This window comes from Pseudomonas hygromyciniae, assembly GCF_016925675.1.
GTDB classification, from domain to species: Bacteria; Pseudomonadota; Gammaproteobacteria; order Pseudomonadales; family Pseudomonadaceae; genus Aquipseudomonas; species Aquipseudomonas hygromyciniae.
This window is the reverse complement of record NZ_CP070506.1, coordinates 5,954,529-6,010,901: the sequence shown is the minus strand read 5'-3', so window position 1 is coordinate 6,010,901 and position 56,373 is coordinate 5,954,529. Positions and strand designations below refer to the sequence as shown.

The 56,373-nt window shown below is 61.1% G+C and carries 51 protein-coding genes (1 of these 51 cut by a window edge); 20 read left to right on the top strand and 31 right to left on the bottom strand.

What is annotated here, in order from left to right; genetic code table 11:
• Positions 1-1,418, bottom strand: the 5' portion of a protein-coding gene (locus JTY93_RS27295) for a bifunctional alpha/beta hydrolase/class I SAM-dependent methyltransferase (protein ID WP_205476414.1). It extends 337 nt beyond the left edge of the window; the window shows 1,418 of its 1,755 coding nt (coding positions 1-1,418); the start codon lies at positions 1,416-1,418; the stop codon falls past the left edge of the window.
• A 10-nt stretch (positions 1,419-1,428) separates the two neighbouring features.
• Entirely contained in the window at positions 1,429-2,052 is a 624-nt protein-coding gene (locus JTY93_RS27290) for a CDP-alcohol phosphatidyltransferase family protein (RefSeq protein WP_205476413.1), read from the bottom strand.
• Positions 2,053-2,255: 203 nt separating this feature from the next.
• Between JTY93_RS27290 and bufA2 the strand changes: the two genes are divergently transcribed.
• The 4 genes from bufA2 (at position 2,256) to cfaB (ending at position 5,462) form a co-directional block, all read left to right on the top strand.
• The gene (gene bufA2, locus JTY93_RS27285; RefSeq protein ID WP_205476412.1) at positions 2,256-2,510 is read left to right on the top strand and encodes a BufA2 family periplasmic bufferin-type metallophore; all 255 of its coding nucleotides are present in this window, start codon (positions 2,256-2,258) and stop codon (positions 2,508-2,510) included.
• 62 nt (positions 2,511-2,572) lie between these two features.
• Complete coding sequence (bufB, locus tag JTY93_RS27280) at positions 2,573-3,418, top strand: MNIO family bufferin maturase (protein ID WP_169990855.1); 846 nt, start codon at positions 2,573-2,575, stop codon at positions 3,416-3,418.
• On the top strand, positions 3,409-4,191 hold the full coding sequence (locus JTY93_RS27275; RefSeq protein WP_205476411.1) for an HvfC/BufC N-terminal domain-containing protein: 783 nt from the start codon (positions 3,409-3,411) through the stop codon (positions 4,189-4,191). Before bufB ends, JTY93_RS27275 begins: the two co-directional genes overlap by 10 nt.
• A gap of 86 nt (positions 4,192-4,277) precedes the next feature.
• A complete protein-coding gene (gene cfaB / locus JTY93_RS27270; RefSeq protein WP_205476410.1) occupies positions 4,278-5,462 on the top strand; it encodes a C17 cyclopropane fatty acid synthase CfaB in 1,185 nt (394 codons plus the stop codon).
• Between the two features lie 147 nt (positions 5,463-5,609).
• Here cfaB and cls read toward each other — a convergent pair whose 3' ends face one another.
• The gene (gene cls, locus JTY93_RS27265; RefSeq protein ID WP_205476409.1) at positions 5,610-7,049 is read right to left on the bottom strand and encodes a cardiolipin synthase; all 1,440 of its coding nucleotides are present in this window, start codon (positions 7,047-7,049) and stop codon (positions 5,610-5,612) included.
• 130 nt (positions 7,050-7,179) lie between these two features.
• On the opposite strand from cls, the gene JTY93_RS27260 reads away from it, so the two are divergent.
• The gene (locus JTY93_RS27260; RefSeq protein ID WP_205476408.1) at positions 7,180-7,701 is read left to right on the top strand and encodes a DUF3617 domain-containing protein; all 522 of its coding nucleotides are present in this window, start codon (positions 7,180-7,182) and stop codon (positions 7,699-7,701) included.
• 43 nt (positions 7,702-7,744) lie between these two features.
• On the opposite strand, the gene JTY93_RS27255 is transcribed toward JTY93_RS27260, so the two are convergent.
• The 8 genes from JTY93_RS27255 to JTY93_RS27220 form a co-directional block, all read right to left on the bottom strand.
• Entirely contained in the window at positions 7,745-9,082 is a 1,338-nt protein-coding gene (locus JTY93_RS27255) for a dihydroorotase (protein ID WP_205476407.1), read from the bottom strand.
• 2 nt (positions 9,083-9,084) lie between these two features.
• Positions 9,085-9,645, bottom strand: coding sequence for a gamma carbonic anhydrase family protein (locus JTY93_RS27250; RefSeq protein ID WP_205476406.1), 561 nt, complete (start codon positions 9,643-9,645; stop codon positions 9,085-9,087).
• On the bottom strand, positions 9,642-10,067 hold the full coding sequence (hisI, locus tag JTY93_RS27245) for a phosphoribosyl-AMP cyclohydrolase (protein WP_205476405.1): 426 nt from the start codon (positions 10,065-10,067) through the stop codon (positions 9,642-9,644). Before hisI ends, JTY93_RS27250 begins: the two co-directional genes overlap by 4 nt.
• Positions 10,064-10,942, bottom strand: a complete 879-nt coding sequence (locus tag JTY93_RS27240; RefSeq protein WP_205476404.1) for a metal ABC transporter substrate-binding protein — start codon at positions 10,940-10,942, stop codon at positions 10,064-10,066. Before JTY93_RS27240 ends, hisI begins: the two co-directional genes overlap by 4 nt.
• A gap of 11 nt (positions 10,943-10,953) precedes the next feature.
• The gene (locus JTY93_RS27235; protein WP_205476403.1) at positions 10,954-11,820 is read right to left on the bottom strand and encodes a metal ABC transporter permease; all 867 of its coding nucleotides are present in this window, start codon (positions 11,818-11,820) and stop codon (positions 10,954-10,956) included.
• Positions 11,820-12,488: a metal ABC transporter ATP-binding protein gene (locus tag JTY93_RS27230; RefSeq protein WP_205476402.1), complete on the bottom strand. Its 669-nt coding sequence runs from the start codon at positions 12,486-12,488 to the stop codon at positions 11,820-11,822. Before JTY93_RS27230 ends, JTY93_RS27235 begins: the two co-directional genes overlap by 1 nt.
• Positions 12,485-13,381, bottom strand: a complete 897-nt coding sequence (gene folE2 / locus JTY93_RS27225) for a GTP cyclohydrolase FolE2 (RefSeq protein WP_205476401.1) — start codon at positions 13,379-13,381, stop codon at positions 12,485-12,487. The genes JTY93_RS27230 and folE2 overlap by 4 nt, the downstream gene beginning before the upstream one ends.
• A 116-nt stretch (positions 13,382-13,497) precedes the next feature.
• Positions 13,498-13,866 (bottom strand): glutamine synthetase, encoded by a 369-nt coding sequence (locus tag JTY93_RS27220; RefSeq protein WP_205476400.1) that lies wholly within the window; start codon positions 13,864-13,866, stop codon positions 13,498-13,500.
• 125 nt (positions 13,867-13,991) lie between these two features.
• Here JTY93_RS27220 and dksA point away from each other — a divergent pair, with 125 nt between their 5' ends.
• From dksA to JTY93_RS27200, 4 genes are read left to right on the top strand one after another with little or no spacing between them, the layout of a single operon-like run.
• Positions 13,992-14,396: an RNA polymerase-binding protein DksA gene (dksA, locus tag JTY93_RS27215; RefSeq protein WP_169990880.1), complete on the top strand. Its 405-nt coding sequence runs from the start codon at positions 13,992-13,994 to the stop codon at positions 14,394-14,396.
• A gap of 26 nt (positions 14,397-14,422) precedes the next feature.
• Positions 14,423-15,631, top strand: coding sequence for a zinc metallochaperone GTPase ZigA (zigA, locus tag JTY93_RS27210; protein WP_205476399.1), 1,209 nt, complete (start codon positions 14,423-14,425; stop codon positions 15,629-15,631).
• Positions 15,631-16,275 carry a DUF1826 domain-containing protein gene (locus JTY93_RS27205; protein ID WP_205476398.1) on the top strand — a complete coding sequence of 215 codons (645 nt, stop codon included), beginning with the start codon at positions 15,631-15,633 and terminating at the stop codon, positions 16,273-16,275. The genes zigA and JTY93_RS27205 overlap by 1 nt, the downstream gene beginning before the upstream one ends.
• 45 nt (positions 16,276-16,320) lie before the next feature.
• Positions 16,321-17,283: a CobW family GTP-binding protein gene (locus JTY93_RS27200; protein WP_205476397.1), complete on the top strand. Its 963-nt coding sequence runs from the start codon at positions 16,321-16,323 to the stop codon at positions 17,281-17,283.
• Here the strand turns inward: JTY93_RS27200 and JTY93_RS27195 are convergent.
• Positions 17,277-17,669 (bottom strand): DUF3301 domain-containing protein, encoded by a 393-nt coding sequence (locus JTY93_RS27195; RefSeq protein WP_029290064.1) that lies wholly within the window; start codon positions 17,667-17,669, stop codon positions 17,277-17,279. The two genes, JTY93_RS27200 and JTY93_RS27195, sit on opposite strands and share 7 nt — an antisense overlap.
• A 116-nt stretch (positions 17,670-17,785) precedes the next feature.
• Here JTY93_RS27195 and pdxY point away from each other — a divergent pair, with 116 nt between their 5' ends.
• Positions 17,786-18,658 carry a pyridoxal kinase PdxY gene (gene pdxY, locus JTY93_RS27190; protein ID WP_205476396.1) on the top strand — a complete coding sequence of 291 codons (873 nt, stop codon included), beginning with the start codon at positions 17,786-17,788 and terminating at the stop codon, positions 18,656-18,658.
• Positions 18,659-18,774: 116 nt separating this feature from the next.
• On the opposite strand, the gene JTY93_RS27185 is transcribed toward pdxY, so the two are convergent.
• On the bottom strand, positions 18,775-19,257 hold the full coding sequence (locus tag JTY93_RS27185; RefSeq protein WP_029290061.1) for an acyl-CoA thioesterase: 483 nt from the start codon (positions 19,255-19,257) through the stop codon (positions 18,775-18,777).
• Positions 19,258-19,550: 293 nt separating this feature from the next.
• On the opposite strand from JTY93_RS27185, the gene JTY93_RS27180 reads away from it, so the two are divergent.
• Positions 19,551-21,314: a cation:proton antiporter gene (locus JTY93_RS27180; protein WP_205476395.1), complete on the top strand. Its 1,764-nt coding sequence runs from the start codon at positions 19,551-19,553 to the stop codon at positions 21,312-21,314.
• A gap of 87 nt (positions 21,315-21,401) precedes the next feature.
• On the opposite strand, the gene JTY93_RS27175 is transcribed toward JTY93_RS27180, so the two are convergent.
• From JTY93_RS27175 to uvrD, 4 genes are all read right to left on the bottom strand, one after another.
• The gene (locus JTY93_RS27175; RefSeq protein WP_169990893.1) at positions 21,402-21,809 is read right to left on the bottom strand and encodes an SMI1/KNR4 family protein; all 408 of its coding nucleotides are present in this window, start codon (positions 21,807-21,809) and stop codon (positions 21,402-21,404) included.
• A 99-nt stretch (positions 21,810-21,908) separates the two neighbouring features.
• Entirely contained in the window at positions 21,909-22,190 is a 282-nt protein-coding gene (locus JTY93_RS27170) for a surface lipoprotein assembly modifier (protein ID WP_240344234.1), read from the bottom strand.
• A complete protein-coding gene (locus JTY93_RS27165; RefSeq protein ID WP_169990895.1) occupies positions 22,157-23,032 on the bottom strand; it encodes a Tim44 domain-containing protein in 876 nt (291 codons plus the stop codon). The genes JTY93_RS27170 and JTY93_RS27165 overlap by 34 nt, the downstream gene beginning before the upstream one ends.
• 244 nt (positions 23,033-23,276) lie before the next feature.
• Complete coding sequence (gene uvrD / locus JTY93_RS27160; RefSeq protein ID WP_169990897.1) at positions 23,277-25,460, bottom strand: DNA helicase II; 2,184 nt, start codon at positions 25,458-25,460, stop codon at positions 23,277-23,279.
• Between the two features lie 281 nt (positions 25,461-25,741).
• Here uvrD and JTY93_RS27155 point away from each other — a divergent pair, with 281 nt between their 5' ends.
• The 3 genes from JTY93_RS27155 (at position 25,742) to JTY93_RS29525 (ending at position 30,151) form a co-directional block, all read left to right on the top strand.
• Positions 25,742-28,624: a GGDEF domain-containing phosphodiesterase gene (locus JTY93_RS27155; RefSeq protein ID WP_205476394.1), complete on the top strand. Its 2,883-nt coding sequence runs from the start codon at positions 25,742-25,744 to the stop codon at positions 28,622-28,624.
• A 153-nt stretch (positions 28,625-28,777) separates the two neighbouring features.
• Entirely contained in the window at positions 28,778-29,644 is an 867-nt protein-coding gene (gene hexR, locus JTY93_RS27150) for a transcriptional regulator HexR (protein WP_029290040.1), read from the top strand.
• Between the two features lie 309 nt (positions 29,645-29,953).
• Complete coding sequence (locus JTY93_RS29525) at positions 29,954-30,151, top strand: PA3496 family putative envelope integrity protein (protein WP_240344233.1); 198 nt, start codon at positions 29,954-29,956, stop codon at positions 30,149-30,151.
• Here JTY93_RS29525 and JTY93_RS27145 read toward each other — a convergent pair.
• On the bottom strand, positions 30,081-31,055 hold the full coding sequence (locus tag JTY93_RS27145) for a LysR family transcriptional regulator (protein ID WP_029290038.1): 975 nt from the start codon (positions 31,053-31,055) through the stop codon (positions 30,081-30,083). The two genes, JTY93_RS29525 and JTY93_RS27145, sit on opposite strands and share 71 nt — an antisense overlap.
• A 195-nt stretch (positions 31,056-31,250) precedes the next feature.
• On the opposite strand from JTY93_RS27145, the gene JTY93_RS27140 reads away from it, so the two are divergent.
• The gene (locus JTY93_RS27140; protein ID WP_029290035.1) at positions 31,251-32,666 is read left to right on the top strand and encodes an acetyl-CoA carboxylase biotin carboxylase subunit; all 1,416 of its coding nucleotides are present in this window, start codon (positions 31,251-31,253) and stop codon (positions 32,664-32,666) included.
• A gap of 11 nt (positions 32,667-32,677) precedes the next feature.
• Complete coding sequence (oadA, locus tag JTY93_RS27135) at positions 32,678-34,486, top strand: sodium-extruding oxaloacetate decarboxylase subunit alpha (protein WP_205476393.1); 1,809 nt, start codon at positions 32,678-32,680, stop codon at positions 34,484-34,486.
• Between the two features lie 67 nt (positions 34,487-34,553).
• Here oadA and JTY93_RS27130 read toward each other — a convergent pair whose 3' ends face one another.
• Positions 34,554-35,822, bottom strand: coding sequence for an autotransporter outer membrane beta-barrel domain-containing protein (locus JTY93_RS27130; RefSeq protein ID WP_205476392.1), 1,269 nt, complete (start codon positions 35,820-35,822; stop codon positions 34,554-34,556).
• A gap of 341 nt (positions 35,823-36,163) precedes the next feature.
• Between JTY93_RS27130 and JTY93_RS27125 the strand changes: the two genes are divergently transcribed.
• Together JTY93_RS27125 and JTY93_RS27120 are read left to right on the top strand one after the other, a co-directional pair.
• A complete protein-coding gene (locus JTY93_RS27125) occupies positions 36,164-37,438 on the top strand; it encodes a type II toxin-antitoxin system HipA family toxin (protein ID WP_205476423.1) in 1,275 nt (424 codons plus the stop codon).
• 8 nt (positions 37,439-37,446) lie between these two features.
• Complete coding sequence (locus JTY93_RS27120) at positions 37,447-37,713, top strand: helix-turn-helix domain-containing protein (RefSeq protein WP_371128935.1); 267 nt, start codon at positions 37,447-37,449, stop codon at positions 37,711-37,713.
• A 3-nt stretch (positions 37,714-37,716) separates the two neighbouring features.
• Here JTY93_RS27120 and JTY93_RS27115 read toward each other — a convergent pair whose 3' ends face one another.
• Positions 37,717-38,547, bottom strand: a complete 831-nt coding sequence (locus JTY93_RS27115; RefSeq protein ID WP_029290023.1) for an amino acid ABC transporter permease — start codon at positions 38,545-38,547, stop codon at positions 37,717-37,719.
• A complete protein-coding gene (locus tag JTY93_RS27110) occupies positions 38,544-39,362 on the bottom strand; it encodes an ABC transporter substrate-binding protein (protein WP_205476391.1) in 819 nt (272 codons plus the stop codon). The genes JTY93_RS27115 and JTY93_RS27110 overlap by 4 nt, the downstream gene beginning before the upstream one ends.
• Positions 39,363-39,473: 111 nt before the next feature.
• Between JTY93_RS27110 and JTY93_RS27105 the strand changes: the two genes are divergently transcribed.
• Positions 39,474-40,373, top strand: coding sequence for a homocysteine S-methyltransferase family protein (locus JTY93_RS27105; RefSeq protein WP_205476390.1), 900 nt, complete (start codon positions 39,474-39,476; stop codon positions 40,371-40,373).
• A gap of 101 nt (positions 40,374-40,474) precedes the next feature.
• Here JTY93_RS27105 and JTY93_RS27100 read toward each other — a convergent pair whose 3' ends face one another.
• The 3 genes from JTY93_RS27100 to JTY93_RS27090 are packed head-to-tail and all read right to left on the bottom strand — an operon-like array spanning position 40,475 to position 42,237.
• Entirely contained in the window at positions 40,475-41,146 is a 672-nt protein-coding gene (locus JTY93_RS27100; RefSeq protein WP_205476389.1) for a GNAT family N-acetyltransferase, read from the bottom strand.
• Between the two features lie 10 nt (positions 41,147-41,156).
• Positions 41,157-41,603, bottom strand: a complete 447-nt coding sequence (locus JTY93_RS27095) for a GNAT family N-acetyltransferase (RefSeq protein WP_205476388.1) — start codon at positions 41,601-41,603, stop codon at positions 41,157-41,159.
• The gene (locus JTY93_RS27090; protein WP_205476387.1) at positions 41,590-42,237 is read right to left on the bottom strand and encodes an FMN-binding negative transcriptional regulator; all 648 of its coding nucleotides are present in this window, start codon (positions 42,235-42,237) and stop codon (positions 41,590-41,592) included. The genes JTY93_RS27095 and JTY93_RS27090 overlap by 14 nt, the downstream gene beginning before the upstream one ends.
• A gap of 102 nt (positions 42,238-42,339) precedes the next feature.
• Between JTY93_RS27090 and pdxR the strand changes: the two genes are divergently transcribed.
• The gene (pdxR, locus tag JTY93_RS27085) at positions 42,340-43,866 is read left to right on the top strand and encodes a MocR-like pyridoxine biosynthesis transcription factor PdxR (RefSeq protein ID WP_205476386.1); all 1,527 of its coding nucleotides are present in this window, start codon (positions 42,340-42,342) and stop codon (positions 43,864-43,866) included.
• A gap of 3 nt (positions 43,867-43,869) precedes the next feature.
• On the opposite strand, the gene JTY93_RS27080 is transcribed toward pdxR, so the two are convergent.
• The 7 genes from JTY93_RS27080 to JTY93_RS27050 all read right to left on the bottom strand — a co-directional run bounded on the left by JTY93_RS27080 (position 43,870) and on the right by JTY93_RS27050 (position 56,012).
• The gene (locus JTY93_RS27080; RefSeq protein ID WP_205476385.1) at positions 43,870-48,489 is read right to left on the bottom strand and encodes a dermonecrotic toxin domain-containing protein; all 4,620 of its coding nucleotides are present in this window, start codon (positions 48,487-48,489) and stop codon (positions 43,870-43,872) included.
• A gap of 119 nt (positions 48,490-48,608) precedes the next feature.
• On the bottom strand, positions 48,609-49,700 hold the full coding sequence (locus JTY93_RS27075; RefSeq protein WP_205476384.1) for a polyamine ABC transporter substrate-binding protein: 1,092 nt from the start codon (positions 49,698-49,700) through the stop codon (positions 48,609-48,611).
• Positions 49,697-50,731: a histone deacetylase family protein gene (locus JTY93_RS27070; RefSeq protein WP_205476383.1), complete on the bottom strand. Its 1,035-nt coding sequence runs from the start codon at positions 50,729-50,731 to the stop codon at positions 49,697-49,699. Before JTY93_RS27070 ends, JTY93_RS27075 begins: the two co-directional genes overlap by 4 nt.
• Before the next feature lie 136 nt (positions 50,732-50,867).
• Positions 50,868-51,860: an AraC family transcriptional regulator gene (locus JTY93_RS27065; protein ID WP_205476382.1), complete on the bottom strand. Its 993-nt coding sequence runs from the start codon at positions 51,858-51,860 to the stop codon at positions 50,868-50,870.
• A gap of 50 nt (positions 51,861-51,910) precedes the next feature.
• Positions 51,911-52,888, bottom strand: a complete 978-nt coding sequence (locus tag JTY93_RS27060; protein ID WP_205476381.1) for an asparaginase — start codon at positions 52,886-52,888, stop codon at positions 51,911-51,913.
• A gap of 77 nt (positions 52,889-52,965) precedes the next feature.
• Positions 52,966-54,417 carry an alanine/glycine:cation symporter family protein gene (locus tag JTY93_RS27055; RefSeq protein WP_205476380.1) on the bottom strand — a complete coding sequence of 484 codons (1,452 nt, stop codon included), beginning with the start codon at positions 54,415-54,417 and terminating at the stop codon, positions 52,966-52,968.
• Positions 54,418-54,785: 368 nt separating this feature from the next.
• Positions 54,786-56,012, bottom strand: coding sequence for a hypothetical protein (locus JTY93_RS27050; RefSeq protein ID WP_205476379.1), 1,227 nt, complete (start codon positions 56,010-56,012; stop codon positions 54,786-54,788).
• Positions 56,013-56,373 lie beyond the last annotated feature (361 nt).

The following is a 56,373-nucleotide window of genomic DNA, read 5'->3' as shown; positions in this document are numbered from 1 at the left end:
GCCCGGTCGAAGGCATCACCTTTGACGAACTGCGCAATATCTCCCAGGCCTTTCTCGCGGATCAGCGCGCCACCGTCGCGCACGTTGATATCGCTGTAGTCGCGCAACAGGATCGATTCCGGCAGTGGAGAAACGCCCTGCAAGGCTTCCAGAATGTACCGACCATGCCCCGCGGCGATGTCGACGATGCGCACCTCACGCCCGTCATCCCGCAGCTTGACCATGGCCAGGCGCAGCAATTCTTCAACATGCAGTTTGCGCTGGCGAATCCCGCGCCAGCCAATGGAGTTCAGGTAGTTGGTGTCGATCATCCGCCCCAGCGCACCTTTGCCGGTGGGCTTGTTGCGATAGACATAGTCCAGGGTACTGCCGGAATCGAAACCGGTGTCGAAGCCCAGCTTCACGCCCTCGGACAACTGGCGGCCCAGGCCCATGCTGGCGCGGGTCATGCGCCAGTACAGGTCACGTAGCGAGTTGCGCGGCAGTGGCGCAGCGAGGGATTCGGATTCGGCGCAGGTCGCGCCGATCTTGTCGGCATCCAGCAGGCTGGCGCGGTCCAACGGGTGAGCGAAGTTTTGCAGGATAAAACGCCTGGCACTGGCCAGCGCCACGGCACGGTCGCGTTCGCCGAGGGTGTCGTGGAAAAAGCCGGGCAGGATGTGCAGTTCTTTTTTCAGGCTGCCCAGGCGCTCGAAGAACTGTTGCTGGGGTTTGCGATGCACCACAAAGTCCGAGCCGGAGATCAGCAGTTGGGTCGGCACTTGGATCGCCTGGGCATCGGCGACTACGCGGTCGGCCGCTTCGTACAGGCCCAGCAGCACATTCACCGAGATCGCCTTGGTAATCAGCGGGTCTGTGTCGTAGGACGCGACGCGCTCGGGGTCATGGCTGAGGAACTTGGCCTTGACGTAGCTGTTGACGAAAAAGTTGCCGCGAAAGCGCCGCATCAGCGCAAGGCCTGGCCGGGCGAAAGGTACGTAGAGCTTGACCTTGAATGCCGGGGAGGCAAGCACCAGGGCGCGGATGTTGGGTGCGTAGTCGTGGACCCAGGTAGCAGCAATCACCGCGCCGACGCTTTGGGCGATGACGGCGAGGTTTTCTGGCTCGATGTCATAGGCTGCGCCGATATGGTCGCAGAACGTCTGCACGTCCCGTGCGCTGGTGGCAAAGCTCGGGCTGTCGCCACGCGCGCCGGGGGACTGGCCATGGCCACGGGCGTCCCAGGCGAAGAAATCGAAGTGCGGCAGGTCCAGTTCATCCACTAGGTGCGCAATACGCCCGGAATGCTCGTGGCCCCGATGGAACAGCAGGATCGCCTGGCGTGGCTCAGGCCCGGTCGCGGTGGTCGCGGGCCAGTGCCGATAGAAAAGCTCTACGCCGTCATGGGTGCTGAAGGTGTGCTGTTGCTGTTCGCGCATCGCAAGATCCTTATGCCGTCGGAGGGGTTTCTAGTTGTTCTTCAAGGCCCTGGCGCACTCGATTGACCAGGGTATAGGCGAGCAATGCAGCCACCAGCCACATCACGCCATCGACCCAGCCGGCGCCGAGCCAGCCCAGTGCCACGCCGGTGGCCAGCACGCCGAGGACGAACGCCCGATCACTCTTGCCCATGGGCCCGTCATAGCGCCGCGATGCACCGACCATCGGCCCAAGCACGCCCGCATATTCACTGAACACCGCCAGCAGCGTCACCAGTAGCACCGGCGCCAGGCTGACGCCGGGGATCAGCGCAAATGGCAGGATCAGCGCGCTGTCGGCGATCACGTCGCACAGTTCATTGAGGTAGGCGCCCAGGCGCGACTGTTGACCAAACTCTCGGGCGAGCATGCCGTCGATGGCATTGAGGGCCATGCGCAGGATCATCCACAGCGGGATCAACACGAATACCCAGGCATGCCCGGCGAAACCCGCTACCAGCAGGCCTACCAGCAGCGACACGATTCCCGCCAGTACGGTGATCTGGTTGGCGGTGGTGCCGTTGTCGTACAGGCGCTGGACCAGGGGCCGCAGCAGGTTTTGAAAACGCGGTTTGAGCTGATAGATCGAAATCATGAGAGTGACGCTTCCTTGTCCGTGATCCCGCGAAAAAGCTGGTGCGAGTGTGACGACAAATCGCCGTGGGCACTAGTGCCCGCCGGCGGTACATAAAAATGTCGATCACGTTGTAACGCCCAGCAGGCACCTCACTCTAGTGCTGTGTCGGGACTGAACAAACCGTTCAGCCGACGCCCTACAGACCTATGAGGATTACCATAATGAACTTCAAGAACGCCGTTTCCGGTGCTGCCCTGGCCATTGCTGCCGCCACTATGTTTGCCGGTGTCGCGACCCAGGTTCAGGCGGCAGATGAAGCGAAGGTGCATTGCTATGGCGTGACCTCCTGCAAAGGCATGAACGACTGCAAGACTGCTGAAAACGCCTGTAAAGGCCAGGCCGTCTGCAAGGGACACGGTTTCAAGGCGATGACCAAGGCTGCTTGCGATGCAGCTGGCGGCAAAGTCGGCGAATAACCGCGAGTACGTGATCCTGCAGCGGTGTGCACGTCGCTGCGGACACTTTCCAGGAGTTCGTCATGTCGGTATCGGTTCCTTGCCTGGGCTACGGCCTGGGGTTACGCAGCAATTACTATCAGCAGATCATCGAGCAGTCGCCGCAGGTGGACTGGTTCGAAATCGTCTCCGAGAATTATCTGGTCCAGGGCGGCAAAGCCTTGTACTACCTGGACGCCATCGCCGAGCGCTATCCGTTGGTGATGCATGGCGTGTCCCTGTCCATCGGCGGGCCCCATGCCCTCGATATGGACTACCTCAAGCAACTCAAGCAATTGGCCGACCGGGTCAAACCGGCGTGGGTCTCCGATCACCTGTGCTGGAGCCGTGGCAACGCCCATCAACTGCATGACTTGTTGCCGCTGCCCTACACCGAGGAAAGCCTCTACCACGTCGCTGGCCGCGTGCTGCAGGTGCAGGAGGTTCTGCAGCGGCCGCTGGTGCTGGAAAATGTCTCCAGCTACGTGCGCTCAAAGGCCGATGACTTTACCGAGTGGGAATTTCTCAACGCCTTGAGCCACCTCAGTGGTTGCGAACTGCTGCTGGACATCAACAACGTGTATGTCAGCTCGCGCAATCACGGTTTCGATGCCTGGACCTTTATCCGCAACCTGCCGCCGCACAGCATCCGCCAGCTGCATTTGGCCGGGCATATGGACTACGGCGACTATGTGGTCGATACCCATGACCATCCGGTATGCGATCCGGTGTGGCAGTTGTTTCAACAGACCCTGGAGCACTTGGGGCCGGTGGCGACGTTGCTGGAGCGCGATGATCATTTCCCGCCGTTTGCCGAGCTACTCGACGAATTGGCCAAGGCCCGTGAGCTGGGGGCTGGCGCCTTGGCCCGGAGGTCGCTATGCGCCTGATCGATTGGCAACTGGCGTTTGAACGGCATCTATTGGCAGACGCCGACGACAGCGGTTTTGCCAGCACCTTGATTGGTGGCCCGACACTGGACATCGACACTGGCCTTGCGATCTACCACAACGCCTATCGGGCCCGTTTGCTGGAAGTGATGCAGGGGGATTTCCCGGCCGTGTGGCATTGGCTGGGGGATGATGAATTTGCCGGGCTGGTGGCTGCTTATGTACAGCGTTATCCCTCGGCGCATTTCAGCTTGCGCTGGCTGGGGCAGCGGTTTGAAGGTTTTATCGGCGAGTATCTGGTCGCCGAGCAAAGTGCACCGTTGGCCGAGCTGGCGCGCCTGGAATGGGCTTTTACCCTGGCGTTTGATGCACCTGCGGGCCAGCCCCTGGTCCTGGAAGACATGGCTCGGCTGGCACCCGAGGCCTGGCCGTTGTTGCAGGTCGAGTGGGGACCGGCGGTGCAGCAGGTATTGTGCCGCTTCAACAGTCTGCAGATCTGGCGTGCGGTCAAGGCGCAGGCTGCGTTTCCCGGCAGCCTGGCGTTGCAGCAGGCCGAGGTATGCCTGATCTGGCGTGACCAGCAGGTCTGTCGCTACCGCAGCCTGGAGCCTGCCGAGGCGTACGCGTTGGCCGGGATGGCCGACCAGGGATGGACTTTTTCAGAACTGTGCGCCGAATTGGCAGTCACTTACCAAGAGGGCGCGCCGCTGCAAGCTGTCACGTGGTTGAAACAGTGGGTTCAAGACGGTTTGCTGCAACGTCGGGCACCATAGAAGGCGGCTATTAAATCGATAGCCAGCTACTTTTTTGTGGATGGTCTACCCTCATTTCAGACGTCTGAAACAAGGGGGGACTACTCATGCTCGCGCAACTTCCACCGGCCTTACAGAATCTTCAGCTACCGCTGCGTCTGCGACTCTGGGATGGCCATGAGTTCAACCTGGGCCCGGAGCCCAGCGTCACGATTGTGGTCAAGGACCCGGTGATGGTGACGCAACTGACCCATCCCACGCTCGATTCCCTGGGCGCTGCCTTCGTCGAAGGCAAACTGGAGCTGGAAGGCTCCATCAGCGATGTAATCCGGGTGTGTGACGAATTGAGCCACGCCCTGGTCGAGGACGATGAGCATGCCGGACCGGTGCGCTCTATCCACGACAAGGCTACGGATGCCGCCGCGATTTCCTACCACTACGACCTGTCGAACGAGTTCTACCAGCTGTGGCTGGACCGTGACATGGCCTATTCCTGCGGTTACTTCGAGACCGGCAGTGAATCCCTCGACCAGGCCCAACAAGACAAATTCCGCCACCTGTGCCGCAAGCTACGCCTGCAGCCTGGGGAGTACCTGCTGGATGTCGGTTGCGGCTGGGGTGGGCTGGCGCGTTACGCGGCGCGTGAGTTCGGGGTCAAGGTGTTCGGTATCACCCTGAGCAAGGAGCAACTGGAATTGGCCAGGGAGCGGGTGCTCGCCGAGGGCCTGGAGGATCAGGTGGAGTTGGCGTTGCTCGACTACCGCGACCTGCCCCAGGACGGGCGGTTCGACAAAGTGGTCAGCGTCGGCATGTTCGAACACGTCGGCCACGCCAACCTGGCGCAGTACTGCCAGACCCTGTTCGGCGCCGTGCGCGAAGGTGGCCTGGTGCTCAACCATGGCATCACCGCCAAACATACCGATGGCCGCCCGGTGGGGCGTGGCGCGGGGGATTTTATCGAGCGTTACGTGTTCCCCAATGGCGAGTTGCCGCACCTGGTGATGATCAGCGCCGAAATCAGCGAAGTCGGCCTGGAAGTGGTCGACGTGGAAAGCCTGCGCCTGCATTACGCGCGCACCCTGGATCACTGGAGCGAGCGCCTGGAAGACAACCTGGAGGCGGCGGCGAAAATGGTTCCGGCCCAAGCATTGCGCATCTGGCGCCTGTACCTGGCAGGTTGCGCGTATGCGTTTGCGCGGGGCTGGATCAACCTGCACCAGATCCTGGCGGTCAAACCCCATGTCGATGGCAGTCATGAGTTGCCGTGGACGCGGGAGGATCTGTACCGCTGAGACTGTTGCCCCCTCTGAAAGACTAAATGTGGGAGCTGAGCTTGTGTGGGAGCTGGCTTGCCTGCGATTGCATCAGCGCGCGTTAACTGAAAGAACGCGGAGTCTGCATCGCGGGCAAGCCAGCTCCCACATTTGGTTTGGTGTTGGCTAAAGGATCGGGGAAATCAGCCGCGCCACCCGCATGCCCAATTGCTGCAGGCGGCGGGTCTGCTGGCTTTCTTCCTGGCTGGTTTCGTGGGCCTGGGCAAAGTCGTCCAGCAGCATGTGTTCCACTTCGCTGGCGAAGGCTGCATCGACCGTCAACAACATCACTTCAAAGTTGAGGCGGAACGAACGGTTATCCAGGTTCGCACTGCCGATGGCACTGATTTCGCCGTCTACCAGCACCACTTTCTGATGCAAAAAACCCGGCTTGTAGCGGAACACCCGGACCCCGGCGCGGACCGCTTCAATCGCGTACAGGCTGGATGCGGCGTAGACAATACGGTGGTCGGGGCGTGACGGCAGCAGCAGGCGCACGTCCACGCCACGTAACACTGCCAGGCGCAGCGCCGCAAATACCGCTTCGTCGGGGATGAAATACGGGCTGGTGATCCACACCCGCTCAGTCGCCGCATGAATGGCTTCAACGAAAAACAGCGAGCAGGTTTCATACGGGTCCGCCGGGCCGCTGGCCAGCAATTGGCAGAGTACGCCGTCATCGGCATAGGTGTCGGGCAGGATCAGTGGTGGCAGCTCGCGCGCGGCCCAGAACCAGTCTTCGGCAAACGACTCCTGCAGGCAGGCCACCACCGGGCCGCTGACTTGCACATGGGTGTCGCGCCAGGGGGCGAGCGGGGGTTTCTTACCCAAGTATTCATCGCCGACGTTATGCCCGCCGACAAAACCGGTCAGGCCATCGACCACGACAATTTTACGATGGTTGCGGAAATTCACCTGGAAGCGATTGAGCCAGCCGCTGCGGGTGGCAAACGCCTTGATCTGCACCCCGGCGTCGCGCAGCGATTGCACATAGCGGTGGGGCAGGGAGTGGCTGCCGATACGGTCATACAGCACGTAGATGGCCACGCCTTCGGCGGCCTTGGCCTTGAGCAGGTCATGCAACCGGCGCCCGAGTTCATCGTCATGAATGATGAAGAACTGCACCAGTACGGCCGTCTTGGCGGCGCGGATGGCGTCGAAGATGGCGTTGAAGGTTGCATCGCCATTGACCAGTAACTGCACTTGGTTGTTGGCCAGGCACGGCATGCGTCCCAGCTTGGGCATGGCGCGCAGGGAGGCATAGGCATGGGAGTTGCGCGCGGCCAGGGCTTCTTCGACCCAGGGGCGCCAGTTGAGCTCGGTGATTGCCTTGTGCATTTCCTGGTTGGCCTGGCGACGGGCCTGGATGTAGGCATCGAAGCTGCTGCGGCCAAAGATCAGGTATGGGATCAGCGTCAGGTAAGGCATGAACATCAGCGACAGCGCCCAGGCAATCGAGCCTTGGGCGGTGCGAACGGTCAGCACCGCGTGCAGGGCCGCGAGGGAGCCGAGAAAATGCAGGGTGGCGATGAAGTAGCCGAGCAAGTGCGGGCCGAAGAAATCCATGGACAACATGACTCCTGACAATCCAATGCGTAACAGACCATGTTCGGCAGCGATTGTCGCTATTTTATTGAGCGTGCAACGCCGACCGCTTTGCGACGTCTAACGCCGACAATTACCCAGGAGTTACCCGATGAATGCTCGTCTGCTTGGTTTGGCCATGGTTGTTGGTTTGACGCTGCCGGTGGCGGCGCAGGCGCAGATGTTGGCGCCGGGCTTGTGGGAACTGACCACCAGTAATATGAAAGTCGATAACCAGAACCTGCCGGATTTGTCGTTGATCCTCGGTCAACTGAAGCAACAGATGACCCCGGAACAGCGCGCCATGCTGGAAAAACAAGGCATTACCATGGCTGGCAAGGGCGTGCAGGTGTGCCTGACGCCGGCCCAGGTGGCCTCCGACGCCATCCCGCTGACCGACCCGCAATCGGGTTGCAAGCAAGAGGTGACCGACAAGACTGGCAACCAGTGGAAATTCCGTTTCAGTTGCCCGAAAGCCCAAGGCACTGGCGTGGCCACCTTCCAGAGCCAGAAGGCATTCACCACCTCAGTCAACGGCACCTTCAACGCTACCGGTATCCAGCAGAACGGCAGCCTCGATACTCAGGCCCAATGGTTGGGCAGCGACTGCGGCACGGTAAAACCGCGCGCCTGAAGCCCCCCTGTAGGAGCCGGCAAGCCGGCTCCTACACATTTGGTCAGCGCAAAAAGTGCAGGGGCAACCCCTGGCAACTGTTGATCACCTGACCGTCATGCCAAGCCAAATGCCCTGACACCAACGTGGTACTCACACTGTGGCGAAAGCTGCGCTCGGCAAACGGTGTCCAGCCGCAACGGGCGAGGATCGGCTGGCTGCTTACCGGCTTGCCTTCTGGCTCGGGTTTGATCAGCACCAGGTCGGCCCAGTAGCCCTCGCGCAGATAACCCCGGTCGGGAATGGCAAACAGGTCAGCCACGCGATGGCTGGTTTTCGCCACCAGCACAGTTAATGGCAGCAGACCGTCAGCCACCAATTCCAGCAATGCGGGCAGCGCATGTTGCACCAGGGGCAGCCCTGCCGGCGCCTCAGGGTATGGCCGCTGTTTTTGCTCCCAGGTATGCGGCGCGTGGTCGGTGCCGATCACATCCAGCCGATTACTGAGTAACGCCAGGCGCAGGGCATTGCGGTCGGCGCGGGTCTTGATCGCCGGGTTGCATTTGATCTGGTGACCGAGGCGCGCGTAGTCGCTGTCATCGAACAGCAGGTGATGCAGGCACACTTCGGCGGTGATGCGTTTTTCTACCAGCGGTTTGTCTTCGAATAACGACAGTTCCCGGGCACTGGTCAGGTGCAGCACATGCAGACGCGTGTTGTGGCGGCGCGCCAGTTCCACGGCCAGGGATGAGGAGCGATAGCACGCTTGGGCGTCGCGAATCAGCGGGTGGGCCACCGCGGGGATATTCTCGCCGAAGCGATCGCGCAGCCGTTGTTCGTTGGCCTGGATGCTGGGCGTGTGCTCGCAGTGTGCCAATAGAATCGTCGGTACCTCGGCAAACAAACGCTCCAGAATCCTTGGATCATCCACCAGCATATTGCCGGTGGAGGCACCCATGAATACCTTGACCCCGGCGACCTGCCGGGGATCGAGGGCCGCCACGGTGTCGAGGTTGTCGTTGCTCACGCCAAAGTGAAACCCATAGTTGGCTACCGAGTGCAGCGCCGCGCGGCGTTTCTTGTCTGCCAGTGCTTCCAGGGTCAGGGTTGCGGGCTGGGTGTTGGGCATGTCCATGAAACTGGTGATGCCGCCGGCCACCGCCGCGCGGGACTCGCTGTAGAAACTGCCTTTGTCCGGGGCGCCGGGTTCGCGAAAGTGCACTTGGTCGTCGATCATGCCCGGCAGCAGCCATTGGCCTTGGGCATCGATCTCGATGTCGGCCGTTTGCCCCTGGATACTGCTGGCGATTTTCTCGATACGGCCGTTGGCGACCAGCAAGTCGGCGTCGAATTCTCGGCCTTCATTTACCAGGCGGGCGTTACGGATCAGCAAGCGGCTCATGTTCAGAACTCGTTTTGCAGGGCTTTATAGCCGCGCACCAGGTCGACATTGGTGCGCGCCACGTCTTCGGAAAACTCCGAGGCGCTGACGCTCACTGGCGGGAACTGCGACAAGTCGGTGTTGGGGCCAATGCGCGTGGTGGATGGCACATAGAAAGCAGCGGGCAAATCACGGCCATCGACCACCGAGTTGTGCCGTACTACACAGCCGTCGCCGACCACGCAGTTGAACAGCACGCTGTTAAAGCCGATAAACACCCGGTCGCCGACAGTGCAGGGTCCGTGGACAATCGAGCGGTGGGCAATGGAAGTGAATTCGCCGATGGTCACCGCCGCGCCGGATTTGGAGTGGATCACCACACCGTCCTGGATATTGGAATTGGCGCCGATGGTGATCGGGTCCATGTCGCCGGTGGTGTCGACTTCATCGGCGCGGATCACCGCATAGGGGCCGACAAATACGTTTTCGCCGATGATCACTTTGCCGCAGATGATTGCGGTTTTATCGACGTAGGCCGACTCGGCAATGATCGGCAGATCGCCGGAAGGGTTTTTGCGGATCATGCTGCAGGCTCCTTGAGGGGCGCGGTGAGGATATGCACCTGGTCGTGTTCAATCGCGTTGTAGAAGCAGGTCGGGCGCCCCGTGTGGCAGGCCGGGCCTTGTTGATCGACGATCAGGAGTACGGCATCGCCATCGCAATCCAGGCGCGCTTCGATCAACTGTTGGATGTGTCCTGAGCTTTCGCCTTTGCGCCACAATCGCTGGCGCGAGCGTGACCAGTAGCAGACGCGGCCGCTGGCGAGGGTTTCGTCGAGGGCCTGGCGGTTCATCCAGGCCAGCATCAAAACCTCGCCGCTGCGGTGTTGCTGGGCGATGGCCGCGATCAGGCCGTCGCGGTTCCATGGCAAGGCATCCATGACTTGGGCCAGGGGGAAGCGGCTGCCGATGGGCGCGGCTTCCAACTCGAGCATCGACAGTGTCATGGGGTGCCCAAGGCGTCGTACAAAGTGTTGAGGTTGTATTCAAACAATCCGGTGAACGTGCTGGCCGGACCGTTGGCAGCCAGTGCATCGGAGTACAACGTGCCGCCGATATGGGCGCCGCTTTCCTCGGCAATCTGCTTGAGCAGGCGTGCGTCCTTGATGTTTTCCATAAACACCGCTTTGACGTGGGCCTGGCGGATCTGCGTGATCAACGCGGCGACTTCGGCCGCCGATGGGTCGCGCTCGGTGGATAAACCCTGGGGCGCCATGAAGTCGATACCGTAGGCCTGGCCCAGGTAGCCGAAGGCGTCATGGGAGGTGACGATACGTCGATTGCCCGCAGGCAGCGCGGCAAACTTGGCCTTGGCTTCGGCCAGCAGGCGGTAGATTTTTTGCAGGTACGCCTGGCTGTTGTGTTGATAGTCGGCCTTGTTGGCCGGGTCGGCGGTGATCAGTGCCTGGGTGATGTTGCTGACGTAGATTTCGGCGTTGGCCAGGTTATGCCAGGCATGGGGATCAGGGATCTTATCGCCGCCTTCCTCCAGCGTGCGAGCGATCACGCCTTTGCTGGCGTTGACCACTGTAGCCTGGGTCTCGGTACTGGTAATCAGGCGATCCAGCCATGGCTCGAAGCCCAGGCCGTTCTTGATGATGACACGGGCCTTGAGCAGCGCCTTGGCATCATCCGGGGACGGCTCGTAGGTATGGGCATCGGCGTCGGGGCCGACCATATTGCTGAGCTGGATATGCTCCCCGCCGACCTGCTGGGTTATGTCGGCGAGAATGCTGAAGCTGGTGACCACCTGGAGCTTGTCCTGGGCGGTTGCGAACGACAGCGGTAGCAGGACGCTGAACAGCACGAGTAGAGCGCGCATCGGAAAACACCTCATTGGGATGTAAGCAAGGGCGGGCGGCGCAGCAAGCCATGTACCGGCCCCAACACCACGGACAGCAGGTACAAGCCGCCAGCTACCAGCACAATTGCCGGGCCGCTGGGCAGCGAGTAGTAGAACGACAGCAACAGCCCGAGCCATACCGACAGGCATCCCAGCACGGCCGAGACGGCAATCAACATCGGCAGCCGCCGGCTCCAGAAGCGTGACGCTGCCGCGGGCAACATCATCAGACCGACCACCATCAAGGCGCCGATGGCCTGGAAACCAATCACCAGATTCAGCACTACCAAGGTCAAGAACACGCCGTGGGCCAAAGGCCCAAGGCGGCTGACGGTTTGCAAAAACAGTGGGTCGAGGGTGTCCAGCACCAGCAACCTGTAGATCAGTGCCATGGCGATCAGGCTGAAGCTGGAAACCCACAGCATGCCGGTCAATGTCGGGCCGTCTACCGCCAGCGCCGAGCCGAACAGCAGGTGCAGCAGGTCCAGGCGCTTGCCGGCAAGGCCGAGGATCAGCACACCGGCGGCCAGGGAAATCGGGTAAATCGCAGCCAGGCTGGCGTCTTCGCGCAGGCCGGTGCGACGGGTGATCCACGCGGCGAGGCCGGCCATGCCCAAGCCGGCGCCGAGGCCTCCGAGGGTCAGTGCTGGCAGGCTCAGGCCGGCAAACCAGAAGCCCAGTGCGGCGCCCGGCAGGATGCCGTGGGCCACCGCATCGCCGATCAGGCTCATACGCCGCAGGATCAGGAACACCCCCAGCGGCGCCGTGCTACACGCCAGCAGCAGGCCACCGAGCAGGGCGCGACGCATAAACACGAAGTCGTTGAAGGGCATCCACAGTTGGGCGGCGAGGTGCATCAGGCGACCTGCATCTGCGGCTGCTGAAGGGTCAGCTGTGTGCTGGGTGCGAGCACGCAGCCGCTGCTATGGATGTGCAGTGCCTGCGGCAGGTGTTGGCGTACAGCGGCCAAGTCATGGCAGACGACTACTAAGGTGCGGCCTTCGGCATGCCAAGCGTGGATATGTTTCCACAGCAGTGCCTGGCCTTGTTCATCCAGTGCGGCATGGGGTTCATCCAGCAACAACACCGGTGCTTGGGCCAGGCTGAGGCGGGCGAGAAGGGCGCGTTGCAGTTCGCCACCGGACAGGGCCATCAAGGGGCGCTGCTCAAGGCCGGTGAGACACCAGTCTTCCAACGCCGTTTGCAGGCGCTGGCTGCGTTGCTGCGGGGAGTGTTTTGCGCCCCATAGGCCGGCGGCTACCAGCTCTTGCAGGCTGATGGGGAATTGTCGGTCCAGGTGTTGCTGCTGCGCCAGGTACGACAGGCCGCCGCGCCGTGGAACATCCAGCGTGACCTTGCCGACCAGGGGCTTTTGCAGGCCGGCGATGACTTTCAACAAACTGCTTTTACCCGACCCGTTAGCGCCGATAACACCGGTCAGGCTGCCTTTGCCCAGTTCGATATCAATGGCCGGCGTCAGCGGTTGGCCTGGGGCGCCCCAGCGCAAGGCGTTACAGCGGATCACGCGATGGCCCTCGCCCAGCGGCTTTCGGCCACGGCATCGTGTGCGTGCAGGCTTTCGGCGTGGATGACTTTGAGGTGAAAGGCTTGCACGGCGTCCGAGCGTTGCAGCGCCAGGTTCAGGCGGCGGGCGGCGTCTTCACAGAACATCAGGTTCTGCCCGTTGGCCAAGGCGAAGGCTTGCTCATCGGCACGTTTGACGGCGGTCTGTACGGCGGTGCCGAGGGCGGCTTCGGCGCGGCCGATCAAATCAGTCAGCGGCAGCGTTGGTTGGCCGGGCTGTAGATGCACCCGTAACTGCGCACTGCTGCGCTGGCTGTGTGGCGTGGCGACGATACCTTTGGCGCTGCCAAGCCAGGCCAGCACGTCTTCGTGTTGCAGCGTTGTAGTGGCAAAGTCATTGATAAATTGCTGCTGAATCAATTGCCTGGCGAGGGCAGCCGAGCATGGGCAGGTTGAGGAATAAGTAACGTCAACTTTTAGTTCCACGTGGAACATCTGCTTTTCCAGGCGCGCTTCGATGCTCACCGGATAGCTCTTCCAGCCGGCGAGCGGGCTGACCAGCGCAGGACGTTTAAGCAGCAAGTCGGTATGAATCCGCAGGTACGCGCTGTGCGATAAGCCTTCATGGCTATCGAGGAAACGCTGCAGTACCTGACGCAGCAGTGCTGGTTGCAGGTCGTGTTGCTCCAGCATTTCCAGCGCCAGGTATAACCGCGACATATGGATGCCGCGCGCCTCGCCGTCGTCCAGGCTCACCCCTGCATCAGCCGTGGCGCTCAAACGCTTGCCGTCGAGCAGGATGGGCAGGGCAATACCGCACATGCCAACCCAGTCGAGTGGCAAGGCTTGGCGAGAAGCCTGCGCGGCGATATCCGGCAGAGTCAGCGCATTCATAAGCAGGTCCATCGTTGGTGATAAACCAACATGTTATAGTATAACAATTCAATCGACGATTATTTTTCGATCAACAACTATATGGCCTGGGCCCAGGAGCGGCACAAAGGCCAGGCCTAGCAACCACTGATCCGGCTGCAAGTGAACTTGGCGCTGGAGCCGCCGGAGCTGGAAAACCGGTTGATGGTGGTCCAACCCACCCGCCGCGTGTAGCCAACCCACGCCTCGCCGTCGGAGGCTAGTCCGGTAAAGAACGTCAACTGACCATAGCGGCTGTTGGTCTGCGCCCAGTAGCGTTTGCCGACTACCTCGAACCCGCGCAAATACGTGGTGTTGCCGGCGGTCGCGACACTGTAGGCGTTGCCCTGGACATCGACGCAGGCCAGCAGGATGGCGCTGCGGGTGCAGGTGGCCAACTGGCTCGGCACTTGGGCGCTGGCCTGACTTGCCACCAGCAGCAACACGCCGCACAACAGGTATCTCATAAGGCTTCTCGGGGCATGGACGGACTCATGGATTGCGCCCTTCGTCGTAACGGATAAGCGGGATTGGCTTATTTGTGTTGTTATACTATAACATCAAAAAACAGACTGACCCGTGAACCTCCCTCATGACTGAACAAGACCTGCTCGCCCAGCCGCCCGCTGATTACATGAATGAGGCCCAGCAAGCCTTTTTCCGTGAGCTGTTGTTGGCCCAGCGTTCTGACCTGCAAACGCGCATCGATGCCGAGTTCATGGTGCTGCGCGAGCAGGAGCCCAATAGCGATCCGGCCGATGTCGGCGCCGCCGAAGAACAGCGCCAGTGGCAACTACGCCTGCTGGAGCGGGAAAAGAAGCTGCTGGACAAGATCGACGAAGCCCTTGAGCACCTCGCTCGTGGTGAATACGGCTGGTGCCGCGAGACGGGCGAGCCGATCGGCCTCAAGCGCCTGTTGCTGCGGCCCACGGCCACCCTGTGTATCGAAGCCAAAGAACGTGAAGAGCTGCGCGAACGCCATCAACGGGCGATTTGACTGGCCAACCTGATGAGGAACACCTGATGACCGACCGACTACCCGTTACCGTGCTGTCCGGATTTCTCGGTGCCGGTAAAAGCACGCTGCTCAATTACGTCCTGCGCAACCGCGAAAACCTGCGGGTGGCGGTGATCGTCAACGATATGAGCGAAATCAACATCGACGGGGCCGCAGTCCAGCGCGACGTCAGCCTCAATCGCGCCGAAGAAAAACTGGTGGAGATGAGCAACGGCTGCATCTGCTGCACCTTGCGCGAAGATTTGCTGGTCGAGGTAGGAAAGCTCGCCAGGGAAGGGCGGTTTGATTACCTGCTGATCGAATCCACCGGCATTTCCGAGCCGCTGCCGGTGGCGGAAACGTTCACCTTTCGCGATGAAAACGGCCAGAGCCTGGCGGATGTTGCACGGCTCGACACTATGGTCACTGTGGTGGACGGCATGAACTTCCTGCTCGATTATCAGGCCGCTGAAAGCCTGGCGTCCCGGGGCGAAACCCTGGGCGAGGACGATGAGCGCTCCATCACCGACCTGCTGATCGAACAGATCGAGTTTGCCGACGTCATCCTTATCAGCAAGATCGACCTGATCAGCAGCCACGAACGTGAAGAACTGGTGGCCATCCTGGAACGCCTGAATGCCCAGGCACGCATCATTCCCATGGTGATGGGCGAGGTGCCGCTGGCCGAGATCCTCAATACCGGGCGTTTTGACTTTGAGCGCGCGGCCCAGGCGCCTGGCTGGTTGCAGGAACTGCGTGGCGAACATGTGCCGGAGACGGAGGAATATGGCATCGCCTCCACGGCTTACCGGGCGCGCCGGCCATTTCATCCCCAGCGCTTTTACGACTTTATCGATCGCCCGTGGAGCAACGGCAAGCTGCTGCGCTCCAAGGGTTTTTTCTGGCTGGCCAGCAAGCACCGCGACGCCGGCAGTTGGTCCCAGGCCGGTGGCCTGATGCGCCATGGTTTTGCCGGTCGCTGGTGGCGTTTTGTGCCCAAGAGCCAATGGCCCGAGGACCAGGAAAGCGTCGCGGCGATCATGGGTAACTGGCAACTGAGCACCGGCGACTGCCGCCAGGAACTGGTGTTTATCGGGCAGAACATCGATTTTGCGCAACTGCGCACCGAACTGGATGGGTGCCTGCTGACCGACGATGAAATGGCTCTGGGCGTCGAAGGTTGGCGCCTGCTGGTCGATCCTTTTGGCCCTTGGCACGAGGAGGCAGCCGCCTGATGCTGGCACCTGTGATTCAACTGCGTCCGGTCATTCGCCAGACCCGTGGGCAAACCCCGCTGGCGCTGGCCGACATCCTCGACAATGGTGTGAACCTGGCGCTGTGGCAGCGCCAGTTGCCACTGCATATCGCCGAGTTTGGCGCCTTGCTGGTCTCGCTGAACGAGCCGCTTGCTGAATCGCTGGTGGTGGAGTTGGACAGCGAAGAGGCTGAGCCCAACTTGCTGGGCCTGGCCGCAGGCTGTCGTGATCTTGAAGGTTACGACGGGTTTATCGCCGATGTGGCATGGCTGGTCAGCGCCTTTGCCTGTCTGTTGGGGGCCAAGCGCATTGGCGTGCGGCTGAGGCTGCTGGACAAGGCCATGTGCCCGCGTTTTCATGTCGATCATGTGCCAGTGCGCTTGATCACAACCTATGCCGGCATCGGTAGTCAGTGGCTGCGCGAAGGGGTGATGGACCGTCGCCAGTTGAGCCAGGCAGATGCGCAACCCAGTGAGCGCATCGAGCAGATCCACTGTGGTGAAGTCGCCCTGCTCAAGGGCGAAAAGTGGCGTGGCAATGAAGGCTACGGCTTGATTCATCGCTCGCCGGCGTTGGCCCCCAACGAGCGACGGCTGATTCTGACCCTGGATTGGCTGGCATAACCGGGTAGGATCAAGGCTCTCTACACGGTCAGAATGATGCCCAGCATGCTGCAAAATATTCCCACCCATGTAATTGCCGGGCCATTGGGCGCGGGCAAGACGAGCCTGATCAAGCACCTGCTCGCCCAGCGCCCGCCCCACGAACGCTGGGCGGTGTTGATCAATGAGTTCGGGCAGATTGGCCTGGATGCCGCGCTGCTGACCCAGGATGACGACGGCATTGCCCTCGGTGAGGTGGCTGGCGGCTGCTTGTGTTGCGTGAATGGCGCGCCGTTCCAGGTCGGCCTGGGTCGATTGTTGCGTAAGGCCAAGCCTGACCGGCTGTTTATCGAGCCCTCTGGGCTTGGCCATCCGGCGCAATTGCTTGCGCAGTTGCGCCAGGCGCCCTGGCAAACCGTGCTGGCCGTCCAGCCTTGTGTGCTGGTACTCGACGTCCAGGCTTTGGCGGCGGGCAGGCCGTTACCCGAGTCCCAGCGTGAAGCTCTGGCCAGTGCCGGGCTGCTGGTGCTGAACAAGGATGAAGGGTTGGATGCCGCACAACGCAGTGAGATTGAAAGGTCGCTGCCGGCTTGCGAGGTTTTCTGGACCCGACAGGCGCAACTGCCATTGGCCCGGCTGCCGGGGCTTGATGCTCAGGCGGGGATGGCTGTGGATAGCTTCGAGACACCCAAGGGGCTGGGGCAGCTCCAGGCTGTCTGGAACGATCCCTGCGTACCGATTTGCCTGCACCAGGCCCAGGCGGGTGCGTGGAGCATCGGTTGGCGCTGGCATCCGAGTCAGCAGTTCGACACCTGCAAAGTCCGGCAATGGCTAGAGAGCCTGGGCTGGCAGCGCGCCAAATTGGTTATCCACAGCGCCGATGGCTGGGTCTCGGCCAACGCTGTGGATAACTCCACGCTCACCTGGCAGCCCAGCGAATGGCGTCGAGACTCGCGTATCGAGTTGATTTTCAATGAGGAACACGACGCTGCCATGCTGCAGACAGCCTTGGCCAACTGCCGTCAGTGACGGGTCTTGCTGTGCTCCTGGCGCCACTGGCTCAGTTCAATCACTTCGGCACTGGGCGGTGGCGTCTTGATTTCAAACGGGTAGGGCGCCAGTTCGATCTGCGCACTGTGGGCACCAAACTGGGTGATGGTCCCGGGATGGCGGGCTTCGCCGGTCACCGTGAACTCGAAGTTGTAGACCCGCGCCAAACGTCGACGGCCATTGGCGTCCTTGACGAAACCGATGCGTTTCAAGGCCACGGCGCCGTCGAGCAGTTCGATATCGAGCTTGGCGCAATGCTGTTTGACCCTCTCCAGCGCGCGCTCGCGCAGGCCGTGGTTGTGCCACACCCAGGCGGCAGCCGCCGCCAGCAGCATCAGCACAAAAATATTTCCCAGGGTCAGCATGCGATTTGCTCCAACAAAGTAAGGCCAGCTTAACTGTGTCTCCGGTCTGTCGTACAGGCTGCTTTTAGTCGCATACTGCGCGGCCAGAATTTAACGGTTTTACGGAAGTCCCCTGCATGAAACGTACGCCTCATCTGCTTGCGATCCAGTCCCATGTGGTCTTTGGCCATGCCGGCAACAGCGCCGCCGTGTTTCCCATGCAGCGGGTCGGGGTGAATGTCTGGCCGCTCAACACCGTGCAGTTCTCCAACCATACCCAGTATGGCCAGTGGGCGGGAGAAGTGTTGGCGCCGCAGCAAATTCCTGCGCTGGTAGAGGGGATCGCGGCGATTGGCGAACTGGGCAACTGCGATGCAGTGCTGTCCGGCTACCTGGGCCGCGCCGCCCAGGGCCGGGCGATCCTGACCGGTGTAGCACGTATCAAGGCGATCAATCCCAAGGCGCTGTATCTGTGTGACCCGGTGATGGGCCATCCGGAAAAAGGCTGTATCGTGCCCCAGGAAGTCAGTGATTTTCTGCTGGACGAAGCGGTGGCCATGGCCGACTTCCTGTGCCCCAACCAGTTGGAGCTGGACAGTTTCTCCGGGCGTAAACCGCAGTCGCTGTTCGATTGCCTGGGGATGGCGCGAGCCCTGCTGGCGCGAGGACCCAAAGCGGTGCTGGTCAAGCACCTGGATTACCCGGGCAAGTTGGCGGACGGTTTCGAGATGCTACTGGTGACTGCCGAAGGCAGTTGGCACCTGCGTCGGCCATTGCTGGCCTTTCCGCGCCAGCCGGTGGGGGTGGGTGACCTGACTTCGGGCCTGTTCCTGGCGCGGGTGCTGCTGGGCGACAGCCTGCTGGCGGCCTTTGAGTTCACCGCGGCGGCTGTTCACGAAGTCCTGCTGGAAACCCAAGCGTGCGCCAGTTACGAGTTGGAACTGGTGCGGGCCCAGGACCGCATCGCCCATCCGCGCGTACGTTTCGAAGCCACGCCGATCAGCCTCTGACACCACCAACCCAATGTGGGAGCGGGCTTGCTCGCGAAGACGGTGTATCAGTCAATACATGTGCTGACTGGTACACCGTCTTCGCGAGCAAGCCCGCTCCCACATTTCGATTGGGTTTACACGTCGGCCTTGATCTCTTGGTAGCGCTTCTCCAGCTCCTGGCGAATCTGCCGGCGCTGTTTGCCCTGGATAAACCGACGCTTGTCTTCACTGTTCTGTGGCTGCAACGCGGGAACGGCGGCCGGTTTGCGGTCATCGTCGACCGCGACCATGGTGAAGAAACAACTGTTGGTATGGCGCACCGAACGCTCGCGGATGTTCTCGGTGACGACCTTGATCCCCACTTCCATCGAGGTGTTGCCGGTGTAATTGACCGACGCCAGGAACGTCACCAGTTCGCCGACATGGATCGGCTCGCGAAAAATTACCTGGTCCACCGACAGCGTGACTACATAGCGGCCGGCATAACGGCTGGCGCAGGCGTAGGCCACTTCGTCGAGGTACTTGAGCAGGGTGCCGCCGTGGACATTACCTGAGAAGTTGGCCATGTCAGGGGTCATCAATACCGTCATCGACAGCTGGGCGTTTCCGGGTTCCATAGCACACTCACGGTTGTAGGCATTGGTTGGGGGGCACCTCTGCGGATGCTGGATTCATTACAGCGCCATCCCTTACGGGACGCCGGGACGGGGTTTGCCGTCACGGCCGAGACGATCTGTTTCCATATATTGCACCGGCTTTCTGCCGGAAGTCGCGGTGTTACCCTTGGAAAAGCCCATTTCAAGGGTATTTCTTACGATTAAGGCCGACTTTTCCTTCCGCACATTGCGCGCCGTGGTAGCGGCCGCGTGGAAATCGGGACAGTGCCAGTACCCTCAAGGAGCCCCTCGCCATGCACGCCATCAGCTTTATACAGGACTTGGCCGTGATCATGCTCGTGGCAGGGGTGGTGACTATCCTGTTCCATCGTCTCAAGCAGCCGGTCGTCCTGGGTTACATCGTCGCCGGCTTCATCATTGGCCCGCACACGCCGCCGTTCGGCCTGATCCACGATGAAGACACCATCAAGACCCTGGCCGAGCTGGGGGTGATCTTCCTGATGTTCTGCCTGGGCCTGGAGTTCAGCCTGCGCAAGCTGTTCAAGGTCGGCGCCACGGCGTTTATCGCGGCCTTCCTCGAAATCATCCTGATGATCTGGATTGGCTACGAAATTGGTCAATGGTTCGACTGGAACACCATGGACTCACTGTTCCTCGGCGCGATCCTGGCAATTTCCTCGACCACCATCATCGTCAAGGCGCTCAACGACCTGAAGATGAAAAACCAGCGCTTTGCCCAACTGATCTTTGGCGTGCTGATCGTCGAAGACATCCTGGGCATCGGCATCATCGCCTTGTTGTCGAGCATCGCCGTCAGCGGCACGGTCAGCTCCGGCGAGGTGTTTTCCACGGTGGGCAAGCTCTCGCTGTTCATGATCGTGGCCCTGGTGATCGGCATTCTGCTGGTGCCTCGGCTGCTGGCCTACGTGGCCAAATTCGAAAGCAACGAGATGCTGTTGATCACCGTCCTGGGCCTGTGTTTCGGTTTTTGCCTGCTAGTGGTCAAGCTCGAATACAGCATGGTGCTGGGCGCCTTCCTGATCGGCGCGATCATGGCCGAATCCCGGCAGTTGCTGAAAATCGAGCGCCTGATCGAGCCGGTTCGCGACATGTTCAGCGCGATTTTCTTCGTGGCGATCGGCTTGATGATCGACCCACAGATCCTGCTGCAATACGCCTGGCCGATTGCGGTGATTACCGTAGCCGTGGTGCTGGGCAAGATGCTGTCCTGTGGCCTTGGTGCGTTTATCGCCGGTAATGACGGCCGGACCTCATTGCGAGTCGGGATGGGCCTGTCACAAATTGGCGAATTCTCTTTCATCATTGCGGCGTTGGGGATGACCTTGCAGGTCACCAGCGACTTTCTTTACCCGGTGGCGGTGGCCGTTTCGGCCATCACTACGTTGCTGACGCCATACCTGATTCGTGGTGCCGACCCGTTATCATTGAAGATCGCGGCGGTGATGCCGCAGCGCCTGAGCCGGGTGTTTGGCATGTATGGCGAATGGCTGCGCAGTATTTCGCCCCAAGGCGAAGGCGCGATGCTGGCGTCGATGATTCGCAAGATCATCCTGCAGGTAGGGGTGAACCTGGCACTGGTGGTAGCGATTTTCTTTACCGGCAGCTTCTTCGCGGCACGTATTGGTGGGTATCTGGAAGGCTGGATCAGTGATCCGAGTTGGCAGAAGGCATTGATCTGGGGCGGTGCGTTGTTGCTGTCGCTGCCATTTTTGATCGCCGCGTATCGCAAGCTCAAGGCGCTGTCGATGTTGCTGGCGGAGATGAGCGTAAAGCCGGAAATGGCCGGACGTCATACCCAGCGCGTACGACGAGTGATTTCCGAGCTGATCCCGATTCTCTCGCTGCTGGTGATCTTCCTGCTATTGGCAGCCTTGTCGGCCAGTATCCTACCGACCAACAAGTTGCTGGTGTTGATTGCCGTGGTCGCGGCTGCGGTGGCCGCAGTGCTCTGGCGTTGGTTTATCCGCATCCATACGCGCATGCAAGTGGCCTTGCTGGAGACCCTGGATAATCACAAGGACACACCGGAGCACTGACCCCGATCATTTGCCGAACGATTTACTGTAGGAGCGGGCTTGCCGGCTCCTACAAGGGTATCCGGGCAATCCGCAGGTTTTGTGACATCAGCTTTCCAGCCACACATCCCGCGCCCAGTGCCACACCGATTCCCAGGACTCTTCGGTGACCAGCTCTTCTTCGCCGGACCACAGCACCACCGTGCCGTCTTCTTCAACGCAGTAGTAATCGTCACCGTCCTGGCAAATCGGGATCAGCTCGCGAGGCACGCCCATATCCCAGGCATTGGCTGCGACTTCCGGCAGATAAGTGTGGGACTGGGGGTCGGTGATGGTCACAGGCTCCAGGCTGCCATACACCACATCGCTGACGGTCAGCAGGAATTCCTTGAACACAAACGGGATGTTGATAAACAGCTGTTCTTCGACTTCCACCAACTGGTCTTCGTCGGGCAGTTCCAGAGGAACCGGTACCGGTTCGTTGGCTTCACGCAATTGTTCGATAACTTCTTCCACGGCCGGGATCCTCATGCTAGATGGCGCGGTTTATAGGGGCGTTTTATACAGTAGCTCGCTATAAGTGCAACCGCGAAATAGAAAACCCGGTGAAGCCGGTTAAAACTGCCTTTCCAGCTTTAGGCTGATGCTGTTTTTGTCGTAGGAATAAAGCCAGTCAACATTGCTGACGACCTTGTTGTACTTGACCGTCAGGCTGGGCACCACATCCAGCCAGGCTTTGCGGCTGAGCAATACGCAGCATGCCGATTTTTCCGCCGGCAAAAAAACACCCCGGCTGTGCAGGCTTCTTAAAGCACTGCACAAGACCGGGGTGTTCGTTACAGCAGGCTGTAGGCCTTTGCGGATCAGCCGTTCTGGCGGATACCGGCGACCAGCCAAGGCTGGTTTTCGCCTTGTGGACGTTCCATGTTCCAGCTTTCGCTGAACACTTCGCCCTGGTCGAAGCGCGAAGTCTTCGACGTACCACTGAAGGTCAGGGTGGCGATGGTCTTGTCAGCGCGATCATCCACACCTTCAAGCTGCACACGCAGGTCGTCGATGTAGGTCGACTGGAAGCCGTCACCCAGTTCGGCACGTTCGCGCTTGAGGAACTCCAGCAATTGCGGGGTCACGAACTCGGCGATCTTGTCCATTTCGTTGGCGTCCCAGTGTTGCTGCAGGGACTGGAAGTGGTTGCGGGCCGCTTCGACGAAACGTTCTTCGTTGAACCAGGCTGGCGCATTGATTACCGGACGAGCGGCAGCAGCAGGTGCCGCCGAACCGCCAAAGATCGAACCCATGGCAGGCTTTTGCTCGAACACTTCACGCTGCATCGGCGCGCCGGCTGGAGCCAGGTGCTCCTGCTGCTTGCGGCGACGGGCGGCGATAAAGCGGAAGATCACAAAGGCGATGACCGCCATGATCAGGATGTCGAAGATCTGCATGCCCTGGAAGCCGCCGCCCATGAACATGGAAGCGAGCAGGCCGCCGGCGGCGATACCGGCCAGAGGGCCCAACCAGCGTGAAGCACCGCCGGCCTTGGCAGCAGCGCCCGCGGCACCGGCTGCACCCGCGGTGGCTGCCGCTCCGCCCATGCCGCCAGCGGCTGGGGCCATTTGGCTGGTCTGGTGGCTCGGCGCTGCGCCGGAGCTTTTACCGCCACCGAAGCGTTTGGCGTTGGCGTCGAGGCTCATCGTCAGGCCGATGCACAACGCCATGGCGATGCTAAGAAAACGTTTCATAAAGGGAATTCCCATTTGTGGATTGCACGCGCGCCATGTTGCACAGGTGTACTGACAGTGGCTAGCGACATAATGTTTCGGGCTTTTGCGTAAGGCCTGATCCGAATGCTCCGTAGGAGGTATTCCTACACAGTGTAGGAGCGAGCTTGCTCGCGAAAAAACCCAAGACACCACGCTCATTCAGAATGCCCGCGTTATCGTTGACGATCCTCGCGAGTAAGCCCGCTCCTACACAGGGCAGGCTTTAGACCGCTTCAAGCTTGGCGTAACCCATCATCAGCCACTTGCTGCCTTCAGCGAAGTTCACCTGCACCCGGGCCTGGGCCCCGGCGCCTTCGAAGTTGAGGATCACCCCTTCGCCAAAGATCGCATGTCTGACCTGCTGGCCAAGGCTGAACGGAGTTTCGGGAATTTCCGAACCGGCAAACATACTGCTGGAGTTCTGCTGCTGGCCCCCGCCGAACGGCCGGCTGACGCTATTGGACAAGCGCACTTCCTGAATCAGCCCCTTCGGCACTTCCCGTACGAAACGCGACACCTTGTTGTAGGTCTCGCTACCATACAGGCGACGAGTCTCGGCGTAGGTCATCACCAGGTTCTGCATCGCCCGAGTAATGCCAACGTAGGCCAGGCGGCGTTCTTCCTCAAGGCGGCCGGGCTCTTCCAGGCTCATCTTGTGAGGGAACAGTCCTTCTTCCATGCCCACCAGGAACACGTAGGGGAACTCCAGGCCCTTGGCACTGTGCAGCGTCATCAACTGCACGCTGTCTTCGTGTTCGTCGGCCTGGGTATCGCCGGCTTCCAGAGACGCGTGGCCGAGGAACGCTGCCAGTGGCGACAGGTCGGCATCCTCCTCGCTGTTCTCGAAAGCGCGGGCGGCGCTGACCAGTTCCTCAAGGTTTTCTACCCGGGCCTGGCCTTTCTCGCCTTTTTCCGCTTCGTGATAAGCGATCAGGCCGGACTGCTCGATCACCGTCTGGGTCATCAGGTGCAGCGGCATTTCCAGGCACTTGGCGGCGAGGTTGTCGATCAACTCCACAAACCCACCCAACGCCCCGGCAGCGCGGCCTGTCAGGCCTTTATTGGCGATCAACAGGCGCATGGCTTCCCACATCGACACATCGCTGTGACGCGCATGCTCGCGGATCGCCTCGACGGTTTTCTCGCCGATGCCCCGTGCCGGTACGTTGATCACCCGTTCCAGCGCCGCGTCGTTGCCGCGCCCTTCCAGCAAACGCAGGTAGGCCATGGCGTTCTTGATTTCTGCGCGTTCGAAGAAGCGCTGGCCGCCATAGATGCGGTACGGGATACGCTCGCGCAGCAAGGCCTCTTCGAGCACCCGCGACTGGGCGTTGGAGCGGTACAGAATGGCGATATCGCTGCGGGCCAGCCCGGTTTTCAGGGCGCTTTCAATGGTTTCCACCACGTAGCGTGCTTCGTCGTGCTCGTTGAAGGCCGCGTACAGGTTGATCGCCTCGCCTTCGCCGCCATCGGTCCACAATTCCTTGCCCAGGCGCCCGGTGTTATTGGCGATCAAGGCGTTGGCGGCCTTGAGAATGCCCGCCGTGGAGCGATAGTTCTGCTCCAGGCGAATGGTCTCGGCATCCGGGAAGTCGTCGGAATACTGGTAGATGTTCTCGATTTTCGCGCCGCGCCAGCCGTAGATCGACTGATCGTCGTCACCCACCACCATCAGGCTGTCGCCGCCCTTGGCCAGCAGGCGCAACCAGGCGTACTGTACGGCGTTGGTGTCCTGGAACTCATCCACCAGAATGTGCCGGAAGCGCTTCTGGTAATGGGCCAGCAAACCCGGGTTATCGCGCCACAGGTCTAGAGCCCGCAGCAGCAGTTCGGAGAAGTCGATGACCCCGGCACGCTGGCAGGCCACTTCATAGGCTTCATAAATGCTGCGCATGGTGGCCAGGAACAGATCACCACTGGCCTGTATATGTTGCGGGCGCAGGCCTTCGTCTTTCTGGCCGTTGATAAACCATTGGGCCTGGCGCACCGGCCAGCGTTGTTCATCCAGGCCTAGCTCGCGGATCACCCGCTTGACCAAGCGTTGCTGGTCATCGCTGTCGAGAATCTGGAAGGTCTGGGCCAGGCCCGCTTCCTGCCAGTGGGCCCGCAGCAAGCGGTGCGCCAGGCCGTGGAAGGTGCCGACCCACATCCCGGCCGGGCTGATGCCCATCAACTGCTCGATGCGGTGGCGCATCTCGGCAGCGGCCTTGTTGGTGAAGGTCACCGACAGGATGGAATGTGGGGACGCGTTCTCGACCTGGATCAACCAGGCGATACGGTGCACCAGCACTCGGGTTTTACCGGAGCCAGCACCGGCCAGGACCAACTGACGGCCAACGGGGGCTGCTACGGCCTGGCGTTGGGCATCGTTGAGGGAGTTCAGCAAAAGGGAGAGATCATCGCGCATCGGCGCATTCTAGGGGGCCGGGGGAAGGGGGGGGCAAATCCCATTGCCGGATGGTCGGCACAAAAAAACATCGGCGCTCTTCAATCGGCACATAATCGATCTGCAAGGATGACCGGTAAGTCATCGCCTGCAGCCCGCGTCCTGTCTTGTTCAGCCCCTCTGGGCCAAAGGTTTGCGCGGGTTTATTCGCGGATTTTTATGACCCAGAGCAGTTTGGTCTGCACGCCTGCTTGTGTATGCTCCGTCGACGTTTCGGGCTCACCATTATAAGAACACTGCCTATGACCCTCAGCACTGACCTGCCTGGACCTTCTCTCGCGCCGGCGCAGGTTGTCCGCAAGCACTACGCCATGGAGATGGCGGTCGAGCGCACGCGTCTGCTGTACCAAGGTTCGTTGCTGCCCACCTTATTGATGCTGATTAACGGTCTGGTCTGCGCCTGGTTGCTCTGGAGCCCGCAGCGCTATGTGCTGGTCGGCAGTTGGCTGGTGTGGTTGCTGGCCCTGGTGGCGTTGCGCGTGATCCAGGTGGCGGCCTTCGACAGCGCCTTGCCCAGCCGACAGGCGCAGCCGATCTGGCGACGGATGTTCATGCTGGGCTCGGCGGCCAGTGGCCTGACCCTGGCGAGCGCGGCCATAGCCCTGGTGCCACTGGACAGCTTCGTGCTGCAGGCCTGGGTGTTTGGCCTGATTGGCGCGGCCACCTTATCGGCCAGCGTGGCCTACGCGGTGAGCATGCCGGCGTTTTTGTCGTTTGCCTTGCCCTGCCTGGTCCCCACCATCCTCTATCTATTGTGCAGCGGCGAACCGCAATTGCAGGGTTGGAGTTACCTGGGCCTGATCCTGCTGGCGTCCTTGAGCCTGGTGGCATGGCAGGTCAATCGTCTGACCCAGCGTGGTTTGCTGCGGCGTTTCCAGAACCAGGCCCTGATCGAGCACCTGCAGCAGGCCCGCCAGCGCAGCGAGCAGTTGAATCAGGACCTGGTGCGCGAGGTCGAGCAGCGGCGCCAAGTCGAGCAGGAGTTGCGCGAGGCCCAAGTCGGCCTGCAACACCGTGTCGAACAGCGTGGCCAGCAACTGGACGCCGCCAGCCTCGCCTTGAGCAAAAGCGAGGCGCGCCTGGCCATGGCCTTGCAGGCCAGTGAACTGGGCTTGTGGGACTGGAACCTGCAAACCGATGAAGTCCATCACACTCAGCTCAAGGAACTGTTCGGCCTGGAGCCGGAGTACGTCACGGCGATGCTGCGCGATCTCAAGCCGCGCCTGCACCCGGACGACTTGCCACTGCTCAAGCGCGCATTGGTGGAGCACCTGAAAGGTCGCAGCGAGGACTATCAGGTGGAGTACCGCGTGCGCCACGGTGACGGGCGCTGGGTGTGGATCGAAGATCGCGGGCGGGCCGTGGAGCGTACCGCCAGTGGACGTGTGACGCGCATGCTCGGTACTCGGCGCGATATCAGCGCCGGCAAGGCGGTGGAGGAGCAGTTGCGGCTGGCGTCCACGGTGTTCGAGGCGGCCAGCGAAGGCATTGTGATCCTGGACCCGGAATATGTGCTGATTGCGGTCAACCAGGCCTTCAGCCGCGTCACCGGCTTTGATATCGACGACATGCTCGGGCGCAACGTCGTGGAATTGCCGTGCAGCCGCGATGCGCGCCGACACTTCCCGGTGATTCGCCAGGCCTTGTTGAGCCACGGCAGTTGGCAGGGCGAACTGGTAGAGGCGCGCAAGAACGGCGAGTTGTACCCGCAATGGCTGCAACTGAGCGTGGTGCGTGATGTTCGGGGAAATGTCAGTCATATAGTGGGCTTCTTCGCCGATCTGTCGGCGCGCCGCGAGTCCGAGGAGCGCATGCGCTACCTCACCCATTACGACGAACTGACCGGCTTGGCCAACCGCTCGCTGTTCCGCGAGCGCCTGCGCGAAGCCCATCAACGGGTGCGCCAGGGCGGCCGCAGCCTGGCGTTGCTGCATATCAACCTGGACCGCTTCAAGCTGCTCAATGACAGCCTGGGTCATGAGGTCGCCGACCAGTTGCTGCAAAAAATGGCGCGGCGCCTGATCAACGCATTACCGGAGGCCGACACCATTGCGCGCTTGTCCGGCGACGAATTCGCGGTGTTGTTCGACGCTTATGGCAGCTTGTCGAGCCTGGCGCGCGTGGCCACCCGACTGCTGGCCAAGCTGCGGGTGCCGGTGGCAGTGGAGGGGCATGAATTGGTGGTCAGTGCCTCAATCGGTGTCAGCCTGTTGCCGGATAACGCGCGGGAAATTTCCGCACTGGTCAGCCAATCGAACATGGCCATGCAGCACGCCAAACATTTGGGCGGCAATAACTTCCAGTTCTACACCGACAGTCTGCAGGCCAGCACCCTTGAGCGTCTGCAGCTGGAAAACCAACTGCGCAAGGCTATCGATGAGCGCCAATTGAAGGTGTTCTATCAACCCAAGCTGTGCCTGGCCACCGGCAAGATGAACGCTGCCGAGGCACTGGTGCGGTGGGACCACCCGCAATGGGGCAGTGTGCCGCCCGGTGATTTCATCGGGTTGGCAGAAGAAACCGGGTTGATCGTGCCGTTGGGCGAATTCGTGTTGCGTCAGGCCTGCTGGCAGGCGTGTGAATGGCAGCGTCAGGGCCTGGCGCCGATCCGCGTGTCGGTCAACCTGTCGGTGCACCAGTTGCGCCAAGGCAAATTGGTCAGTCTGGTGCGCCAGGTGCTGGACGAAACCGGGCTGGCCCCCCAGTACTTGGAGTTGGAACTCACCGAAAGCCAACTGCTCGACAGCGTCGAGCACATCATCGCCACCTTCCAGCAGTTGCGCGACCTGGGGGTGAAGCTGGCCATTGACGACTTTGGCACGGGCTATTCGTCCCTCAGTTACCTCAAGCGCATCCCTGTGGATTACGTGAAGATCGACCAGACCTTTATTCGGGGCCTGGGCCAGGGGCGCGAAGACCTGGCGATTACTCGGGCGATCATCGCCATGGCCCATGGCCTGGCACTCAAAGTGGTCGCCGAGGGCGTGGAGGATCAGCAGCAGTTGGATTTCCTGCGTGCCGAAAACTGCGATGAAGTGCAGGGCTATTTGATCAGTCGGCCGATCGAGGCCGAAGGGTTGGCGGATTTGTTACGAAGAAATGCAGATTTTCCTGACTGCCAGTGAGGCGCCATCAGGTGCTACATGGCATATGCCCGCTGATTCAGGGGGCAGTAGGGCGATTTAGTGATGCATCGAACGGGCAAATCAACAATTCTTGTAGTATAACTACAAGCTTGCTACATCCCTGGCGTCTGCCAATAACAAGAGTCCTGCCCTTTGAACCTGTTGCAACATATCGCCCAGTCGCGCCACCTGTTACGCAAATCGGAACTCAAGGTTGCCGATCACGTGCTGCTTGACCCTGCGGCCGTGATGCACAGTTCCATGGCTGACCTGGCCCACAGCGTGGGCATCAGCGAGCCGACCATCGTGCGCTTCTGCCGCGCCATCGGTTGCTCGGGGTTCCAGGACTTGAAGCTGAAATTGGCCCAGAGCCTGGCGGCCGGTGCCAGCTTCGGCCAGTTCGCGATTCACGAAGACGACTCCGTCGCCGACTACAGCCTGAAAATTTTCGACACCACCCTGCACACCCTGATGGAAGTGCGGGAGAAGCTCGACCCGATCGAGCTGCAAAAAGCCGTGACCGCCATGTCCCAGGCCCAGCGTGTGGAATTCTATGGCTTTGGTGCGTCCGGCGCGGTGGCGGCGGATGCCCAGCACAAATTCTTCCGGTTGCTGCTGACGGCGGCGGCCTACAGCGACCCGCACATGCAGGCGATGTCGGCGGTGACGTTGAAGCCCACCGACGTGGCGATCTGTATTTCCCAGTCGGGCCGCTCCAAGGACCTGCTGATCACTGCCAACCTGGTGCGTGAGAGCGGCGCTTCGCTGATCACCCTGTGCCCGAGCCAGACGCCCTTGGCGGAACTGTCCACGGTCAACCTGGCGATCGATGTGCACGAAGACACCGAGATCTACACCCCGCTGACCTCGCGCATCGCCCACCTGGTGGTGATCGACGTGCTGGCGATGGGCGTGGCAATGGCGCGTGGCCCGAGCCTGGTCAACCACCTCAAGAGCGTCAAGCGCAGCTTGCGCAGCCTGCGGTTGTCGCCCAAGTCCGTCAAAGCGCTCGACGACTGACTCGAACCCCTGGCAAACGTGCCCGTTGAGCTGAGTGGGCTTGTTGTGGCGAGCGGGCTTGCCCCGCGCTGGGCTGCGAAGCAGCCCTATTCAAGAACAATGAGGTGTATCAGACATCCCTGGTTGCCTGGTTTTGGGGCTGCTACGCAGCCCAGCGCGGGGCAAGCCCGCTCGCCACAACAAACCTTTTCATCACAACAAGCCCGCTTACCACAGGTCAGTATTCATCGTCCTGTAACCCCCGCGCCGCCAAACCGTCATCCCCCGCGCCCATCCTGAACTCCCCGTACTCGCATTGGGAGACTCGAAATGGCCCGGCCCTACGAAGACAGCACCAGCACCGTCAAGACCCGTCGTCAGCAGGAAGACCAGCGCCGCATGGCGTTCCGCCGTGCAATTGAAGATCGCTGCGAGCAGCGTCAACTGCTACAGAGCATCAGTGACTACCCGGAGTTGCACTGGCAGGCACCCGCGGCTGCCCAGCGAAGCGTTCAGCCAGGGCGCTGATCTGCACCCGTTCACTGCGAATAAAGCCCAGGAACGCATGGGCCACCGGTGACAGGCGCTTGGCCTTGGCCTGCACCAGGCACCAACTGCGGTACAGCGGCAGCTCTTCCACCGGCAGCTCCTTGAGCCCGCCGGTGGCCAGTTCCAGGTTCAGGGCGTGGCGCGTCAACAGCGCCACCCCCAACCCTGCCACCACGCACTCGCGCTGTGCCTCGGCCGAGGCCACTTCCACCGTCTGGGTGAAGTGCACGCGCTTTTCCTTGAAGTATTCCTCGCAGGCCAGGCGTGTTCCGGAACCCGGCTCGCGCAGCAGCAGCGTATAAGGCTCCAGGTCTTGCAGGCGTAGCGGTCCTTGCAGGCTCAGGGGATGGTCCGGTGGGGCCACCGCCACAATCGGGTTATTGAGAAACGGCAGGAATTCCAGGCCCATGTCCTGGGGCACCATGGACATGATCACCAGGTCATCACGGTTGTCCGACAGCCGGCGGATTACCTGGGCGCGGTTGACCACCGTGAGGTGCAACTGCACCTCCGGATGCTGGCGCTTGAAGGCGGCGAACAAGTGCGGCACGAAGTATTTGGCGCTGGACTCCACCGCCAGCTTCAATTGCCCCTGCAGCGAGCCCTGCATGTCCGAGAGCTGCATATCGAGGTTTTCCAGGCGCCCGAAAATATCCCGGCTGGCCCGTTGCAGGGCTTCGGCGGCTTCGGTCATGTAGAGCTTTTTGCCCACGTAATCGAACAGTGGCTGGCCGACCAGCTCTTCGAGCTGGCGAATTTGTAGGCTGACTGCCGGTTGGGTGAGGGACATTTCTTCGGCAGCGCGGCTGTAGGAACGTAAATCGCAGACTTCATTGAAGATCTGCAATTGACGTAATGTCATACGCATCAATGACTTACGCATAATTCAAAAGGGCTCGCCGGGGTTTGTGCGATCAACTATAAGTCTTTACTTATACACAACCCAATAATTATTGATTTTTGTTAATCCTTAAGTGCGCATAGTGTGTGTCTCGCGACTGACTTGAAACATTTGGTCACGCGCCGACCTGGTCTAGCAGGTCGATGAACGCAGCAATCGGCTCAAGGGAATTTCCAAGTGATAACAAAGATCCTGATCGCCAACCGTGGTGAGATTGCCGTCCGCATCGTGCGGGCTTGTGCCGAAATGGGTATTCGTTCGGTGGCGGTCTATTCCGACGCAGACCGGCATGCCTTGCACGTCAAACGCGCCGACGAGGCCCACAGCATTGGTGCCGAGCCCCTGGCCGGTTACTTGAACCCGCGCAAGCTGGTGAACCTGGCGGTGGAAACCGGCTGCGACGCATTGCACCCCGGCTATGGCTTCCTGTCGGAAAACGCCGAGCTGGCGGATATCTGTGCCGAACGCGGTATCAAATTCATTGGTCCATCGGCCGAAGTGATTCGCCGCATGGGCGACAAGACCGAAGCGCGCCGCAGCATGATCAAGGCGGGTGTACCGGTCACTCCCGGCACCGAAGGCAACGTTGCCGACATCGCCGAAGCGCTGACCGAAGGTGACCGCATCGGTTACCCGGTGATGCTCAAGGCCACCTCCGGTGGTGGCGGGCGCGGCATTCGTCGCTGCAACAGCCGTGAAGAACTTGAGCAAGCCTTCCCCCGCGTGATCTCCGAGGCCACCAAGGCCTTCGGCTCGGCGGAAGTGTTTCTGGAAAAATGCATCGTCAATCCCAAGCACATCGAGGCGCAGATCCTCGGCGACAGCTTTGGCAACGTGGTGCATCTGTTCGAGCGCGACTGCTCGATCCAGCGCCGTAACCAGAAGCTCATCGAAATTGCCCCAAGCCCGCAACTGACCCCCGAGCAGCGCGCCTATATCGGCGACCTGTCAGTGCGCGCGGCCAAGGCCGTGGGCTACGAGAACGCCGGCACCGTGGAGTTCCTGCTCGCCGAGGGCGAGGTGTACTTCATGGAGATGAACACCCGGGTGCAGGTGGAACACACCATCACCGAAGAAATCACCGGGATCGACATTGTCCGCGAGCAGATCCGCATCGCGTCCGGCCTGCCGCTGTCGGTAAAACAGGAAGATATCCAGCACCGTGGCTTTGCGTTGCAGTTCCGCATCAACGCCGAAGACCCGAAGAACAACTTCCTGCCCAGCTTCGGCAAGATCACCCGTTACTACGCCCCCGGCGGGCCTGGTGTGCGGACTGATACGGCGATCTACACCGGCTACACCATCCCGCCGTTCTACGACTCCATGTGCCTGAAACTGGTGGTGTGGGCGTTGACCTGGGAAGAAGCCATGGACCGCGGCCTGCGTGCCCTGGACGACATGCGCCTGCAAGGCGTGAAGACCACCGCCGCCTACTACCAGGAAATCCTGCGCAATCCGGAATTCCGCAGCGGCCAGTTCAACACCAGTTTTGTGGAAAGCCATCCTGAGCTGACCAACTACTCGATCAAGCGCAAACCCGAAGAGCTGGCCCTGGCCATCGCCGCCGCCATTGCCGCCCACGCAGGCCTGTGAGGAACATTCCAATGTCTAAGAAAATCTTCGTAACCGACACCATCCTGCGCGACGCCCACCAATCGTTGCTGGCGACCCGCATGCGCACTGACGACATGCTGCCGATCTGCGACAAGCTCGACAAAGTCGGCTACTGGTCCCTGGAAGTCTGGGGCGGCGCGACCTTTGACGCCTGCGTGCGTTTCTTGAAAGAAGACCCGTGGGAGCGCCTGCGCAAACTGCGCGCCGCGTTGCCTAACACTCGCCTGCAAATGCTCCTGCGTGGCCAGAACCTGCTGGGCTACCGCCACTACAGCGACGATGTGGTCAAGGCCTTCGTCGCCAAGGCCGCTGTGAATGGCATCGACGTGTTCCGCATCTTCGACGCCATGAACGACGTGCGTAACCTGCGTGTGGCCATCGAAGCGGTGAAAGCGGCGGGCAAGCACGCCCAGGGCACCATCGCCTACACCACCAGCCCGGTGCACACCATCGAGGCGTTCGTGGCCCAGGCCAAGCAAATGGAAGCCATGGGTTGCGACTCGGTGGCGATCAAGGACATGGCCGGCCTGCTGACCCCGTACGCCACCGGCGAACTGGTCAAGGCGCTGAAGGCCGAGCAAAGCCTGCCGATCTTTATCCACTCCCATGACACCGCTGGTCTGGCCGCGATGTGCCAACTCAAGGCCATCGAAAACGGTGCCGACCATATCGACACCGCCATCTCCAGCTTCGCCTGGGGCACCAGTCACCCGGGCACCGAGTCGATGGTCGCCGCCCTCAAAGGCAGCGAATTCGACACCGGCCTGGACCTGGAACTGCTGCAGGAAATCGGCCTGTACTTCTACGCCGTGCGTAAGAAGTACCACCAGTTCGAAAGCGAATTCACCGCCGTCGACACCCGTGTGCAAGTCAACCAGGTACCGGGCGGGATGATTTCCAACCTGGCCAACCAATTGAAAGAGCAGGGCGCCCTCAACCGCATGAGCGAAGTGCTGGCCGAAATCCCACGGGTGCGTGAAGACCTCGGCTTCCCACCGCTGGTGACGCCAACCTCGCAGATTGTCGGCACCCAGGCGTTCTTCAACGTGCTGGCCGGCGAGCGCTACAAAACCATCACCAACGAAGTGAAGCTCTACCTGCAAGGCGGCTACGGCAAGGCGCCGGGTACCGTTGACGAGAAACTGCGGCGCCAGGCGATCGGCAGCGAAGACGTGATCGACGTGCGCCCGGCCGACCTGCTCAAGCCGGAAATGACCAAGTTGCGTGGCGAAATCGGCGCGCTGGCCAAGTCTGAAGAAGACGTGCTGACCTACGCCATGTTCCCCGATATCGGACGCAAGTTCCTCGAAGAGCGTGATGCCGGCACCTTGTCCCCTGAAGTGCTGTTGCCAATCCCTGAAGCCGGCGGCGTGGCCCGTGCGGGCGGTGAAGGCGTGCCGACCGAGTTCGTCATCGACGTGCACGGCGAGAGCTACCGCGTCGATATCACCGGTGTCGGCGTCAAGGCCGAAGGCAAGCGCCACTTCTACCTGTCCATCGACGGCATGCCGGAAGAAGTGGTGTTCGAACCGCTCAACGAATTCGTCGGCGGCGGCACCAGCAAGCGCAAGCAGGCCAGCGCGCCAGGTCATGTGAGCACGGCGATGCCGGGCAATATCGTGGATGTACTGGTCAAGGAAGGCGACGTGGTCAAGGCCGGCCAGGCCGTGCTGATCACCGAAGCGATGAAGATGGAGACCGAAGTGCAGGCGGCCATCGCCGGCAAGGTCAGCGCCGTTCATGTGGTCAAGGGCGACCGGGTCAACCCGGGTGAAATCCTGATCGAAATCGAAGGCTGATACACAGCCTCCGACATTACCGCTTAATCCTCGGGGGGGCATGTGCCCCCCTTTTTTTGCGCACAATTTAGAAGGTCAGGGTCCATTGCCCCATGACCGCCTGGCTGGTACTGCGGGCGCCTAGGTCGCCGGTGTAGGTCACGCCGACGCTCTGCGTGGCCGAGACCGCCAGCCCCAGCCCGGCCTGCAACGCCAGGCTGTCACGGTTCAGGGAGGTGCCCTGGATGGTGAAGTCGCTGTTGAAATCGTTCTTATCCGCCCACGCGGAGGACTGGCGCACGCTGCTGCCAACATCGCCGTACAGATGCTTCCAGCTCGCACTGACGTAAGGCTTAAGGCTCATCTGGTTATCCAGCGCATAGAGGCTGCTCATGCGCAGGCCGAAGGTGGTGCTCAGATTCTGTTGCGTTTGCTCGCCGACGTTGAGGGCGCTAAGCCCGCCTTTTTCCTTGAAACGTTCGCGGTGATAGCGCTGATAGCCTACGCCGGCGAACGGCTCGACGGTGAAACTGCCGTGGTCCACGCGATAGCCCAGCTCGCTGAAAATAGTCTGGCTTTGCGCGGTGTACTTGCCCTTGAGCTGCTCGCGATGGTCGATGAAATCAAAATCGACACTGCGTTTGTTCTGGCCTGCGTGGCTGCTATGGATTGCTGCCAGGCGCAGCGCCAGCGGCCCGTCGTCGCGCATCGCGTAAGCCCCCAGGTGCCAGCTGTCCAGCCCGGCCTTGAAGCGTTTGGCACTCAGGTCGCTGGTGGATTTTGCGCCCATGACGCCCACGCGCCAGGCATGGTCTACCGCCCAATCGGCACCCAGCACCAGGCCTCGGTTACGTTGTTGCAGGCCGGCGCTGCCGTGCTGCCCACCCAGGCTGGCGCCGCTGCCCAGGCCCTGGAACCAGAAACGCCCAGGGGCATCGCCGCTCCCCTCGCGCATGGCCGCCAGCAGGCTGGCGTGCAGCGGGACCAAGCTGTTCTGGGTGGCGCTGCCCAGGTTGGCATTCTGGCTGGCGGCCAGTTGTTCAAGCACCGCGCCTATCCTGCCGGGGGCCAGGTCGTTGAAATATTCCTCGTCATGAGCGATCAGGTCCAGATCCCGATCGCTCATCCAGTCCGACTCAATCAACCGATCCACGGCGTTGTCCAGCACCCGGGCTACGCTGCGGCCGTTGCTGGTGGTGGCGTGATCGGCAAAGTAAAAGGCAGTAGCGGGGTCGGGGCGTTCCCGCGCGCTGTCGCTGGGCGGCTCCATATCCCCGCGTGCTGTGGCCATGGGAATGCTGATGGTGTTCAGCGCGAAGGTGATGACAAGGGCAAGTCGCGTGGATGTGTAGGGCATAAGGTCCCAGCCTCTGATATGTGAGGCCGGGAATTTAGCGAGGCGGCGAGCGTATAACTGTCAGCGGCGGTATGCGTAGTGCGCGGGAGATGTCTCTAGTCTGGGCCGAATGCGCGCATGTTTAACGTAGGTGGCCTCATTTGCATTTAATTGCATTTCTAATCCAATTAAAACGCAATGAATGCATTTTATTGCGTAAATAGAGCAAGCCTGTAGGCCATGTATGCACTATATTGCGTAATCAAGTCCGTCTCACTCGGCGAAGGTGCATTAAATTGCCAACGGAAACCATTTACTCCCTGATGTTGCAAATCTTTAATGCCGGCCACTGGCACGACGCAATGCGGCTGGAGTTTTCCGAGCCTCAAATAGGTTTTGATGGACCCTGTCGGTTTCACTATCGGCAGGACTATCTCGTTGAACACCTGGGCGACATTGAACAAGGTTTTTGTTCTGCGGTGAGTGGACGGTTTCCTCTGGGTTGGGATGTCACCTTCCTCAAGGCGGCTCCCGCCTTCCTGCATGACATTGCACCGGCGGGTGCGGCGAAACGCTTCCTGATGCAGCGAGTAGGCGCCGACAAGCCGGACGATGTCAGCGTCGATTTGTTTCTACTGGGCCTTTGCACACCGTCGCCTATTGGCAACCTGCGGATCAAGGAGTCCGTCGAGGCATTGGGTGTCAGGCCCGCCGTGGGCTTCAGCCGTCACGATGTGGTCAGTCGCGACAATGGCTTCCTGGAATATGCCTATGAGCAAGGCGAAGCCATTGGTGGCGCGACCGGGGCGGGCGGCGAAGCGCCGAAGTTGTTGATGGCCGAGAATCGCGACGGCCGGCTCTATCCGGACGCTGTTCTTCCCGACGCCGAGGTCGCCCAACACTGGTTTATCAAGTTTGCCCGCAATGGCGCGACCCTCAACGACCAAGCGATCCTCAGGAGCGAATTTCACTACTACAAGGCGCTCCAGGCGCTGGGTATCGAAACCGTCGCCGCCCAAGGGCTGGCGTTGGAAGAGGCGCACAAACCCAGCCTGTGGATGCAGCGTTTTGACCGTAATGTCACGCCAGCGGGCGTCGAGCGGCTGGCCGTCGAGTCGATCTATTCACTGGCGGGGGTTATTACGCCGGGCAGTTATATGGATCATCTGGAGGTCGTGCAGATGCTTGCCGAACACTGGCGACAGGTCGGTCAGGGGCACGGCGTTGCGGATTTGGTCGCCGAGTATTTGCGGCGTGACTTGCTCAACAAAATCCTCGGCAACTCAGATAACCACGGGCGTAACACTTCGATTATCCGCGAGCGTGGCTCCATGCGTCTGGCGCCGATTTATGACTTGGCCCCCATGGTCATGGATACTGAGGGCATCACCCGCACCACCAAGTGGCCCAGGGGCCTGGAAGTGGCCGGTGAAATTGACTGGCAAGGAGTATGCAGCGCACTGGACGGCCTGGTCGATCCGCAACAAGCCTTTGAACGGTTACGCGCCGACGCCGAACACTTGCGGGCGTTGCCGGACATCCTGGTGGACAGTGGTTTGCCCCAGGAAACCTGGAAGCACCCCGCGATCGCGCTCGGCAAACTGGATCAACGTCTACAGCAATGGGGGCTGCGATGACTGTCAGCATGGATACACGTGCCCTGTTGATCCAGGGCATCGAGCAGGGCCTGGCCCAAGGCACCCTGCAAATCGGCGAAGCGGTACGCCGCCTTCGCGTAGAAGTCACGGGCCTGCACCAGAGCCAGTTTGCCAGGATGTGCAAGATTTCCGTGCGCACGCTGGTGCATATCGAGCATGGCGAGGGTAATCAGACGCTCAAGTCGTTGAACGCTGTGTTCCGTCCGTTCGGCTTGCAGATGGGGGTGGTCAGGGTGCGGCGTTCGCTGGGCTGACGCTTAGCCGCGTCGTACATAACCCTTGCCGTAGTGGCGCTCCATACGGGCCTGGATCAGTTCCAGGCCGATGGACAACACCCAGTAAATGATCGCTGCAGTGGTCAGCATCTCGATGTAGCGATAACTGGAGCGGCCATAGGATTGCGCCAGAAACATCACTTCCCAGACACCCATCACCGAAATCAGCGACGAGTCCTTGAGCATCGAGATGAACTGGTTAGTGGTGGGCGGAATGATCGTACGCATGGCTTGTGGCAGGGTGACATGCCAGAAGATCAGGCTGTCACGCATGCCCAGGGCCAGGGCGGCCTCCCGTTGGCCATGGGGCACGCCGAGAATACCGGCACGGAAGATCTCGCTCAGGTAAGCCCCGTAGTTGAGCGACAAGGCGATGATCCCGGCGGCGATGGCGCCCGGGACCAAGCCCAGTTGGGGCAGGCCCAGGTAGATCAATAGGATCTGGATCAGCAACGGTGTGCCGCGAAAGAACGACGCATAGAAGCTGGCAATGCCAAAGGCAACGGCGCTTTTCGACAGGCGTCCCAGCGCGGTGACAAAACCCAGCACTGACGAAGCCGCGATTGAACACAGGCACAGAAACAACGTCAGCGCCGCGCCTTGCAGGAAGCCGCTGGGCGCCAGGCTCAGGCCCAGCAGGTTGGGCAGCTTGTCGAGGATGATCGAGAACTTCAGGTCAAAGCTCAGGAAAAAACTCGCGAACAGGGCGAACAGCACCGCCCAGGTCAGGTACAGGCGGGTGCGGAAACCGAAGAGGCGTTGTAGCCGCGATTCGCTAGCCACCGGCTTGGGAGGTGGGGGAAAGGCGGTCATTGGCTGATATCGGCGCCGATCCATTTCTGCGACAGCTTGCTCAAGGTGCCGTCCTGTTTCAGCTGGGCGAAGACTTCACGCACTTTGCTGTCCCATTGCGGGTCGCCTTTCTCGATCGCCACCGAATTGGGTTCCGAGTACAGCGCTTCCCCGGCGAGCTTGAAGCGTTTGTCCTCGGTCAAGCGCGGCTGGGCGGTCACCAGGTTGGTGAGGATCGCGTCCAGACGCACCCCTGCACCCAGGCCGAGGTCCTGGAAGGCCACGTTATCGGTGTCGTAGGGCGCGATCTGCACGTCCTCGAAGGGGTATTGCAACTGCGTGTCTTCGGCGCCTTCGATCACCAGGTTTTTGTTCAGGTAGCTTTCATAGCTGGAGGCGCTGGTAAGCCCGACCTTCTTGCCGCTCAAGTCCTTGGGGCCATGAATACGGTCGTCTTGGGCATTGACCACGATCACCGCCGGTGAGGCGTAGTACTGCACCGGAAAGTCAAATACCTCGGCGCGGGCTTTGCTCGGGGTCATCGAACAGATGCATATATCGTAACGACCGCTCCAGCGCCCGGCTGCGATCACATCCCAGGAGGGCGTTTCCAGGCGCAGCTTCACACCCAGTTTTTGCGCGACCGCCTTGGCCACATCGACGTCGAAGCCATCGAGTTGGTTCTGCTCATTGAGAAATGAGAACGGCGGGTAGCTTTCCATCAGCACGCCGACCAGTTCCTGCTTTTTCTCGATGCGCTCCAGAGTGGCACCGCCAAAGGCTTGGGTAGAGGCCAGAATCGTCAGGCCGAGGGCTAGCAGCGGTGGAAATTTCACGATGAATACCAATAAAAAAGAGGTTGTTAATAACCAGAAGGTGCGTATTAAATAGTTATAAGAACGACTCTCATAGTGAGTTATTTTCATAAGCATATGAGTAAAAGGTATATGGGCGCAGTACACACAGTGATTCTTGACGGTGGCATGGGCCGCGAACTGCAGCGCCGTGGCGCGCCGTTTCGCCAGCCGGAGTGGTCTGCGCTGGCCTTGAGCGAAGCCCCGCAAGCGGTGCAAGCGGTGCACGCGGCGTATATCGAGAGCGGCGCCAATGTCATCACCAGCAACAGCTATGCGGTGGTGCCGTTCCATATCGGTGAGGCGCGGTTTGCCGCCGAAGGCCAGGCCCTGGCGGCCTTGGCGGGCGAACTCGCGCGCCGGGCGGTGGATGCCTCGGGCAAAGCGGTACGTGTGGCGGGCTCCTTGCCGCCGTTGTTTGGCTCCTATCGCCCTGACCTGTTTGAAGCCGGTCGCGTCAGTGAGCTGCTGGCGCCGCTGGTAGCGGGCCTGGGGCCTCATGTCGATCTGTGGCTGGCGGAAACCCAAAGCTCCATCGTCGAAGCCCGAGCCATCCACGCCGGCCTGCCCGATGACGGCAAACCGTTTTGGCTGTCGTTTACCTTGCGCGACGAAGACACCGATGAGGTGCCACGCCTGCGCTCGGGCGAACCCGTGGCAGACGCAGCCGAAGCGGCGGCGCAGTTGGGTGTGCAGGTGTTGTTGTTCAACTGCAGCCAGCCGGAGGTGATTGGCGCCGCGATTGACGCCGCGCGGCAGACCTTTGAGCGCCTGGGGCGTGATATCCATATCGGCGCCTACGCCAACGCCTTCCCGCCGCAGCCCAAGCAAGCCACGGCCAACGATGGCCTGGACCCGCTGCGCGAAGACCTCGACCCGCCCGGTTACCTGCATTGGGCGGCTGACTGGCAGGCGCGCGGTGCCAGCCATTTGGGCGGTTGCTGCGGGATTGGCCCGGAACACATCGCGGTGTTGGCGCAAAAGCTGGCCTGACCTCAGCGCCATCCAACGAAACCCTTATGGGTGCCTGACCCACCGCCATAGCAGCCTCGTCGAAGCTCGACAGCTTTGATCTTTACTGCCTTGAGGTGGGATCAGGCCCGGCACTCTGCCAGGCTTCTCACCTGCCCATCTGTCGTCTGGTTGGCATCGGCAAGCCAGGCCTCAAACCCGGCACCCACCGTCGGCCACTCCCCATCCAGGATCGAATACCACGCGGTATCGCGGTTTTGTCCCTTGACCACCATGTGCTGGCGGAACACCCCTTCAAAACTGAAGCCCAGGCGTTCGGCTGCGTATTTGGAGCGGGCATTGGCGTTGTTGCACTTCCATTCCAGGCGGCGGTAGCCCAGTTCAAAGGAATGCCTGGCCAGCAGGTAGACCGCTTCGGTGCTTTTCGGTGAGCGCTGCATCGGAGCGCCAAAGGTGACGTGACCGATTTCGATGCGGCCTTGGGCCGGGACGATGGACATCAGGCTCAGAATGCCTTGTACCTCACCGCTGGCACGGTCGATCACGCTGAAAAAATACGGGTCGCTGTTGAGTGCGTGATTGTTCAGCCAGGCATCGAAGGCTGCGCGCTCGGTAAACGGGCCGTAGGGCAAATAGTCCCACAGCTTGGGATCGGCGCCGGGGCCTTGCAGGGCTTGCCACAGACCATCGGCGTGGCGGGACGGGTCGAGTTTTTCCAGGCGGATGAAGCGCCCCTCGATCAGTTGAGTGCTGGGCGCCGCGACGCCTTTCCAGTCTGCAAGTGAAGTCGACATGCTGTTCTCCTTAAAGGCCTTTGCGAAACTGGATAAAACCTGGGCGCTCGGCAATGCGTTCGTATAACGCAATCGCCGTGGCATTGCTCTCGTGGGTCAACCAATGGACCTTGCAGCAACCATCGGCCTTGGCGGTGGTGTAGACGAATTCGATCAGTTTACGGCCGATCCCACTGCCGCGTTGCGCCGGATCTACCAGCAAATCCTGCAGGTAGCAGGAATTCTCGATGCTCCAGTTGGAGCGATGGTAGATGAAATTGACCATGCCCAGCGCCTTGCCATCCTGCCAGGCCAGGGCCGAGTGCGTCGGCTCGTTGGGGTCGATCAGGCGTTGCCAGGTGCTGGCGCTGACCGCGTCTGGCAGCTCGGTGTTGTAGAAACGCAGGTACGCCTGCCACAGCGACAACCAGGCGGCATGATCGGCTGCGCTGACCGGGCGGATTTCAATCGGGTGCATGGGGGGCTCCTTGGGGGATGAAGCGGGCGAGGGTCTGGTCGCGTACATCGGGGCTGGCGGCCAGACCGTCACGCACGCCGGCAATGTCTGCTGCGCTGCGGTTCTGGCTGAGTTTGCGCTTGCCCTGCAAGCGCTCAATGGGCAGGGCGAAGCCGACGATGGCCTTGAGCATGCCCTCAATGTAGTCGGCCGGGGCGTCGCTGACTTTCCACGGCTGTGCGCGCGCCGATTCGTGGCGGTCGGTCAGGGCGCTGACCAGGGCCAGCAAGCGCTCGGCATCGGTGAACACATCGGCTTGACCGTAGGCGTGGACCGCAAGGTAATTCCAGGTCGGCACCACTTTGCCGTGTTCCGCCTTGGCCGGGTAAAAGCTCGGGCTGACATAGGCTTGGGCACCGGCAAAAATCACCAGCGCCTGGCCGCCGCGCTGCAGGTCTTGCCATTGCCCGTTGGCCTTGGCCAGGTGCCCGTAGAGGGTGCCATGGGGTCCTTCATCGGGCTTGAGCAGTAACGGCAGGTGGCTGGCTTGCAGGCCCTGTTCGCCAACGGTCACCAACTGGGCCAGGCGGGTGTGCTGGATCAGTTGGTGCAGTTCGGGCAAATCGTCGAGGGCGAAGGCGCGGGGTGTGTACATGGAGATTTTCCTTGGCGAATGCCAGCATCCTAGGCAGGCTAATGGTTCGTTGTAAGAGCCATCTTGTGCTCATTTCATAGGACCAATGCCGGAGCTGTCGCCATGTCGCCCATCGCGCCCCCGCTGTCTTTCAACCCGGCAGGCATTGAGTTGGACCGCCGGCAGGGCCTGACGCGCCAGCTTTATCTGGCGTTGCGCGAGCGCGTCCTGGATGCGCGCCTGGTCAGCGGCACGCGGCTGCCAGCCAGCCGCGATCTGGCGGCGGCGCTGGGGATTTCCCGCAACAGTGTGGTGCGAGCCTACGATCAGCTGTATGCCGAAGGTTTTATCGAGGGCCGGGTAGGGGATGGCACGTATGTGGCGCAGTTGCCGGAAAAATTATCCACAAAACTGTCCACAGGGTTTTCAACAGGCTTATCCCCAGCCTTATCCACAATTGATACCGTTTCGGAAGCAAATTCCCGCAAAAAAGTTATCCACAGTCCGGCTTTGGATCGCTTGCAAACCCACCATTTACCCCTGCCTCCCAGTGGGCCGCCCCGGGCTTTTCGGGTGGGTGTACCGGCGTTTGACCTGTTCCCTTTTGACGTGTGGGCCAAGCTGAATGCGGCTTTCTGGCGCAACCCGGACTTGCAGCAACTGTGCTATGGCGACCCGGCCGGCGATGAGCGCCTGCGCGTATTGATCGCCGCCTACTTGCGCAACGCCCGGGGCTTGCAGTGCAGCGCTGCGCAAATAGTAATCACCAGTGGCGCGCAACAGGCAATCAGCCTTTGTGCACAGTTGCTGGTGCGGCCGGGAGAGGGTGTGGCGATTGAAAATCCCGGCTACCGCGCCGCCGGGCACGCCTTCGCCATTGCGGGCGCACAGATGCAAGGTGTGGCGGTGGACGCTGAAGGTATCGACTGCAACGCGTTGGGGAGCAATCGCGTGGTTTACGTCACGCCATCCCATCAATACCCCCTGGGTGTGGTCATGAGTCTGGCGCGGCGCCTGGAGTTGCTGGCCTGGTCCGAGCGCAACGACGGCTGGATTGTCGAGGATGATTACGACGGCGAGTACCGCTACAGCGGCGCCCCCCTGGCGCCCTTGGCCGCGCTGGATCGCAGTGGTCGGGTGCTGTACGTCGGCACGTTCGGCAAGGTTGCGTTTCCGGCGTTGCGCCTGGGTTATCTGGTATTGCCGCCGGGGCTGGTGGACGCCTTCTCCCGGCGCCGTGCGGTGGATGTGCGCCATTCGGAAGTCAGCACCCAGGCGGTCATGGCCGAATTTATGGCCAGCGGGCATTTCCAGCGACATATCCGGCGCATGCGTCGTGCTGCGTTGAGTCGGCGCAATACCCTGTTGGCGGGCTGGCCGCAGGGTGTGCCCGGCATGGGCAGCCTGCCCGCTGTCACGGCGGGGCTGCACCTGACCGTGCGGGTGGACAGCCTGGCCCGGGAGCGGCAATTGCTGGATCAGGCTGCCAACGCCGATGTCGAAATCAACGGCTTGAGCAGCTATTGGTTACCCGACTCCCCTGAGCCCCAAGACCAGCGTGCCGGCCTGGTGCTGGGTTTTGCCGCCGTGCCCGAAGAGGCCATCACCCAGGCCCTGGCGCGGTTGCGCAAGGCCTGGCGGGCCGACTGAGGGTCAGGTGTTGAAAAACAGCTTGTTGGCCAATGGCAGGCGGATTTCGCTGCGATAAATCGCGATCTGGTCACGGTCATTGGTGCCCGTGGGCTGGAAGGCGCCGCCGAGTTTCTGCTGCTCACGGGTCTTCAGATGCCCGGCGGTATAGTCAGGCAGCGCCGCTTGCGGTGACCCGTAGTGAAAGTGCGCGTACCACAGCACCTCGTGGGTTTGATGGTCACGCACCTCGTATTCGTCCAGGTAGTTCTTGCCCGGCCCTTTGAGGCGCCGGCGGTTGATGACCTTGGCAATTTCCACCAGCCCCTTGTCGTACAGCCATTCGACTCGGGCGGCCGTGGGCGGTTGTTGCTTGGTCATGCTGATGCGCGTCTGCGTGCCCTGGTCGTAAAGGCGCTCGGCCGTGTCGTTGAGCTGCTTGTTGAGGGTGGCTGCGGAAGGGCGGTCACTTTCGGTCAGATTGAGTTCGGTGAGCGCCTGCTCAATGGTGCTGACCGCACGCTCCAGGCGGGCGGCGTACTGGTGGAACATCTCTTCAATTTCCACCGGAATCCGCCCGGTTTTTTTCGAGTGAGAGATGATGCGCTGGGTCGCCTCCGGTTCGCCTTCGAGCACGCTTTTGCCCGCGTTGATGCTGACGCCCAGGTCCACCGCCTGCGGTGGCCGCGAGGTGCTGGCCTGCTGCTCGCGCTCGACCCAGACCCCCGGGGTTTTTTCGTGGAAAGTGGCGAGCACCTTGCCCGTCATGGGCTCCTTCACGTCCACCAGATCGCTTTGGGTTTCCCGAGGTTCGCCCACCACCACGCCGTCGAAGCGGGTCTTGATGATTTTCTTTTTCGGCGTTTGTGCAACCTTGGAGGTGCCGGGCTTGGGTTCCAGGGCTTTCCTTTCGCGCAAGCATTGCGCCAGATTCTGCTCCGCCCGCCGGGCGAACTCGTCGATTTGCTGGCGCAGGCTTTCCAGCGGCTCGCGTAGCACCTGCTCCGGATGCTCGGCGTGCAGGTCCAGCAAACGCTGGTCGTTGATTGCAAACTGGTCGAGCAGGCTGTTGAGCGCTTCGATGCGCTCATCCAGGGAGCTTTCACTGAGGGTGCTGGCCATTTCGATCAGGCTTTGGATGTGCACGTCCGTCGCCTCGCTGATGTCATGCATGCGTGCACGCGCATCGACAAAGGCCTCGCCACTGCCCTCCTTGATGCACAGATAGCGCTGCAGCGTGATGTTGTAAGCCTTCAGGTCCGTCAGGGCGATGTTGGGCAGAGCCTGCATCGTGGCGTGGATGACCCGGGCGCCTTCGACCCCCAGGTTTTCCAGTTGGCGAAAGCGGGTGTCGATGTATTCCAGGCGCTGGATCATGTCCAGGGTCATGGTCGACATGGTCTGCGCTTTTGCGGCTTGCGCCTGGGGGGCTGGCGCACCCTCGGGTTCTATCACGCCCAAGGTCGACGACAGCAGGTTGCGGAACGGTTCCAGGCGTTCGGCGATGACAGAGCGGGTCAGCAGCAACTGCTTGTTCAGGTAGTCGATCATGAAGCCCTGATAATTGGGCACGGTGTCGATAATGTTCAGGGATCGCAGTTGACGGATCGGCACTTCGTATTCCTCCCTGCGCGCGTCTGCCTTGTCGATGAAGGCCTGGCGGCGCTCGCCGGTGGAGGGCCCTGCGCCGGTGCCGATCTCGGTGTAGGCGGTGTGGATTTGCGATTGCCGGAGATTTTCGGTGGCGTCAAAGCGGTGGAGTTGGTCCTGAAGGTCGCTGATGCGCGAAGGTTTGTCGGCCTGGGCAGCGTGTCGGCGGTTTCTGAAGCCGCCCCCGCGCAGGCGCAGGCGGGTATCGACAAACCACTGACCAGCCAGGTTGGACTGCAGCAATGGCCCGGTGCGCGAGGGCGTAGTGGGGTCGACGATAAGCACATTGTCATTGCTGTCGACGCTGACTTCGAACCAGCGCTCGGCCACTTGGGCATACCACTTTTCCCCCAGCGGATAGAGGTGCAGATGGGGGCCGGGTGTCTTGTTCTGGGCTTGCAGCCCTGTGGGTCGGTTGACTTTGAAACTGTCGAGCGTGGCCTCCAACCGTGTGGGGAGGCTGTTCAAGGCACCGCTGGTGTACAGGGGGCTTTGGTGCTGGGCGTGCAACTCGGTTTCGGTCAGGTTGGGTTTTTGGATCACCTCGATCTTACGCGGCGTCTCGACGGGGTTGTCGACCGGCACCGCTGGCGTTGTCGGTAGACGTTTGAGCGGTTCGACTTGCCCGGGCGGATGACGCAGGGCGACGTGCAGGATCAGCGCCATGCCCAGGTTCAGCAAGAGGTCGGCCTCGGCGGCCCAGGACGCCTGTGGGTCGTCGGACTCCTGGCCCTGCTCGATGGCCTGCAAGTCGTCCATGATTTGCCAGATCCACGCCGCGATTCCCAGCGTGCGCCCGAAAAAAGGCAGCACCACACTGAAAATCTGCCAGGCCGCCTGGCGGTAGGTCGCCCAGCGTTTCTGCACGTTGGACACCGATTGCCGGGTCGCCAGTTCGACCAGCGCGTTGGCATTGGCGGTGAACAGGGTGTGCAGCGTGTCATTGCCCAGCACCTCATCGCTCAAGGCGATGGGACCACTCATGTACAACAGGGTCTGCGACTCGATCAGCCCCCTTACCACTGTCCAGGGCGACGGCAATTTATAGGGGAACACGTATTCGGCGTAGTTGAAGCGTGCGCCCTCTGGCAGCCAGGCGAGTACCGACTCGCGCAGGTCGTGGTCATGCTTGATGGCGTAGAGCAGATTTTGCCGGGACGGGAATTGAATGAGCGACGGCGTCAGCAAAGGCCGATACAACAGGCACGGGCCGCGAGTGTGATCCTGGGGGCCGATCACAAACATGTTGGCGACGATGTCCTGTTCGTTGCTGGGGCGCAGTGTCGGCACAAACCCCAGCGCGCGGATGACGATGTCCTGCCCATCGACCTTGCGATCATGAGGCTCGACCTGCATGGCTGCGCTGACGTAGCGAACGCCCACGCCATCGATGCCATGCTTGTGCTGAACCTTGCACTGCAGGGCCAGCAGGGGGAGTTGCACCCGCAGGTGCATGGCGTACAGCGTCTGGCGGCTCTTGGATTGCTGCGGGTCGTCCAGCAGTGTCTGTTTGATCAAGGCCGGGTAATGCTTGCCGATGTCGAGGTCTTCGATCACTTGCTTGAGGTAGCGGTAGGGCAACCACTCGGGTGCCGGACGGCCTTTGTAGAGCACGCTGGCCTCGCCTGTGGGAAGGCCGGTCAGGTTTTCCAGCGCCAGATCTATCAGGGGGCGGCGTGTCAGGGTGTTGGGACCGGGCACGACAAATGTGCCCCAGACCTGCGGGCTTTCGATGACGATCTCGATGTCGTCCATCTCAAGATTGGCACCCTCGCGATCGGCCTCAATGCGGCTCTGCAACTGTTGTCGGGCGTAGGTGCGGATGGGGGCAATGCCGTCGTTGAACAAGCGGCCTTGGTTATGCGTGTGCAGTTCGGCCAGGTCCACCAATAGTCGGCTGTAAAGGGACACGTCGAGGTCCGAAGCATTGGCCAGCCAAGGTGGAATACGCTCATGGATCTGGCGGATATTGGACAGCGTGTGGTCGCTCAACTCTTCAACGCCCGGCAGGATGCGGTCGATGATCGTGCTTGGCTCTTCATCGTCTGCGCTGTCCGGGCTGTTGGGTTCGACCAGAGAGCCAATCAACCCGATCTGCATGGCGATCAAGGCGTTGGCCTGGCTGTCGAAATAGTTTCCGGAAGGCTCGTACAGGCGCCAATGCAAGGACAGTTCGGGGTGAGTGCGGCTCAGCTTGGCGGGTAGGATCTGCTCGAGTTGCTTGAGGGAATCGAAGCGCTGGTAACCATCCGTCAGCGAGTGCATCAGAATCAATGGGCGTTGCTCATGCTCGCCGATCAACACCGCTATGGCCGCGAGGCCCAGATGGCGTGTCTGGTTGTCGCTTAGGGTATCGATATCAATCAGGTAGGCGCGGGACTTGTACGAATCCTGTGCGGTGCGCGTGGCGTGGTCGGGGTAATGGAAGAGCGTTCTGGCCATCGCGCATTCCTCCTCGCTCCAGCCTTCGTACTCCGTGACATTCCAGACTTTGCGCAACATGTTGGAGAGGGTTTTCCAGCGTGGGCCGGTGCCGGTATTGGAGGTATTCCAGTAGTCCAGTTGCTGCTCTTGAAAAGCGCTGGACAGCAGGCCGGACAGCTCGTTTATCAGGCGCGCGATGGCGTCGATTTTCACCGGCAGGTGAACGGGCGGCTGTGCCGAGGGCGTCAGGGTGAGGAAATGCTCGCCGTCGATATATTCCACCGGTTCTGGTGACAGCGCCTGGCGCGCCAGAATGCTGGTCAGTGACTCGAAGAGGGGTTCAACCGGCTGCATCTCGGTGGCGGTGATAGACCAGCGTGGGGTGACGACCACTGCCAGGTCCGGGTCGATATTCAGCAGCGGATATTGCTCCTTGAGGGCCGCGCGCAAGGTTGCTGCAGCCACGTCGCGACTCGAAGGGCCGGTGGTCAGTTGGGTCAGCAGGTCGTAGATACTGGGCGGGCGATTGTTGGGGGTGTTGTGGTTAGCGGGGGTTGATGGATTGGGCATCTTCAGCTCCTTGGCAGACAGGCCTTGATATGCGCAAGGTACTGACCGCCGGGGCCGTGATGACGGTAGATAGTTGCAGCCCGCTCCCTGGCACGGGAACGGGCTGCAAAGGGGCAACCTCAGGTGCCGGACTTGATCCTGGTCCAGGCGCGGGTCCGGGCGCGTTCTGCCTTGCTGTCCAGGGGCTTGAGGGTATAGAGCGTCGCCATGGCTGCTTCGGTGGGGTACAGGTTGGGGTTGTTGCGGATGGCCGGGGCTACCTGCGCAGTGGCGTCCTTGTTGGGGTTGGGGTAACCGACAAAGTCACTGATGGGCGCAATCACCTGGGGCTGCAACAGGTAGTTGATGAAGGTGTAGGCGTCCTGCGGGTTCTTCGCCCCCTTGGGAATGGCGAGCATGTCGAACCAGATCGGCGCGCCTTCCTTGGGCAGGCGCATGTCGACGGTCACGCCATTGTTGGCTTCCTTGGCGCGGTTGGCGGCCTGGGAAAAGCTGCCGGAATAGCCGACCGCCACGCAGATGTCGCCGTTGGCGATATCGGCCATGTACTTGGATGAATGAAAGTAGGTGATGTAGGGACGGATTTTCAGCAGCAGGGCCTGGGCTTTTTCATAGTCCGCCGGCTTGTTGCTGTTGGGGTCCAGGCCCAGGTGCTGCAAGGCCAGGGGCAGGATCTCGGACGGCGAATCCAGCAAGGCGACGCCGCACTGCTTGAGCTTGCTGATGTTCTCTTGCTTGAAGATCAGGTCCCAGCTGTCCACCGGGGCATCGGCGCCCAGGGCGGCCTTGACCTTGTCCGAGTTGAAACCGATGAGGATGGTGCCGTACATGTAGGGCACCGCGTGTTTGTTGCCCGGATCGTTGGCCTCGATCAGTTTCATCAGCTTGGGATCGAGGTGGTTCCAGTTGGGCAACTGGCTGCGGTCCAGGGGCTGGAACACCCCGGCCTCGATCTGCTTGGCCAGGAACACATTGGACGGCACCACCACGTCATACCCGGAGTTGCCGGTCAGCAGCTTGGCTTCCAGGGCTTCGTTGGTGTCGAAGATGTCGTACACCAGTTTGATCGCCGGGTTCTGCGCCTTGAAATCTTCCAGGGCCTTGGGCGTGATGTAGTCGAACCAGTTGTAGACCCGCAGGGTTTTTTCTTCGGCGTGGGCGGCGGTGCTGAGCACGGCGGCGCAGAGCATAAGCGACTTGAGCATGTTCATTGGGCTGCCCCCTCAAAACCTTCGAGAACGTTGACGGCGTTGATGCCGATTTCTGCCACCGCGTAGCCGCCTTCCATCACAAACAGTGTCGGTTTACCCAGGCGGGCGATACGCGCGCCCATGGCCAGGTAGTCCGGGCTGTCGAGCTTGAACTGCGAGATGGGATCGTCCTTGAACGTGTCCACCCCCAGGGACACCACGATGATTTCGGCGCCGTAGCCCTCGATCTTGCGGCAGGCCTGTTCCAGCGCAGCGCTCCAGGTGTCCCAGGCGGAACCGGCCGCCAGCGGGTAATTGAAGTTGAAGCCCTCGCCGGCACCTTCGCCCAACTCATCGGCATACCCGAGGAAGAACGGAAACTCAGCCTCAGGATGCCCATGGATCGACGTGAACAGCACATCGCTGCGCTCATAGAAGATCGACTGGGTGCCGTTGCCATGGTGGTAATCCACATCGAGGATCGCGACCTTTTTGTGGCCCTGGTCGATAAAGGCCTGGGCGGCGATCGCGGCGTTGTTGAGGTAGCAATAACCCCCCATCAAGTCGCTGGCGGCGTGATGCCCCGGCGGTCGGCACAACGCAAAGGCACTGTGGGCACCCTGTTGGATCGCCTGTTGCGCCGTGAGCGCGACCTGCGCCGCGCTGTAGGCCGCTTGCCAAGTGCCGGCGGTAATCGGCGCGCCGCCGTCGAAGCTGTAATAGCCCAGTTGGCCGTGCAGGCTGGTGGGCAACACGCGACGCAAGGTGCGGGCGGGCCAGGTGTAGGGCAGCAGATCGCCGTCCTGGCCCAATTCTGCCCAGCGGGCCCAGGCACCCTGGAAGAACTCGAGGTAGTCGCGGCTGTGGATGCGTTGCAGTGGCGCCAGGCCAAAGTCCTGGGGCGCTTGCACCGGGCCCAGCTCACGGTCTTCGACCCGTTGCAGCACGTGGTCGGCGCGCGAGGGCATTTCAAAGCAGGGCATCAATTGCCCGTCCATCAATTCGCAACGGCCGTGGTGCAGGTGGTGATCGTCCGAGTAGATCGTCAGCATTTTTGTTGTTCTCCGCAGGCTGCTTGGGATGCCTTGCAGTGTTGCGGGGTACACCGGTTTGGAGAACGGCAGGAGCGGCCAAAAGGGGATAAATATGGCCAGATTATCTGTCCGTAATTCGCCCCTCCATGGAGCGTCATGCTCGAAATTGACTCGGCGCCACGCCGCTCCAGCGTACAAAGGCATGCCGGAAGCTCGCGGTCTCGCTGAAACCCAACTGCTCGGCGATCCGGTAGATCGGCCACTGGTCTTGTGCCAACAGTTGCTTGGCGCGCTCGAAGCGCAGTTCGTCCAGCAGCTCCTGGTAGCTGCAGCCCAGGTCATGCAGGCGCCGGCGCAGGGTGCGCGGCGAACAGTTCATCTGCTGGGCCAGGCCGTCGAGCCCGGGCGCGGCGTGCAGTTGCGCCGTGAGCAATTGGCGGACCCGCCCCAGCCAGGCCTCGCGCCCGGTGAATTCGGTGTTCTGTTTGCGGCAGCGCTCGGCCATGGCGCGGTGGGTCACGGTGTCGGCCAGGGGCAAAGGTTGGGCGAGCCAGCGTTGGTCAAAGGCGAACGCATTGGCCGTGGCCTGGAACTGCAACGGGCAGTCGAAGCACTCGGCGTAGCGTGTTTGATAATCCGGCGCAGCATGCTCAAAGCGGGCGCCCAGCAAGGGCAGCGGGTGGCCGAGCAGATCGTCGCAGATCACCTTCAGCGACCCCAGGCACAGCTCCACATTGAAGGCGGCCAGCGCCGGGTTCTCTCGGTAATCGCTGGCGGTGAACCAGATCCGCTCGCCATCTTCCTCAAGACTCAGTTCGAACAGTGTTCCCAACAGCGCCGGATAACGCAGGGCCAGGCGCAAAGCGTCACCGAAAGTGGCACTGGTGAGCAGGGCATAGCCGAGCATGCCGTAGGCCGATACGTGCATGCGCCGTCCCACGATCAGCCCGATATCGCGCTGCAAGGCCACGGCATTGGCGCACACCTGCATCTCCTGGTGCGTGGTGATGCGTGTGTCGGCGCGGCTCAAGTCCGCCGCACAGATACCACTGCCGGCCAGCAGTGCTTCGGCGGGCAAGCCTTCGGCCTTGAAGGTGCTGAGCACCAGGGAAACGGCATTGAGGGTGGTGAGGTGGGAGTGCAGCATGGGTACTTCCAGCCAGTGGATGGCTGGAAGTGGAGCAAGTTATATGCCGCTCAACTCAGTTCGCCGCACAGATCCAGTTCGACCAGGCGCCGTACTTCGTCGTTGGGCAGTCCGGCGCCGAGCAGGGCCTGCAGCTTGCCGAACACGGCTTCGCGGGTCATGCCACCACCGGACAACACACCGACCCCACGCAAGCGGCTGCCCGCTTCATACACGTCCAGTTCCACGCCACCTTCATGGCATTGGGTGATTGCCACGACCACGACGTGCCGATCCTGCGCACGCTGCAGGCTGGCGAGGAACGCCGGGTTATCGCTCGGCCCGGTGCCGCTGCCAAAACACTCCAGCACCAGCGCCTGAATGCCGCTGTCGAGCAGTGCATCCAGTTGCCCGGCATCAATGCCCGGCACCAGCGGTAACACGCCGACATTGGCCAGGGCCTTGGGCTGGCGGTAGTCCAGGGCGGCAGGCAGCGCCTGGGCCTTGGCCACGCCACCGTTGCGCTGCAGCGCGGCAAACGGATGCCGACCAAAACTGCGGATTTTCGCGCAGCGGGTCGGCGCCATCAGTGCGCCGTGGAAGTACAGGTGTACACCCGGTGCCAGGCCTTCGCCCAACGCGGCCAGGGCGCCGCTGACGTTTTCCCAGGCATCGCTGTCGGGCACGCCGGCCGGCAGCATCGAACCGGTAAACACCACGGGCGCCGGCAGGCCCAGCAATTGGAAACTCATGGCTGCCGCGCTGTAGGCCAGGGTGTCGGTGCCATGCAGGATCAGTACGGCGTCGCAGCCCTCGTCCACGGCCTCGACCACGGCGCTGCGCAGGCGCTGCCAGTAGGCGGGCGTCATATTGGCGCTGTCGATCAGCGGCGCCATTTCCCTAAAACGCCAGGCGGGCGCTGGCAGGTGGGCAAGCTGTTCGCGCATGCGCGCTTCAAAACCCGAAGCGGGCGCCAGGCCGTTGGCGCTGGCCTGCATGCCGATGGTGCCGCCGGTGTAGAGCACCATGATGTGATTGGCTTTGGACATCGAAGAATCTCCTGAACGAAAAACGCCGCCGGGCCCAGAGCATGCCCAAGGCCGGGCGGCGTGTCATCTGTCTACGCTCAGCGTTGCACTTGGGCGTTCAGTGGCGTGGCGGCTTGAGCGGTGGGCTCAGGCTGCACCGGGTTGGCCGGCCAGGCCTTGCGGTCCAGGTCCAGGTCGGGGAACTGGCTGGAGTCGAACACCGGGGTCTTGATGCCCGCCGCACGCTGGTTGTCGTAGTCGTTGAGGATGCGCATGGCGATCTTGAACAGGAACGCCAGGGCGAACAGGTTGACGAACGCGAGCATGGTCATGGTGATGTCGGCAAAGGCGAACACCGTGCTCAGGTTCTCGATCGAGCCCCAGAAAATCAGGACCAGCACCAACGCGCGATATCCGATCAGTACCTTGCGGTTGTTACCCACCAAAAAGCGCAGGTTGCTCTCGCCCAGGTAGTAGTTGTACATGATCGAGGTGAACACGAACAACGCCAGGGCTACCGAGATAAACATGCGGCCCCAGTCACCCACCACCGCCGCCAGGGAGTTCTGGGTCAGGGCAATGCCGTCGCCTTCAAAGCCTGGGGTGTAGAAGCCCGACAACAGGATCAGCAGTGCCGTGCAGGTGCAGATGATAAAGGTGTCGAGGAACACGCTGAACGCCTGCACCACGCCCTGAGCAACGGGGTGTTCCACCGAGGCCACGGCTGCTACGTTGGGCGCGCTGCCCAGGCCTGCTTCGTTGGCGAATACGCCGCGCTTCACGCCCATGATGATCGCACTGCCCACCAGGCCGCCGAAGGCCTGGTCCAGACCGAAGGCGCTCTTGACGATAGTCGCGAGCATGGCCGGTACCTGGTCGAATTGCAGCACGATCACGTAGACCGTCACGGCGATGTACACCAGGGTCTTGACCGGCACCAGCAGGTCGGCGATCGAGGCAATGCGCTTGATCCCGCCGATAAACACCAGGCCCAGCAAGAACGCGAGGGCCAGGCCGGTGTAGGTGGTGTCGAAGCCAAAGGCGTTATTCAACGAGTGGGTCACGGCATGGGCTTGCAGGCCGTTGAAGGCGAACCCGAAGGTCACCAGCAGCAGGAACGCCATCACCATGCCCAGCCAGCGTTTTTGCAGACCGTGCTGGATGTAATAGGCCGGGCCGCCACGGTAGGTGCCTTCAGCGTCGGTGCGTTTGTAGAGCTGGCCGAGGGAGCATTCGATGAAGCTCGACGACATGCCCACCAGCGCGGTGACCCACATCCAGAACACAGCACCCGGGCCGCCCAGGGTCACGGCAATGCCGACACCCGCGATGTTACCGGCGCCCACCCGCCCGGCCAGGCTGAGCATCAGCGCCTGGAACGAGCTGAGTTGGCCGGCGCTGCTTTTCAGGCTGTCGCGAAACACCGCGAACATGTGAAAGAAGTGACGAAACTGAACGAAACGCGAGCGGATCGTGAAGTAACCACCGAGCCCGACAATGAGCACGATCAGTACTTTTCCTGAGAGGAAGTCGTTAATGACTTCTAGCATGGAGTATTCCTCGCTGTTTTTTGTAAAAGCAAAAGCCGGACGGCTCGACTCCAACCCATTTCGCAGACAGCACGATAGGTGGGGCGAGTGGTCGTCCCGGTTCCAAGTCGCGGGTTGTTATTAGTTCGGCGTTCGCATGCGGTTGGCGACCGAGCATGCGAAGAGGGGCGGCACTATACCTAGGTGCGCGCCAGCCGTCTGCAAGCAGCGCAACTGGGCGAGGAATGGTAGGCGGGCAAAGGGCTGAATCGGTTCACCCTTGTAGGCGCGAGCTTGCTCGCGAAAAACGCCCAGGCACCGCGTTTTTTCAGGACGCCGGCGTCATCGTTGGCGATCTTCGCGAGCAAGCTCGCGCCTACAAGGGGGCATCAGAAGTAGTAACCAATATTCACGTTGGTGCGGTAATACCACTCGTTGCTGCCCACCGAACGGGTGTTGGTAAAGCCGCTGCCATTCTCGGCACCGCCATAGGGGTTGGCGTTGCGCGCCCAGGTCAGGTCGACCCAGGCCATCACCGGCATCGCCAGGAACTGCGCGCCCACGGTAAACATCTGCGAATCATCCCAGGCGCTCTTGTCTTTCATCATCCGACTGTAATCGGTGTACAGCTTGACCTTCTTCAACTGCCCCAGGGTTGGGGTGTAGACGTCATAACCGAGGTTGACCGAGGCCAGGCTGGCCTTGGAGGCGATCAGGTACGCCGGGGTCAGGCCGTTGCCGCCCATCAGCACCGAATCCTTGCTGACGCCAGTGGGGTTTTCGGGATCGTATTCGTAGCGGATGGCCTGGGTGGTGACCGTCCACAGCCCCTTGTTGATGATGGCGTGTACGCCCGCGGCCCAGTAGTCGCCATCATCCTTGGTGGTGGCGTTGTACAACTGGGCGGTGGTCAGCGAGGCGCCGATCTCGGTCTTCCAGCCATCGCTGTTGAAGGTGCGCGCCACGCGGGCGTTGAGCTGGTTGCGTTTCTCGTTGTCCTGGCGCGACTGGGTAAAGGCAATCGCATTGTCTTTCAGGTCGGCGTAACGCCCGACTTCAGGCGAGTAGCGAATATCGCTGGGCAACATGCGCGGGAAGAAGCCCAGTTGCACATCCCAGTCCTGGTCCTTGTAGCTGTACTTGAGGCCGGTGCCGGCGCTCACCGCATAACCCATGAAAAACGGCAGGTGGTAACTCCAGCCAAATTGCGGATAGGGCTCCAGGCCGAACGGCTTGAACGGCGCCCCCAGTTGCAGATTGGAGTTGGCGTTGAGCCGATAACCGACAAACCCACGATCGATGGAGCGTTTGCCGTCGTCCTGGAACCAGTAGCCGATATCGCTATAGAGGCTCTTGTAGGTGGCCTGCACATCCAGACGGAACGTATCGAACAGAAACCGGCCATTGTTCTCGGTGGTATCCCAATGCTCGTCGCGATAGTTGGTACGCAGCGCACCGCCGATATCCAGGCTGCTGTCACCGCTATCGCTGCGCCAGGAAATATGCGGGAAAGGTTTTTTGGCCGCGTTGGCCCGCACCGGCTCAGAAGGAATGGGTTCTGCGGCGAAACTGCTGAAACTGGCAAACATCAATCCTGCACACAAGACACGCTTCATAGAGACCTCTCTACCGGGTGATCGGCAACACTCGTCCGCTTGCCTTTAAAGGCAACTAAGGAGGGAGCGGGTCTTACCGGGTTTAAGTGTTGGTTCTTATTGTTTTATCGGCGAAACGCCGTTTAATCAGTGAATGCACAGGAGTAGAGCAGGAAGTGTGCCAGGCGACTTGTTAGTTTGTATTTTTATAAAAATATTATTAAAAACAATTGTTTATATGGGAAACAAAGCTGTTTGTATAACCCATGAAACAACCCGCAAGTGCGGTAACAAAGTTGCCCGTGATAGGTGCATCTTTATTGCACGTTGCCAATCAAGCGGGCACTTGTGTGTTTTACGGATGAATAATAATTTGCCTATT

Excerpts from the sequence above, each read along its gene's own strand:
- JTY93_RS27290 (WP_205476413.1), bottom strand. The coding sequence starts at position 2,052 with ATGATTTCGATCTATCAGCTCAAACCGCGTTTTCAAAACCTGCTGCGG.
- bufA2 (WP_205476412.1), top strand. The coding sequence starts at position 2,256 with ATGAACTTCAAGAACGCCGTTTCCGGTGCTGCCCTGGCCATTGCTGCC.
- bufB (WP_169990855.1), top strand. The coding sequence starts at position 2,573 with ATGTCGGTATCGGTTCCTTGCCTGGGCTACGGCCTGGGGTTACGCAGC.
- JTY93_RS27275 (WP_205476411.1), top strand. The coding sequence starts at position 3,409 with ATGCGCCTGATCGATTGGCAACTGGCGTTTGAACGGCATCTATTGGCA.
- cfaB (WP_205476410.1), top strand. The coding sequence starts at position 4,278 with ATGCTCGCGCAACTTCCACCGGCCTTACAGAATCTTCAGCTACCGCTG.
- cls (WP_205476409.1), bottom strand. The coding sequence starts at position 7,049 with ATGGATTTCTTCGGCCCGCACTTGCTCGGCTACTTCATCGCCACCCTG.
- JTY93_RS27260 (WP_205476408.1), top strand. The coding sequence starts at position 7,180 with ATGAATGCTCGTCTGCTTGGTTTGGCCATGGTTGTTGGTTTGACGCTG.
- JTY93_RS27255 (WP_205476407.1), bottom strand. The coding sequence starts at position 9,082 with ATGAGCCGCTTGCTGATCCGTAACGCCCGCCTGGTAAATGAAGGCCGA.
- JTY93_RS27250 (WP_205476406.1), bottom strand. The coding sequence starts at position 9,645 with ATGATCCGCAAAAACCCTTCCGGCGATCTGCCGATCATTGCCGAGTCG.
- hisI (WP_205476405.1), bottom strand. The coding sequence starts at position 10,067 with ATGACACTGTCGATGCTCGAGTTGGAAGCCGCGCCCATCGGCAGCCGC.
- JTY93_RS27240 (WP_205476404.1), bottom strand. The coding sequence starts at position 10,942 with ATGCGCGCTCTACTCGTGCTGTTCAGCGTCCTGCTACCGCTGTCGTTC.
- JTY93_RS27235 (WP_205476403.1), bottom strand. The coding sequence starts at position 11,820 with ATGCACCTCGCCGCCCAACTGTGGATGCCCTTCAACGACTTCGTGTTT.
- folE2 (WP_205476401.1), bottom strand. The coding sequence starts at position 13,381 with ATGAATGCGCTGACTCTGCCGGATATCGCCGCGCAGGCTTCTCGCCAA.
- JTY93_RS27220 (WP_205476400.1), bottom strand. The coding sequence starts at position 13,866 with ATGAGATACCTGTTGTGCGGCGTGTTGCTGCTGGTGGCAAGTCAGGCC.
- dksA (WP_169990880.1), top strand. The coding sequence starts at position 13,992 with ATGACTGAACAAGACCTGCTCGCCCAGCCGCCCGCTGATTACATGAAT.
- zigA (WP_205476399.1), top strand. The coding sequence starts at position 14,423 with ATGACCGACCGACTACCCGTTACCGTGCTGTCCGGATTTCTCGGTGCC.
- JTY93_RS27205 (WP_205476398.1), top strand. The coding sequence starts at position 15,631 with ATGCTGGCACCTGTGATTCAACTGCGTCCGGTCATTCGCCAGACCCGT.
- JTY93_RS27200 (WP_205476397.1), top strand. The coding sequence starts at position 16,321 with ATGCTGCAAAATATTCCCACCCATGTAATTGCCGGGCCATTGGGCGCG.
- JTY93_RS27195 (WP_029290064.1), bottom strand. The coding sequence starts at position 17,669 with ATGCTGACCCTGGGAAATATTTTTGTGCTGATGCTGCTGGCGGCGGCT.
- pdxY (WP_205476396.1), top strand. The coding sequence starts at position 17,786 with ATGAAACGTACGCCTCATCTGCTTGCGATCCAGTCCCATGTGGTCTTT.
- JTY93_RS27185 (WP_029290061.1), bottom strand. The coding sequence starts at position 19,257 with ATGGAACCCGGAAACGCCCAGCTGTCGATGACGGTATTGATGACCCCT.
- JTY93_RS27180 (WP_205476395.1), top strand. The coding sequence starts at position 19,551 with ATGCACGCCATCAGCTTTATACAGGACTTGGCCGTGATCATGCTCGTG.
- JTY93_RS27165 (WP_169990895.1), bottom strand. The coding sequence starts at position 23,032 with ATGAAACGTTTTCTTAGCATCGCCATGGCGTTGTGCATCGGCCTGACG.
- uvrD (WP_169990897.1), bottom strand. The coding sequence starts at position 25,460 with ATGCGCGATGATCTCTCCCTTTTGCTGAACTCCCTCAACGATGCCCAA.
- JTY93_RS27155 (WP_205476394.1), top strand. The coding sequence starts at position 25,742 with ATGACCCTCAGCACTGACCTGCCTGGACCTTCTCTCGCGCCGGCGCAG.
- JTY93_RS29525 (WP_240344233.1), top strand. The coding sequence starts at position 29,954 with ATGGCCCGGCCCTACGAAGACAGCACCAGCACCGTCAAGACCCGTCGT.
- JTY93_RS27145 (WP_029290038.1), bottom strand. The coding sequence starts at position 31,055 with ATGCGTAAGTCATTGATGCGTATGACATTACGTCAATTGCAGATCTTC.
- oadA (WP_205476393.1), top strand. The coding sequence starts at position 32,678 with ATGTCTAAGAAAATCTTCGTAACCGACACCATCCTGCGCGACGCCCAC.
- JTY93_RS27130 (WP_205476392.1), bottom strand. The coding sequence starts at position 35,822 with ATGCCCTACACATCCACGCGACTTGCCCTTGTCATCACCTTCGCGCTG.
- JTY93_RS27125 (WP_205476423.1), top strand. The coding sequence starts at position 36,164 with ATGCGGCTGGAGTTTTCCGAGCCTCAAATAGGTTTTGATGGACCCTGT.
- JTY93_RS27120 (WP_371128935.1), top strand. The coding sequence starts at position 37,447 with ATGGATACACGTGCCCTGTTGATCCAGGGCATCGAGCAGGGCCTGGCC.
- JTY93_RS27115 (WP_029290023.1), bottom strand. The coding sequence starts at position 38,547 with ATGACCGCCTTTCCCCCACCTCCCAAGCCGGTGGCTAGCGAATCGCGG.
- JTY93_RS27105 (WP_205476390.1), top strand. The coding sequence starts at position 39,474 with ATGGGCGCAGTACACACAGTGATTCTTGACGGTGGCATGGGCCGCGAA.
- JTY93_RS27100 (WP_205476389.1), bottom strand. The coding sequence starts at position 41,146 with ATGTCGACTTCACTTGCAGACTGGAAAGGCGTCGCGGCGCCCAGCACT.
- JTY93_RS27095 (WP_205476388.1), bottom strand. The coding sequence starts at position 41,603 with ATGCACCCGATTGAAATCCGCCCGGTCAGCGCAGCCGATCATGCCGCC.
- JTY93_RS27090 (WP_205476387.1), bottom strand. The coding sequence starts at position 42,237 with ATGTACACACCCCGCGCCTTCGCCCTCGACGATTTGCCCGAACTGCAC.
- pdxR (WP_205476386.1), top strand. The coding sequence starts at position 42,340 with ATGTCGCCCATCGCGCCCCCGCTGTCTTTCAACCCGGCAGGCATTGAG.
- JTY93_RS27080 (WP_205476385.1), bottom strand. The coding sequence starts at position 48,489 with ATGCCCAATCCATCAACCCCCGCTAACCACAACACCCCCAACAATCGC.
- JTY93_RS27075 (WP_205476384.1), bottom strand. The coding sequence starts at position 49,700 with ATGAACATGCTCAAGTCGCTTATGCTCTGCGCCGCCGTGCTCAGCACC.
- JTY93_RS27070 (WP_205476383.1), bottom strand. The coding sequence starts at position 50,731 with ATGCTGACGATCTACTCGGACGATCACCACCTGCACCACGGCCGTTGC.
- JTY93_RS27065 (WP_205476382.1), bottom strand. The coding sequence starts at position 51,860 with ATGCTGCACTCCCACCTCACCACCCTCAATGCCGTTTCCCTGGTGCTC.
- JTY93_RS27060 (WP_205476381.1), bottom strand. The coding sequence starts at position 52,888 with ATGTCCAAAGCCAATCACATCATGGTGCTCTACACCGGCGGCACCATC.
- JTY93_RS27055 (WP_205476380.1), bottom strand. The coding sequence starts at position 54,417 with ATGCTAGAAGTCATTAACGACTTCCTCTCAGGAAAAGTACTGATCGTG.
- JTY93_RS27050 (WP_205476379.1), bottom strand. The coding sequence starts at position 56,012 with ATGAAGCGTGTCTTGTGTGCAGGATTGATGTTTGCCAGTTTCAGCAGT.